This window comes from Marinomonas sp. TI.3.20, assembly GCF_038155025.1.
In the GTDB taxonomy this organism is placed as follows: Bacteria; Pseudomonadota; Gammaproteobacteria; order Pseudomonadales; family Marinomonadaceae; genus Marinomonas; species Marinomonas flavescens.
The window spans coordinates 1-57671 of the sequence record NZ_JBAKAS010000001.1; the positions used below are offsets into that span (position 1 = coordinate 1).

The 57671-nt window shown below is 43.3% G+C and carries 48 protein-coding genes, 1 tRNA gene, 1 rRNA gene and 2 riboswitches (1 of these 52 running past the window's edge); of the genes, 23 read left to right on the forward strand and 27 right to left on the reverse strand.

Annotated features, from left to right (window positions below; all coding sequences use genetic code 11):
- From V6259_RS00005 to tkt, 16 genes are all read right to left on the reverse strand, one after another.
- Window positions 1-214: ribosomal RNA gene (locus V6259_RS00005) — 16S ribosomal RNA — on the reverse strand; the annotation flags it as partial.
- Window positions 215-671: 457 nt separating this feature from the next.
- Complete coding sequence (locus V6259_RS00010) at window positions 672-1469, reverse strand: ABC transporter permease (RefSeq protein WP_133012521.1); 798 nt, start codon at window positions 1467-1469, stop codon at window positions 672-674.
- Window positions 1466-2353 carry an ABC transporter permease gene (locus V6259_RS00015; protein ID WP_341582838.1) on the reverse strand — a complete coding sequence of 296 codons (888 nt, stop codon included), beginning with the start codon at window positions 2351-2353 and terminating at the stop codon, window positions 1466-1468. The genes V6259_RS00010 and V6259_RS00015 overlap by 4 nt, the downstream gene beginning before the upstream one ends.
- Entirely contained in the window at window positions 2346-3428 is a 1083-nt protein-coding gene (locus V6259_RS00020; RefSeq protein WP_341582839.1) for an ABC transporter ATP-binding protein, read from the reverse strand. Before V6259_RS00020 ends, V6259_RS00015 begins: the two co-directional genes overlap by 8 nt.
- Before the next feature lie 89 nt (window positions 3429-3517).
- On the reverse strand, window positions 3518-4627 hold the full coding sequence (locus V6259_RS00025; protein WP_133012524.1) for an extracellular solute-binding protein: 1110 nt from the start codon (window positions 4625-4627) through the stop codon (window positions 3518-3520).
- A 427-nt stretch (window positions 4628-5054) separates the two neighbouring features.
- Window positions 5055-6284: a phosphoglycerate dehydrogenase gene (gene serA / locus V6259_RS00030; protein WP_341582840.1), complete on the reverse strand. Its 1230-nt coding sequence runs from the start codon at window positions 6282-6284 to the stop codon at window positions 5055-5057.
- Window positions 6285-6510: 226 nt separating this feature from the next.
- On the reverse strand, window positions 6511-7614 hold the full coding sequence (trmA, locus tag V6259_RS00035) for a tRNA (uridine(54)-C5)-methyltransferase TrmA (protein WP_341582841.1): 1104 nt from the start codon (window positions 7612-7614) through the stop codon (window positions 6511-6513).
- 105 nt (window positions 7615-7719) lie between these two features.
- Window positions 7720-8712, reverse strand: a complete 993-nt coding sequence (locus V6259_RS00040) for a hypothetical protein (RefSeq protein ID WP_341582842.1) — start codon at window positions 8710-8712, stop codon at window positions 7720-7722.
- A 4-nt stretch (window positions 8713-8716) separates the two neighbouring features.
- Window positions 8717-9415, reverse strand: coding sequence for a 5'-methylthioadenosine/S-adenosylhomocysteine nucleosidase (gene mtnN / locus V6259_RS00045; RefSeq protein WP_133012528.1), 699 nt, complete (start codon window positions 9413-9415; stop codon window positions 8717-8719).
- 19 nt (window positions 9416-9434) lie between these two features.
- Complete coding sequence (locus V6259_RS00050) at window positions 9435-11996, reverse strand: hypothetical protein (protein WP_341582843.1); 2562 nt, start codon at window positions 11994-11996, stop codon at window positions 9435-9437.
- Complete coding sequence (locus V6259_RS00055) at window positions 11993-13036, reverse strand: substrate-binding domain-containing protein (RefSeq protein ID WP_341582844.1); 1044 nt, start codon at window positions 13034-13036, stop codon at window positions 11993-11995. Before V6259_RS00055 ends, V6259_RS00050 begins: the two co-directional genes overlap by 4 nt.
- 224 nt (window positions 13037-13260) lie before the next feature.
- Window positions 13261-13345: transfer RNA gene (locus tag V6259_RS00060), tRNA-Leu, on the reverse strand.
- Between the two features lie 114 nt (window positions 13346-13459).
- Window positions 13460-14527 carry a class II fructose-bisphosphate aldolase gene (gene fba / locus V6259_RS00065; protein WP_341582845.1) on the reverse strand — a complete coding sequence of 356 codons (1068 nt, stop codon included), beginning with the start codon at window positions 14525-14527 and terminating at the stop codon, window positions 13460-13462.
- Window positions 14528-14781: 254 nt separating this feature from the next.
- Entirely contained in the window at window positions 14782-15945 is a 1164-nt protein-coding gene (locus tag V6259_RS00070) for a phosphoglycerate kinase (RefSeq protein WP_133012532.1), read from the reverse strand.
- Between the two features lie 50 nt (window positions 15946-15995).
- The gene (locus V6259_RS00075; RefSeq protein ID WP_133012533.1) at window positions 15996-17015 is read right to left on the reverse strand and encodes a type I glyceraldehyde-3-phosphate dehydrogenase; all 1020 of its coding nucleotides are present in this window, start codon (window positions 17013-17015) and stop codon (window positions 15996-15998) included.
- 103 nt (window positions 17016-17118) lie between these two features.
- On the reverse strand, window positions 17119-19119 hold the full coding sequence (tkt, locus tag V6259_RS00080; RefSeq protein ID WP_341582846.1) for a transketolase: 2001 nt from the start codon (window positions 19117-19119) through the stop codon (window positions 17119-17121).
- A gap of 211 nt (window positions 19120-19330) precedes the next feature.
- A riboswitch (SAM riboswitch) is annotated at window positions 19331-19406 on the forward strand.
- Between the two features lie 76 nt (window positions 19407-19482).
- Here tkt and metK point away from each other — a divergent pair.
- The 6 genes from metK (at window position 19483) to V6259_RS00110 (ending at window position 25667) form a co-directional block, all read left to right on the forward strand.
- Window positions 19483-20646 carry a methionine adenosyltransferase gene (gene metK, locus V6259_RS00085; protein WP_341582847.1) on the forward strand — a complete coding sequence of 388 codons (1164 nt, stop codon included), beginning with the start codon at window positions 19483-19485 and terminating at the stop codon, window positions 20644-20646.
- Between the two features lie 96 nt (window positions 20647-20742).
- Window positions 20743-21474: a 16S rRNA (uracil(1498)-N(3))-methyltransferase gene (locus V6259_RS00090; protein ID WP_341582848.1), complete on the forward strand. Its 732-nt coding sequence runs from the start codon at window positions 20743-20745 to the stop codon at window positions 21472-21474.
- A 107-nt stretch (window positions 21475-21581) separates the two neighbouring features.
- Entirely contained in the window at window positions 21582-23105 is a 1524-nt protein-coding gene (locus tag V6259_RS00095; protein WP_341582849.1) for a TolC family outer membrane protein, read from the forward strand.
- 173 nt (window positions 23106-23278) lie between these two features.
- Window positions 23279-23713: an OmpA family protein gene (locus tag V6259_RS00100; protein ID WP_341582850.1), complete on the forward strand. Its 435-nt coding sequence runs from the start codon at window positions 23279-23281 to the stop codon at window positions 23711-23713.
- A 136-nt stretch (window positions 23714-23849) separates the two neighbouring features.
- The gene (gene gshB / locus V6259_RS00105; RefSeq protein WP_341582851.1) at window positions 23850-24800 is read left to right on the forward strand and encodes a glutathione synthase; all 951 of its coding nucleotides are present in this window, start codon (window positions 23850-23852) and stop codon (window positions 24798-24800) included.
- Window positions 24801-24866: 66 nt separating this feature from the next.
- On the forward strand, window positions 24867-25667 hold the full coding sequence (locus tag V6259_RS00110) for an energy transducer TonB (protein WP_240537105.1): 801 nt from the start codon (window positions 24867-24869) through the stop codon (window positions 25665-25667).
- Window positions 25668-25749: 82 nt separating this feature from the next.
- Here the strand turns inward: V6259_RS00110 and rpoH are convergent, their stop codons facing one another.
- From rpoH to ftsY, 4 genes are all read right to left on the reverse strand, one after another.
- Entirely contained in the window at window positions 25750-26616 is an 867-nt protein-coding gene (rpoH, locus tag V6259_RS00115; RefSeq protein WP_133012541.1) for an RNA polymerase sigma factor RpoH, read from the reverse strand.
- A 128-nt stretch (window positions 26617-26744) separates the two neighbouring features.
- Window positions 26745-27752, reverse strand: coding sequence for a permease-like cell division protein FtsX (ftsX, locus tag V6259_RS00120; protein WP_341582852.1), 1008 nt, complete (start codon window positions 27750-27752; stop codon window positions 26745-26747).
- A complete protein-coding gene (gene ftsE / locus V6259_RS00125) occupies window positions 27753-28424 on the reverse strand; it encodes a cell division ATP-binding protein FtsE (protein WP_133012543.1) in 672 nt (223 codons plus the stop codon). It lies immediately after the preceding gene.
- 60 nt (window positions 28425-28484) lie between these two features.
- Window positions 28485-29756, reverse strand: a complete 1272-nt coding sequence (gene ftsY / locus V6259_RS00130) for a signal recognition particle-docking protein FtsY (protein ID WP_341582853.1) — start codon at window positions 29754-29756, stop codon at window positions 28485-28487.
- A 175-nt stretch (window positions 29757-29931) separates the two neighbouring features.
- Here ftsY and V6259_RS00135 point away from each other — a divergent pair, with 175 nt between their 5' ends.
- From V6259_RS00135 to V6259_RS00180, 10 genes are all read left to right on the forward strand, one after another.
- Window positions 29932-31227, forward strand: coding sequence for an insulinase family protein (locus V6259_RS00135; protein WP_341582854.1), 1296 nt, complete (start codon window positions 29932-29934; stop codon window positions 31225-31227).
- A complete protein-coding gene (gene rsmD / locus V6259_RS00140; protein WP_133012546.1) occupies window positions 31224-31832 on the forward strand; it encodes a 16S rRNA (guanine(966)-N(2))-methyltransferase RsmD in 609 nt (202 codons plus the stop codon). Before V6259_RS00135 ends, rsmD begins: the two co-directional genes overlap by 4 nt.
- Window positions 31833-32051: 219 nt before the next feature.
- The gene (gene metX, locus V6259_RS00145; protein ID WP_133012547.1) at window positions 32052-33209 is read left to right on the forward strand and encodes a homoserine O-succinyltransferase MetX; all 1158 of its coding nucleotides are present in this window, start codon (window positions 32052-32054) and stop codon (window positions 33207-33209) included.
- A complete protein-coding gene (gene metW / locus V6259_RS00150; protein WP_341582855.1) occupies window positions 33209-33799 on the forward strand; it encodes a methionine biosynthesis protein MetW in 591 nt (196 codons plus the stop codon). Before metX ends, metW begins: the two co-directional genes overlap by 1 nt.
- Window positions 33800-33889: 90 nt before the next feature.
- Window positions 33890-34498: an RdgB/HAM1 family non-canonical purine NTP pyrophosphatase gene (rdgB, locus tag V6259_RS00155; RefSeq protein ID WP_341582856.1), complete on the forward strand. Its 609-nt coding sequence runs from the start codon at window positions 33890-33892 to the stop codon at window positions 34496-34498.
- Entirely contained in the window at window positions 34495-35673 is a 1179-nt protein-coding gene (gene hemW / locus V6259_RS00160; RefSeq protein ID WP_341582857.1) for a radical SAM family heme chaperone HemW, read from the forward strand. Before rdgB ends, hemW begins: the two co-directional genes overlap by 4 nt.
- A 450-nt stretch (window positions 35674-36123) precedes the next feature.
- Entirely contained in the window at window positions 36124-37707 is a 1584-nt protein-coding gene (locus tag V6259_RS00165) for a BCCT family transporter (protein WP_341582858.1), read from the forward strand.
- An 82-nt stretch (window positions 37708-37789) separates the two neighbouring features.
- A riboswitch (yybP-ykoY riboswitch) is annotated at window positions 37790-37981 on the forward strand.
- A gap of 7 nt (window positions 37982-37988) precedes the next feature.
- Window positions 37989-38552: a TMEM165/GDT1 family protein gene (locus V6259_RS00170; protein WP_133012552.1), complete on the forward strand. Its 564-nt coding sequence runs from the start codon at window positions 37989-37991 to the stop codon at window positions 38550-38552.
- A 16-nt stretch (window positions 38553-38568) separates the two neighbouring features.
- Window positions 38569-40425, forward strand: coding sequence for a DUF294 nucleotidyltransferase-like domain-containing protein (locus V6259_RS00175; protein WP_341582859.1), 1857 nt, complete (start codon window positions 38569-38571; stop codon window positions 40423-40425).
- Window positions 40426-41157: a 3'-5' exonuclease gene (locus V6259_RS00180; RefSeq protein ID WP_341582860.1), complete on the forward strand. Its 732-nt coding sequence runs from the start codon at window positions 40426-40428 to the stop codon at window positions 41155-41157.
- Window positions 41158-41183: 26 nt separating this feature from the next.
- Here the strand turns inward: V6259_RS00180 and V6259_RS00185 are convergent, their stop codons facing one another.
- From V6259_RS00185 to V6259_RS00215, 7 genes are all read right to left on the reverse strand, one after another.
- Window positions 41184-42293 (reverse strand): LacI family DNA-binding transcriptional regulator, encoded by a 1110-nt coding sequence (locus tag V6259_RS00185; RefSeq protein ID WP_133012554.1) that lies wholly within the window; start codon window positions 42291-42293, stop codon window positions 41184-41186.
- Window positions 42294-42375: 82 nt separating this feature from the next.
- On the reverse strand, window positions 42376-43998 hold the full coding sequence (locus tag V6259_RS00190) for an alpha-glucosidase family protein (RefSeq protein WP_341582861.1): 1623 nt from the start codon (window positions 43996-43998) through the stop codon (window positions 42376-42378).
- A gap of 71 nt (window positions 43999-44069) precedes the next feature.
- Window positions 44070-45170: an ABC transporter ATP-binding protein gene (locus V6259_RS00195; RefSeq protein WP_341582862.1), complete on the reverse strand. Its 1101-nt coding sequence runs from the start codon at window positions 45168-45170 to the stop codon at window positions 44070-44072.
- A gap of 91 nt (window positions 45171-45261) precedes the next feature.
- Window positions 45262-46404 carry a carbohydrate ABC transporter permease gene (locus V6259_RS00200; protein ID WP_341582863.1) on the reverse strand — a complete coding sequence of 381 codons (1143 nt, stop codon included), beginning with the start codon at window positions 46402-46404 and terminating at the stop codon, window positions 45262-45264.
- 1 nt (window position 46405) lies between these two features.
- Window positions 46406-47416, reverse strand: coding sequence for a carbohydrate ABC transporter permease (locus V6259_RS00205; RefSeq protein WP_341582864.1), 1011 nt, complete (start codon window positions 47414-47416; stop codon window positions 46406-46408).
- 106 nt (window positions 47417-47522) lie between these two features.
- Window positions 47523-48881 (reverse strand): ABC transporter substrate-binding protein, encoded by a 1359-nt coding sequence (locus tag V6259_RS00210; RefSeq protein WP_341582865.1) that lies wholly within the window; start codon window positions 48879-48881, stop codon window positions 47523-47525.
- Window positions 48882-49311: 430 nt separating this feature from the next.
- Window positions 49312-50286: a carbohydrate kinase family protein gene (locus tag V6259_RS00215; protein WP_341582866.1), complete on the reverse strand. Its 975-nt coding sequence runs from the start codon at window positions 50284-50286 to the stop codon at window positions 49312-49314.
- A gap of 188 nt (window positions 50287-50474) precedes the next feature.
- Here V6259_RS00215 and V6259_RS00220 point away from each other — a divergent pair, with 188 nt between their 5' ends.
- The 7 genes from V6259_RS00220 to V6259_RS00250 all read left to right on the forward strand — a co-directional run.
- Window positions 50475-51224: a response regulator transcription factor gene (locus V6259_RS00220; protein WP_341582867.1), complete on the forward strand. Its 750-nt coding sequence runs from the start codon at window positions 50475-50477 to the stop codon at window positions 51222-51224.
- Window positions 51211-52662, forward strand: a complete 1452-nt coding sequence (locus V6259_RS00225) for an ATP-binding protein (protein WP_341582868.1) — start codon at window positions 51211-51213, stop codon at window positions 52660-52662. The genes V6259_RS00220 and V6259_RS00225 overlap by 14 nt, the downstream gene beginning before the upstream one ends.
- A 292-nt stretch (window positions 52663-52954) precedes the next feature.
- Window positions 52955-54202: an ABC transporter substrate-binding protein gene (locus tag V6259_RS00230; RefSeq protein ID WP_341582869.1), complete on the forward strand. Its 1248-nt coding sequence runs from the start codon at window positions 52955-52957 to the stop codon at window positions 54200-54202.
- Between the two features lie 72 nt (window positions 54203-54274).
- Window positions 54275-55207 carry a carbohydrate ABC transporter permease gene (locus tag V6259_RS00235; RefSeq protein WP_133012560.1) on the forward strand — a complete coding sequence of 311 codons (933 nt, stop codon included), beginning with the start codon at window positions 54275-54277 and terminating at the stop codon, window positions 55205-55207.
- Window positions 55197-56081: a carbohydrate ABC transporter permease gene (locus V6259_RS00240; protein WP_133012561.1), complete on the forward strand. Its 885-nt coding sequence runs from the start codon at window positions 55197-55199 to the stop codon at window positions 56079-56081. Before V6259_RS00235 ends, V6259_RS00240 begins: the two co-directional genes overlap by 11 nt.
- A 66-nt stretch (window positions 56082-56147) precedes the next feature.
- Entirely contained in the window at window positions 56148-57257 is a 1110-nt protein-coding gene (locus tag V6259_RS00245; protein ID WP_133012562.1) for an ABC transporter ATP-binding protein, read from the forward strand.
- 217 nt (window positions 57258-57474) lie between these two features.
- A protein-coding gene (locus V6259_RS00250; protein ID WP_341582870.1) for a metallophosphoesterase crosses the window boundary here: on the forward strand, window positions 57475-57671 show its 5' end (the start). It continues 853 nt past the right edge of the window; 197 of the gene's 1050 nt are visible here — the first part of the coding sequence; its start codon is at window positions 57475-57477; its stop codon lies beyond the right edge, outside the window.

Sequence of the window (57671 nt, forward strand, 5' to 3'; positions counted from 1 at the left end):
AAAGGTCCGAAGATCCCCTCCTTTCCCCCGTAGGGCGTATGCGGTATTAGCATGCGTTTCCACATGTTGTCCCCCACTACTAGGCAGATTCCTACGCGTTACTCACCCGTCCGCCGCTCGACGCCTGTAGCAAGCTACATCGTTTCCGCTCGACTTGCATGTGTTAAGCCTGCCGCCAGCGTTCAATCTGAGCCATGATCAAACTCTTCAGTTAAAGAACTTGCTCACTCAAATCGTATTACACTAACTATAACTTAATCGATTCGTCACCTAAGCAACAAACCAACATAAAGCGATTGCCGTGTAGACTCTCGTAAGACTTCAATTTTTTTGATCAACTACCTTCCGGTAAAACCGAACGGCGATGATCTTCTGAAGACTCCAGCGAGCGCCCACACAAATTATCTGATTATCTATTTTAAAGAGCGTGCTGACTTGTTGGCTTACTTAGTAAGCTAGACATCGTCTTCGTTGTTGTGAAGCGTTGTCCGTGTCAGCGAGGGCGTATATTAAGGATCTACAGATTTAGTGCAACCCTTTTTCGAGAAAAAAGTGGTTTTATCGCGATTAATTTAAAAGAAACGATAGATAGGTCAATTAACCAACAAAAAAGCCCATTACCTGTACAAATAATGGGCTTTTTATAGTGAATCCAGTCAAGCTTTGACGTTTTAGGACTTTATTGATTGTTCTCGTCGGCGCTTAACTTCATATACGATAGCAAAAATCACGGTAATAGAGATCATCACCAAGCCTAAAGCATTTACCGCAGGTGTTAGTCCCGTTCTCACTTTAGAAGCGATATACACGGTTAACGTTGTATCGTAACCTTTTACAAACAACGTCGTGTTGTAGTTCTCAAAAGACTGAAGGAAAGCAATACCCGCTGCGGAAATTATCGCCGGCTTAAGATATGGCAATAAGATACGACGAAATGCCTGCCATTGGGTTGCTCCGAGACTCAGCGCCGCATTTTCTAAAGTGCGATCAAAGCGCTGCAAACGAGCTAAAACCATCAACATCACATAGGCTGCAATAAAAGTAGTTTGTGCAATCACCGTCAGCATAATACCGCCAGTCACCGAGAATCGTTTCCAAAAGATCAATGTAGAAATACCAATAATAACGCCCGGCGTTAATAATGGAGACATCATGATTGCATATAATAGTGTCTTACCTTTACCTTGTACCGTCGAAAGAAACAACGCACAACAAATACCGATAGGTACTGCAACCAGTAGAACACCAATCGCGACAACTACACTAATCCACAAGGCATGCCACATTTGATCATCTTGTGCCAAGGCCTTAAACCATTTTAAGGTCGCTCCCTTCCATGGAGAGATGGTTGGAAAGCGGCTATTATTAAACGTCGCCAAACCCATAATAATGAGCGGCGTGAATAAGTATAAGAAAAAGACCCCAATATAGAAACGAACACCAAGCCGCATAATTGTTTCAGACTTCATTTTGCAATGTCCCCCAAACCTACATTAAAGACTCGCATCACCAAAGCAATAAAGCCAATACAGATGATCAGCAGCAAGAATGCATAGGCGGCACCTTGATTCCAGTCACCCCCTTCAAAGAACCAATTATAAATAATCTGAGTAAACCATCGACTCCCTGGTGACCCCAATATAGAAGGCACTGCATAACTACCCGCTGCCAACATAAACGTCATAATACAGCCAGTAGCGATCCCAGGCTTAGCATGAGGAATAACAACCCGCCAATGGGTACGAATCCAACCGGCTCCCAAACTACGGGCCGCCTTAACTTGATTACTATCTAAGCTTTCAATGGCATTATAAATGGGGAAAATCATAAACAGAATATAGGCGTACACCATCCCAATAAGAACACCACCATCTCCAGATAAAAACCGAATTGGTCTCTGAATAAAACCCAAAGAAAGCAACAAGGCATTCAAAGGACCTTTATATGCCAAAATGATATACCAAGAAAAAGTGCGTAGTATTTCATTGATCCAAAAAGGAATAATCAATAACACCAAGCACAATGCCGCTTTTTGAGGAGTGGCGACTTTTGCCAGATAAAAAGCAATTGGATAACTAACTAACAAAGTGATAGAGGTAACTAACACACTAGACCAAATCGTTTTAAAGAAAATCTTAAGGTGTATTTCATTCGTAAATAAAGTGTTGTAGTTAGCCAATGTGTAAATATCTTTTGGGCCACCAATATCGACAGGAAGCAGATTAGGACGAAATGAGTAATCCACCATTAATAACTGTGGAAGCACTACCAACCCAATAATCCAAATAGCAATCATGCCAATGACACCGACCGCTAGCCCACTACCAAAGCGGGCTTTTAGCTGGTTAAACATGAGCACTTTCTCCTAAAATAATCGCATCTTCAACATTATAAGATAGCGATACATTTGCGCCTTTCATTAAGCTTTCCGAATACTGGCGAGACTCTAACTGAATAGCCAAATTACTCCCTGCTTGGGTATTAGCATTTAAAGTAAGGTACGAACCTTCAAAATTGACTTCTTCTATTACACTTGGAATGGTTAGCATGTTTTCTTCTGCACTTAAGCGTAAATGCTCCGGGCGAATGAAGACAGTAGCTTGATCTCCAATTTTCACGGCACCCTGAACTCGGCCACATAAATGCCCCAATGGCCCACAATCCATTTCAGCAATACCATTGTTGATACTCAAAACCTTACCTACAATACTGTTATTTTCACCAACAAATGACGCTACGAAAGAAGTTTGTGGATCACGATACAAAGTAATAGGATCCGCAACTTGTTGGAGGCGCCCAGCCGACATAACGCCAACTCGATCAGACATGGTCAAAGCCTCACCTTGGTCATGAGTAATATATATAAAAGTAATGCCTGTTTTACGTTGTATCTCTTTTAACTCAGTGCGCATGTGTTGACGCAGTTTTAGATCTAAGGCAGAAAGAGGCTCATCGAGCAATAACACTTGTGGCTCAACAGCTAACGCCCGAGCAATAGCAATACGCTGGCGTTGTCCGCCTGAAAGCTCAGTCACTTTTTTAGCGGCACTCCCTTCTAAAGCAACTAACTCTAAAAGCCTGTCCGACGCTTTTTTTCGCTCACCTTTCGAAACACCACGAACTTCCAGACCAAACTCAATATTTTCGGCTACGGTCATTAATGGAAATAAAGCGAGGTTTTGAAAAATCATCGATGTTGGACGTTTGTTAGCGGGGACACCGTGCATACTTTGGCCGCCAATTTTTACATCCCCTTGAGTAGGATCTAAAAAACCACTAATCATGTTCAATATAGTCGTTTTACCGCAGCCAGATGGCCCAAGAAAACTAAAAAACTCACCAGACTCGATTTTTAAGTCAGTTTTTTGAATCGCTGTAAAATCACCAAACTCCATAACGACATTATCTAGATGAACACTGCTATCCATATTACCTCTCATTTATTTGTTATAAGTAAAGACCCTAAAATAAAAAAGCCCCTCGCAGCGCAACCACTGCGAGGGGCCTTGCTATTTGCTTACGCAGACAAATAACGGTCTTGATATTCATTACGAAGTGCAACATACCAAGGTTCTTGAATTGGCCACCACCACAAGTTAGCAAGATCTTGTTTGCTATATGATGAGTTAAAGAAATCCTTAGTGGCTTGTGGCAATAAAGCTTCTGCCCCTTTAGCCGTAGAGTTGTAACCTGTCGCTTTCACAAACATAGCGCCAGATTCGGGCGTGTAATACCAGTTAATGAATTCATAAACAGAATCAACATTATTAGCATTTTTAGGCATAACAAAACCTTCCATCCATGCTAACGCGCCTTCTTTAGGAGCACGGAAAACTACTGGTTCGCCTTCGCCACTCAATTTGAAGGCTGTGCTATCCCAAGTTTGGCCAATGATAGCGCCATTAGTCAGAAATGCACCTTGCGCCTCATTTTCAGTCGACCAAAATTGAGCAATAGAGCCCTTATGTTCAACCGCTGTTTTTAAAATAACATCAAAGTTAGCACGCATTGCTTTTTCAGTTTTGTATGAATCCAACAGAGGGAAAGGTAGCTTTCCTTGTTTTTCTAACCACAAACCAATACCAACTAATGCAGAATGCCCCCGAACGGTGACACCACCTGAGTTTTCAGGTAGCCATAGGTCACCATAGCTAAGGTCTTTGCTTACTTTGGCTTCATTTTTATTGTAAGCGATCGCCTCTGTTCCCCAATCTGATGGTGCGAAATAACGCTCACCTTTCACCACACCGCCAACTTCAGAGCCTGTAATAGCGCTATCTAAACAGCCATCCCATTTAATACGCGTTTGATCAAGTGGCTGGACCAAACCGTAATCAACATAACCAGGTACACGGTCGACCGTTGGCATGATGATATCAAAGCCAGTTCCATCAGTAGCTCGTAACGAGTTCAGCAACTCATCATTGGTACCGTAAGGTGTGAATGTGGCATTAATGCCTGTCTTGGCTTTAAAATCAGACAGCATTTCATCTGTGATGTATCCGGCCCAAGCATAAATACGCAGCTCTTTATTAGCCGCAATAGCTCGATTGATAGTAAAGGGTGTGGCTGCAACCGCGCCTGCGACGGAAGCACCTTTTATAAATTGGCGACGAGAAAAGGTCATTCTAGAGCTCCTAGTAATTAGTGCAATTATGGTCTGACTTTCAGAATTTTACATAACGCCTTTAAACTAAACAGACGCCTACGCGACACGTGTTCTTTATTAAACGAGTGGTCAATAAAAACATAATACAAAATAATGACAACCATGTTACCAATAAAAGACGGCTGTTATTAAATAGGTCGCATATGATCAAAAAATGGACGCCTTTCAGTATAATACAATTTATTTCTTGATCATTCCTATATATTTACACATATTACAGCCAGAGAGCTAGCGGTTCGAATACAAACATTAATCAACTTACAATCAAAGAGTACTTTTAAAAGATCTGCCTTTATGTCAAATAACGAACATCAATGATAGAAAAATGACAAAAAAAAACCAGCAAAGGAGCTGGTTTTTAAATACATAAAAGGTAGATGACTCGTTAAAATAGAACGCGCGCTTTAACGGTTCCATCAATTTCTTTTAACTTTTCAAGAGCCATTTCACCAGCCTCTGCAGACACATCCATTACCATGTAGCCTAGTTTTTCAGTGGTTCGCAAATACTGACCAGTAATGTTGATGTCATTGTCAGAGAAAATAGCGTTAATTTTGGACAACACACCTGGGCGGTTTTCATGAATATGCAGAATTCGATAATTGTCCGCTTGTGATGGTAGCGCCACCTCAGGGAAATTAACCGCTGCAATCGTAGTACCCACATCCGAATATTTAATCAGTTTTTCAGCCACTTCAATGCCAATATTTTCTTGGGCTTCCATGGTGCTACCACCTATATGTGGTGTCAGGATAACATTGTCCAAACCACGTAAAGGGGAAACGAATTCTTCAGTGTTACTTTTTGGCTCAACTGGGAATACATCAACCGCAGCTCCACTAAGATTTCCAGCCTTAATAGCATCAGCCACGGCGCCTAAATCTGCAACCGTACCACGAGAAGCATTAATGAAGATGGATCCTTTCTTCATTTTTGCCACTTCTTTAGCACCAAACATCATTTTTGTGGAGTTCGTTTCAGGCACATGCAAACTCACAACATCACAAACTGAAAGCAGCTCATTTAAACTCTTGATTTGACGAGCATTACCCAATGGTAGTTTTGTTACAATATCGTAGAAACATACGTCCATACCAAGGGATTCGGCTAAAACACTTAACTGCGTTCCGATACTACCGTAACCAATGATACCAAGACGTTTTCCGCGAGTTTCAAAAGAGCCTACAGCAGATTTAATCCAACCACCGCGATGACAAGCCGCATTCTTTTCTGGAATGCCGCGCAACAACAAAATAGCTTGAGCAAGCACTAATTCAGCCACACTACGAGTATTTGAAAAAGGTGCATTAAAAACAACGATGCCCTTCTCGCTCGCCGCGTTCAAATCAACTTGGTTCGTACCAATACAGAAACAACCAATCGCTACTAATTTATCGGCATGCGACAGTACTTTCTCTGTTAATTGTGTGCGAGAGCGTAAACCAATGAAGTGGGCTTCTGAAATTTTTTGAATAAGTTCTTCTTCAGCAAGCGCCGTCTTATGGTATTCAATATTAGTATAACCAGCGGAATGGAACGCATCTAATGCAGACTGATGCACGCCTTCTAGTAATAAAATTTTGATTTTGTTTTTGTCTAGTGAGGTGTTGCTCATGGCTCGTTCGACTTCTCTATTATGGTGGGGGGGAAATTCACTTAAATATGTTACCACAGAACATTATGTGTCGTATTAAAGATACTGGAATGTCTTTCATTATGTTAAGAGCAAAACTAATACAAACTGCCGTTTTCTTTTTTGCTACGCATTGTTCAAAGAGCGAACAAAACAACAACGCTACTTAGGCAATAAAAAAGGGACTAAAAAGCCCCCTTCTCAATGATTACTCGCTTTCTAAGCGTTCTAAGAAAACACCTGTTTCCACATGATGCGTATAAGGGAACTGATCAAACATGGCATAGCGAACCACTTTGTGAGTGCTCGCTAGCGCTTCTAAGTTCGCCTTCAAGGTCTCAGGATTGCAAGAAATATAAAGAATGCGATCAACCTTACGAATCAACTCAACCGTCGCGTCATCTAACCCTGCTCGTGGCGGATCTACCAACACAACAGATGGCGACAAGGCATCGACACCGGCTTGTAATAAGGTCTTCGGCAACTCAGTTTCGCCGTTCAACGCGGCCGATACATCTTCACTGGCCATTTTCACGACCTGAACATTGCTCATTCCATTTATTGCAATGTTTAGCTGGGCAGAGTTTACCGATACTTTTGATATCTCTGTGGCCACCACACGGTCAAATCGACGCGCTAATGGAATAGAAAAGTTACCGTTACCACAATACATTTCCAGCAAATCACCAGACAGACCTTCGGTCACATCAAGCGCCCATTCCAACATTTTTTCACTGATACCAGCATTCGGCTGAGTGAAACTATTTTCTACTTGTTGGTAATGAAATTTCTGACCATGTACGGTCAATGTTTCCATGACAAAATCACGGGTCAGAATTTGTTTTTTCTTACGACTGCGACCGATAAAATGACAAGCAGGGAACCCGTCACTCATTAAACGAGCTGCTTGGTTCCATTCATCGTCAATTGGTTTATGGTAAAGCAGACTGATCAAAGCTTCGCCTGTGGTAGTCGTGAGAAAGTCCACTTGAAATAACTTGTGGCGCAACACAGGAACATCTCGTACAGCATTAATCAATGCAGGCATCAATTCGTTAATAAGAGTCGACGCTGCTAGGAATTGATCCGTTCGAATTGGCGTTCTTGGGTCGGTCGAATCAAACATTGCATAGTACAAATCATCGCCTTCATGCCAAATACGGAATTCGGCTCTCATTCGATAGTGAATCGGCTCACTAGCAAATATTTCCAGATCAGGTAATGACAAGTCGGCCATTAATCGAGTCAGCTCTGTATGTTTTTCTTCAAGCTGCTTTTCGTACAATTCAGGTTGGATTTGATCCGGTCTCATGACACATTCTCTTAAAAACGATGGAAACTCACCACAGTAGGCGCGGCATTATACGAGTTCCAACCAGACAAATCTAATCACTACTCTCTATCTATGCATACGAACTCACTTATGAGCTAAATAAGAGTCACCAAAAAGTATTTCTAAAGACAATGTGAGAGAGAATTCACCACGGTAATTCTCATCTTCTTGGTAAGTCATTTGTGGCTTAACATGCCCAATAAGCCAATTTTTATGTAACAAACGACTGTAGTCCACAAAATACAAAACGCTATCGCCTCCAGTATCTCCTCCTTCGGCTTGCAAAAAACTAAGCTGGTATAAGAGTCGATTTTTATCATTTAGCGCCTGACTGAGGAAAAAATCTTCTCGATAGTAAATCTCATCATCTTGGGCAAGCCATGTAGAACCAAAACGACCACCATATTGAAAAGTATCACCCAGTTGATGTGCATACCCTAACTTATAACGTAGTCCAGTCCCCTCACTATAGTAAGCGAAAGCCTCTTCCTGCTGATACCATCGCCACTGTTGATACTCATGTCCTTGGGAAAATCGTGCCCGTAAAAAAGGGTTTAAAGGAAATTCTAGCAACACACCACTGTCAAAATCAGCCCCCCAACTCTTTTTGATATAACGCACTGCCGCTGACACATTTGATTTCACCGCTGAATTAACAACGCTGCTGTCTCGTGTCGCTTCACTGGTTTTATTATCGTTCGTCAAATTATCGCCATCCGACTCAATAACAAGTCGCAGCCTATTTTTAGTATTAGGTAACTTTAAACGAGCATTAAAATTGAAGAAACCATCGACGCCATCACTACTGAATATTGGGCCAAACCGCATCCGTACATAACTTTCATTAGATTGGATACTGTTATTACCAGATAAAAAGGCGTCTATATTACGAGACCAACTCCCTACTGTTTCTGATACCGATTGATGCGTCGCTTGCCACCAGCTGTCGCTTTCTTCTTGCGACACCTGGTGGTTTTCACCTATATAGTTAGCGCTGTCGCCACTCTTTTCCGCAAAGACCGAAGAAGACAATAGAAGACAACCTGACAGAAGAATAGCGTCCTTGCAATATGCCATCTAACTAATCAGCCTTAAGCATTTGCTGAATCATCAAAGAGGAGTTTTCTGCCGCTAGTTTCAGGTATTCATCAAAGCTTTGAGGCGACTCTTTACCCGCGATATCAGACAATGAACGAACAACAACAAAAGGCGTTCCAAATTTAAAGCACACTTGTGCAACCGCCGCCGCTTCCATCTCAGCGGCAATCATTTTCGGAAACAACGCTCTAACCGCTTCTACTCGCACTGGGTCATTCATAAAGCTATCACCCGTACCAATCAAGCCTACTTTGGCTTTGACACGGTTAACCGCTTGGACAGCAGCTTGCGCTTGCTTGATCAATACCGCATCCGCTTCATAAGTAGCTGGCATGCTTGGTACTTGACCCATAGGATAGCCAAACGCGGTCACATCAACATCATGATGTACAACGTGATCGGAAATCACCACATCTCCTACGCTTAGCTCTTCTGCAAAACCACCAGCAGAGCCAATATTGATAACGTATTCTGGAGAGAATTTTGACAGCAATAGCGTGGTCGACAAAGCCGCATTGACTTTACCAATGCCAGATTGCAGAAGCACCACGTCTTTTCCCTCAAACTGACCGATGAAAAAATCACAACCCGCAACACTCTCTTTGCGCACATCGTCCATCCAAGATTTAATAACGGTCACTTCTTCATCCATTGCACCGATTAAACCAATCACCTTACTCATTTATTTCTCCTACAGACGTTTAGCATTGAATAAATTCTTTCAACGCATCTATTTGTTCCCCTGAATAAGGGGTATTCATTTCAAAAAGTGTGACATTGTCTGGCTGGTTAGGCCACTTTTGCACCGCAAAAAAACGCACCTTAGGATAGTTAGCCTGTATACGAAGTAACAAACTACTGACCTGTGGCTCTAAAAGAATAATGACGATATCTGAATGATACGGCAAAAAGGCCTCATACTCAGATAAGTCGGCCAACCACTGAGACATAACAGATTTTTTCTCTAATTCAGCATACCAAATGGCTTTAGCCACTCTGCTACCACCCACAATAACCCAAGCCAATCCTTGCTCGCCTAAATAAGTTGGTACAATAGCCGCTCGCTGAGAAGCCTTAGCAATCGCTTGCTGCAGATTATAATCAAACACACAACCCGTAACAGAAAAGACATCGTGTGCATCGGTCTCTTGGGGAGTGGAATTCAACCAAATTACTGGAAGCTCAGTTCGATTGTGCTGAATTTCTAAATTTTTCGTCATACCCCGCTGAATATCTACTTCCCTATGACACCCTATAACAACAGCATCGAAATGCGGTGCGGCCGTGGCCTGCATGAAAAAGTCATCACTCGATAAATAAGTTTCTAATTGCACGCCCAAACGCACTAAGCTTTCTTGCACTCTATCGGAATTAGGATAGTCATTTATGACCCAAGCCACGATCAAATCATCAGGCAACGCAGTCACTTCTTGGACGTATGATTGAAATGGCACATGAATCTTTAATGCGTTGCTGCGTAGCTTATGAAATTGACCACCGAGCTGCTTAATAATAATTGTCGAGGCCCAGTTAAAGAAAGGTCGAGATAAGATGTCATTACTCACTACAATTTCTAGCATTCCCTGATCAAATCGAAGTGAAATGCTTCTATCTTCCATGGCGTTTGTCACCGACATCATAACAGAGAGACGAAGCAGCATCTTAAAGTAAGCGTTCGCCGAGATCTCAACGGCGCCGGACTCTACGCCGCAATCAATTCTAATCATGCCGACATCTAGACCTAAAACTTGCATTACATGAGAGCTTTCGCAACTAAAAACATGACCTATAGATTCAAGCTCAGCATCTTCAACTTCACTTTGAGCCCCTTCAAGGATAGTCAACACTAAACCGATCCAGCCTTGCACATAACCTTTAGGCGAATAAGATGGCAACTGAGATAACTGCGTCATTTCATTGAGCAACATATCAACTTCCAACCTTCGACTTAAATCTAAAGAAGATGGCTTCAATTGTTCGAGCTGCCAAGACAGACGCTTTTCTTGCGTCGTATTTCGACCAACCAGCACAATACTTCTAAATGAATTTTCGTTCATAAAGGAATAGGCCTGCCAATGGTAGATCCCATTGATATGCGCAATAGTCAGCTCAAATGAAACACCGATCCCTCCTTTTAATGCCTCTTGAATCGCTTGATGGCAAGAGATAGGCATGAAATCAAACACCGTCCGTGAATGTTCATACTGAGGGAATAATTGCATTGCTTCACGGTTAATTTCTTTTACCTCAGCCATTTCATTACAAAAGATAATGGCAGAATGAGTCGACTCTAATAACAGCTGAAAGCGACTTTCCTTAGCGTCTAAATAACTTCGGTACTGAAGGTTCTTCGTTTGAATAGGCTCTAACTCGGTAAACACCAGTTGATCATTTTCAGGTTGCTTAGCGATCATACTCAATGGGGCGAATACGAGGCGCTTGAACAGAAGAATCAAAAAAACGTATAAAACCGCTAAGACTGAAAACACAAGCAGCAATACACGCAACCAAGAAGATATCATCACCTCAGTTATGGGCATTCGCTTAGCAATACTAATCCGGAATTTACTGCCATAAACGGGCGTTTTCATATCACGAGTAGTAGATACAACACTGTCAGATGGATCGAAGCCCACCTGGCTTTCTTTCAATAGCAAAGCATCAGTATGACGATCATAAACCTGTACTAGATCAGACTCAGCCCCATCTAACAACTCACTGGAAAGCGTAAGATTATTGTTTAAAGAGATAAACCCATAAAGATACCCAAGAAGAACACGATCCCTAGATACGATCTTTTTCTTGTACATTAGAAGTATCGCATCGTCATCCGTTGTTACTTTCACCCAATGATTAATCTTCCCCGTTGATAACAATGTAGGTAACTTATCTTGGGTATACACTCGAGCCCTTGGATCTGTAGCACCTTTGCGCTTAGACCAATCAATGTAGAAGAAATCCAATCCACCAAAAAAAAGTATTTCATGATGCGAAAACAACATCTTGAGCTCGTCACCTGATTGGTAGTTACTCAATACTAAATCTTGGCTGATATAACCCATTTCATACTCAGCACGAGTCAAATAATCATTAAACACTTGTTCAACCACTTGTATTCGAACCGCTAAATTTGCTTTGGCGTCATTACGAATACCTCTATCGACAGCCACAATAGAAATGGCTCCCGTCAATAAAAAGGTTAATATAAACAGCATTAATACTTTATAAAAAGCCCGCTGCTGTAGGTTGATGACTTCCTTCACAAAACCACCGCAGAGTAACGAAAAACTCGCTGCATCATTAAATTCAAACTTTCAGGGTCAATGTCAGTCGACACAAGTGACGCCCGTGCAATATAGAGTTCTGGCGCAGTCTCTCCTTCCATACCTTTTTTTATGGCTTCAGCCGCAGCAATCGCTAAATCATCCCATGCAAAAAAAGTACTCACGAGCACAAGATGGCTCTTTAAATTAGCCACTTCATCCTTAGAAAGTCCCCAGCTATTGGTTTGTACTTTCATACTTGATGAGCTTTCTTTTATCGCCGTAACTACACCATCAGAAATATTTTGTGTACAACTAAAAATAAAGTCGATTGATTTTTTCTTTAGCAATACTTGGGCGTATTTCAAGGCACTCTGCTTATCATTATGCATAGTTTGAACCAGCTGAATTGATCGGTTTTCCTTAGCCATAGCGTCCAAAAAAGTATTACACCGCCTATCACCTAAATAACCTGAATCCACTACAAATGCTGCAACCCTTGCAGTTGAAGGCAACTGACGATGAAGATAACTAACAAGTGAATCCACAGCCTTTACTTGGTCAAACCCTATGTACATAAATGGTGAATGGTTCTGCCAATTAGTTAGTGGGGTCGACATGCCATAAAAAATAATTTTTGTGCGATCATCCCGTAACATTTTCTCGATGTAACGACTCTGCACTAGATCTAAATCTGTAATAATTAAATAGTCAGGCCGAGATTGTTTTAACTTATCGTATTCTGCCGCATCATAGTGATTACGTTTTCCATAAAGAACGTCCAATCGATAGTTAATCTTTAATTCTTTCATACGATGATTAAAAGCGCTTAATAAGGAGCGGTTCTTTGGCGACTTAGTCTGATCAGATAGCAAGATGGATATCTGTATAGGTCGGCGCTGTTGGATTTTGAGGGGGATAGGTGGAGAATTAACCGTGCCAGCAAACTTCTCACTTAACGACCATTGCCCAGGATATAACGCGTAAAAATGAGCACTGTCCATGACAAACGGCTGCACATTCGCCGCATAAAGGGGCATAAGCCAGCTCATAATAACGATTAAAAACAGCCTGAAAGAGAGTCGTCGCATTATTAGATCCGATAGTGCTTCGATTAAGAAGCCGTATTAAGAGTACGCAACAAAAAAGATAAGCGGTATCACAAAGCAACACAAGCGATCGCCAGAGAAAATACGAATGAATTGCCAAATAGGCAAATTTTAGACATAAAAAAAGCCGACATAAAGTCAGCTTTTTTTAAATATGGTGCGGAAGGAGAGACTCGAACTCTCACGCCGTGAAGCACTGGAACCTAAATCCAGCGTGTCTACCAATTCCACCACTCCCGCAAGGAATGGCGAGCATTATAGGCAAATCATTTTTCTGGTCAACACTTTTTTTCAATTATCTGATAAAAAGTACAAAACAATTTCCATAGGCTCGCCTTCAGGCATTAATCGCGATTAAAAATTGCGACCGTTTAGGTACTCACCACGCTCATAGCGCACTGCCATCTCTTCAAGATCCATCGTTTGGATACGAGACGCTTGTCCAGCACAGCCAAAGGCTTCGTAACGGTCAATACAAACCGCCTTCATGGCTTTGATGCTTTCGGTTAGATACTTACGAGGGTCAAAGTTGCCTTTATGCTCTGCAAGGCTACGACGAATCGCACCCGTTGCCGCCAAGCGCAAGTCAGTATCTATGTTCACTTTACGAACACCGTAACGAATCGCTTTCACGATTTCTTCAACAGGCACACCGTAAGTTTCTGGGATCTCACCACCAAACTCATTGATGATTTCCAACCAGTCTTGCGGTACTGAAGAAGAACCATGCAATACAATGTGTGTATTAGGCAGCAATTCAACAATCTTCGCGATGCGCTCGATATCTAAGATGTCACCTGTTGGTGGGCGAGTGAATTTGTACGCTCCGTGGCTCGTACCGATGGCTACCGCTAGCGCATCAATGCCCGTTGCATTAACAAAATCTACTGCTTCTTGTGGGTCGGTTAGCATTTGATCCATGGTCAAAATGCCGGCCGCGCCAACACCATCTTCTTCACCAGCTTCACCCGTTTCTAGCGATCCAAGTACACCCAACTCACCCTCAACAGACACACCACAAGCGTGAGCAAACTCAACCGTACGACGAGTCACATCAACGTTGTAATCATAACTGGCTGGCGTTTTCCCATCAGCCATTAGAGAGCCATCCATCATAACGGATGAGAACCCAAGTTGGATGGAACGTTGGCAGATCGCAGGAGACGTACCATGATCCTGATGCATAACGACAGGAATATGCGGAAAGTCTTCAATTGCTGCAGAGATAAGGTGGCGAAGGAAGTGAGACCCTGCATATTGACGAGCCCCTGCAGAGGCTTGCATGATAACAGGAGAATTCACCTCATTCGCGGCTTCCATAATAGCTTTAACCTGCTCCATGTTATTCACATTAAAAGCAGGAAGACCGTAGCTGTGCTCAGCAGCGTGATCCAACAATTGACGCATACTAATTAAAGGCATAAAGATTTTCCTCTGACAATAATCCCCTATGCACATCATAAGGGACGGAGTTATGGCGAACTCTCTGGTTATTTAATTTTTTATATGCACGAGTGCATTTGGCTTACGCCTTATCGTTATTGTCATCCTCGACACAGGTATCGAGCTAGTCACTCTAGTTTTATTATCCGCCGACTCATCATCATAAAGATCCGGTCAGCGTGATTGGCTTTACGCCTTTATTATAACAGACATTTTCTGGTCGTATTTTGATACTAACCTTGCGCGCGGCTCTCTAACATCGCAACCGCAGGAAGTACTTTTCCTTCAACAAATTCAAGAAATGCACCGCCGCCAGTTGAAATATAAGACACGTGATCTGTAATATCATATTTATCAACAGCGGCCAATGTGTCACCACCGCCAGCAATAGAGAAGCCTTCACTTTTCGCGATCGCCATAGCTAATGCTTTAGTACCACTACCAAACTGATCAAATTCAAAAACGCCAACAGGACCATTCCAGATAATCGTTTTTGAATTTTCTAACAAGGCTGCAAACGCGGCAGCGGCTTTTGGTCCTATGTCTAAAATCATATCATCAGGGCCAACATCTTTAGCGTCTTTAATAATCGCCTCGGCATCCGGTGAAAACGCCGTTGCAACCACAACATCTTCAGGCAGTGGAATGCTGGTTTTTGCCATCAAGGCTTTAGCTTGTGGAATCAAGTCTTCTTCGTACAAAGATTTACCAACTGGAAAACCTGCAGCAGCAAGGAAGGTGTTCGCAATACCACCACCAACAATAAGCTGATCAACTTTATCAGACAATGTTTCAAGCACAGTAAGCTTAGTCGACACTTTAGAGCCGCCAACAATGGCTGCCATCGGATGAGCAGGATTAGCCAGCGCTTTTTCTAATGCTTCTAGCTCGGTGACAAGCAATGGACCTGCACAAGCAATCGGCGCGAATTTTGCCACACCATGAGTTGATGCTTGAGCACGATGAGAGGTGCCAAATGCGTCCATTACAAAGACATCACATAACGCCGCCATTTTCTTAGACAATGCTTCGTCATCACTTTTTTCGCCTGTGTTAAAGCGCACATTCTCAACTAAAACAAGTTGGCCTGCTTCAACGTCTACACCGTCCAACCAATCTTTAACCAAAGGAACATCTTGACCTAGTAAAGAAGACAAATGCTTAGCGACAGGTAGCAAAGAATACTCTTCTTCGTATACGCCTTCCGTAGGGCGGCCTAAATGAGACATAACCATAACTTTCGCGCCCGCGGCTAAAGCTAGTTTTAATGTAGGTAAGGCAGCACAAATACGAGCATCGCTCGTTACTTTTCCATCTTTCACTGGCACATTAAGATCTTCACGAATCAATACTCGCTTATTCGCGAGATCCACATCTTTCATTTTAATTACGGTCATGCACACTTTCCTCGTCATTTATAGAATTCTACACAGCGAACCCTAGAGCATTACCTGATGATGACATCAGCCCAATATTTGGCCACATCCAACATACGGTTGGCATAGCCCCATTCATTATCAAACCAACACAATAGCTTTACCATACGACCATCAATAACCTGCGTTTGTGTACCATCAACGATCACTGAACGTGGATCATGATTAAAATCCACAGACGCATGAGGCTCATTAGTAAACCCAAGCAAGCCAGCATACTTTAAGCTTGCCGCTTGCTGCAGCCTTTGATTAATTTCTTCCTTCGTCACTGCTTTTTCTGTACGCAAAACTAGATCTATCACAGAAACATTCAGCGTTGGGACTCGAACTGCGTTACACCCTACCTTTCCCTCTAAGTCCGGCATTAAGCGTGCGATGCCGCGTGATAGCCCCGTGTTGACAGGTATGATGGAACTAAGCGCAGAACGAGTCAGACGTAGATCTTTAGGGTTATAGCCATCAATAACTGGCTGATCGTTCATAGCAGAATGTATTGTTTGCGCCATTCCGTGCTCAATACCCGTAAATTCCTTAATCGTATCTAATACGGGGATCAAGCAATTTGTTGTACAAGACGCGGCCGAAATAATCCTCTGATTGGCTTTCACTTGATCTTGGTTAAAACCAAAAACAATGGTGGCATCCACATCTGAAGCGGCAGGCTGAGATAAAAGCAAACGCGGAACGCCCGCATCCAAATAGGCTTGGGCACTATTACGTTCAGAAAAACTGCCAGAACATTCCAATACCATATCAATATTTAGCGACGCCCAATCTAGTAGTTCCGGTGTTTCACAATGAAAACAACGAATTTTATCATCACCTACAATTAGACTGTTTTCACTAATACTAACAGGTTTAGGGAAGCGACCATGAGTGGTGTCATAGCGCGTAAGATAACTGATTGTCTCGATATCAGACAGTTCATTAATCGCCACAACCTGAAGATGGTCGCGGTAGTCGTTTTCATATAAAGCCCGTAGTACAGAACGCCCTATGCGACCATAACCATTGATAGCAACTCGTAACATAGCCCTACTTCATCACAATAAAGAACCTTCTATCGGCTCTTCATAAAAAAATAAGAAAAAATAGGCGCGCTAAAAGGCGCGCCTATTATGTTAGATTCTACGTTTAAGCAGATAACAATTTTTCAGCTGTTGCGACAACATTGTCGACAGTGAAGCCAAAATACTCCAACAGAGCACCACCAGGGGCAGATTCTCCAAAAGTAGACATCCCCACCATTGCGCCGTCAAAACCAACGTATTTGTACCAAAAGTCCACATGCGCAGCTTCAATCGCCACACGTTTAGTCACATTACTTGGTAATACAGACGCTTTGTAGTCAGCATCTTGTGCATCAAACACCGTGGTAGAAGGCATAGAAACAACACGTACTTTCGTACCTTTAGCTGTTAATGCTTCTGCAGAAGACATAGCAAGACCAACTTCAGACCCTGTCGCCATCAAGATCAAATCTGGCGTGCCAGCACAATCTTGTAGAACGTAACCACCCTTCGCAACATTTGCCAACTGCTCAGCCGTACGTGCTTGTGCAGGTAAACCTTGGCGAGAGAAGATCAATGATGTTGGGCCATCACGACGTTCGATTGCGGCTTTCCAAGAAACCGCAGTTTCTGCTGCATCACAAGGACGCCACACCGACATATTTGGCGTCATACGCAAGTTAGCTAGTTGCTCAACTGGCTGATGCGTAGGACCATCTTCACCTTGACCAATAGAGTCATGGGTATAAACAAAAATGTTACGAATGCCCATCAAAGCAGACATACGTACCGCATTGCGAGCGTACTCCATAAACATCATGAAGGTCGCACCGTAGTTAATAAAACCACCGTGTAGAGACGCACCATTCATAATGCCACTCATACCAAACTCACGCACACCGTAGTAGATGTAGTTACCAGCTGCGTCGTCTTGAATGCCTTTAGAGCCAGACCAAAGCGTTAAGTTAGAACCCGCTAGATCGGCAGAACCACCAAGCAATTCAGGTAAGATAGCACCAAACGTACCAATGGCATTTTGCGACGCTTTACGGCTTGCAATGCTCTCGCCTTTGTCTTGGCATTCTTGAATAAAAGCTTGTGCCTTTTCTTCAAAATCAGTTGGTAAGTCGCCTTTCAATACACGACGGTCAAACTCTGCTGCCAACTCAGGGAAAGCAACTTTATACGCTTCAAAAGAGGCTTCCCATTGTGTTTGTGCGGATACGCCTTTTTCTTTGGCATCCCAACCAGCATAAACATCAGCAGGCACTTCAAATGGCGCGTGCTTCCAACCAAGAAATTCACGTGCTGCGGCGATTTCTGCATCGCCTAATGGCGCACCATGGCAATCGTGACTGCCAGATTTATTTGGCGAACCAAAACCGATGATTGTTTTACAACAAATCAATGTTGGTTTAGAGGTTTCTGCTTTTGCCGCTTCGATTGCTGCTTTAATCGCTTCAGGATCGTGTCCATCAACGCCGGCAATAACGTGCCAGCCGTAAGACTCAAAACGCTTAGGCGTATCGTCTGTGAACCAACCTTCTACATGACCATCGATAGAAATACCGTTGTCATCCCAGAATGCGACCAATTTACCAAGGCCTAACGTACCAGCCAATGAACAGGCTTCATGGGAAATACCTTCCATCAAACAGCCATCACCCAAGAAACAATAAGTATTGTGATCAACAATAACGTGCCCTTCGCGGTTAAATTGAGCCGCTAAGGTTTTCTCAGCAATCGCCATGCCTACAGCATTACTGATACCGGCGCCTAATGGGCCAGTCGTTGTCTCAACGCCATCGGTATAACCGTATTCAGGGTGACCCGGTGTTTTAGAATGCAGCTGGCGGAACTGTTTTATATCTTCGATGGACAAGTCGTAACCAGAAAGATGCAACAAAGAATAGATCAGCATAGAACCGTGACCGTTGGACAATACAAAGCGGTCACGATCAGCCCATTTTGAATTGGTTGGGTTATGCTTTAGAAAATCGTTCCATAGCACTTCCGCGATATCTGCCATACCCATTGGGGCACCTGGGTGGCCTGAGTTAGCTTTTTGTACAGCATCCATACTCAGAGCACGTATGGCGTTAGCAAGTTCTTTACGAGACGGCATTGTTATTCCACTCCTGATAGCTCAATGAACAATAAAAATAGGCTTATGCTGGCAGTTAGTCTTGCAATCCCTTGGTCGCTTACGCACCAAAATAAAGCAAGAAAAACGAAACAACATAACTTCTGAACCATCCTAGCAAAAAAGAGCGCCATTTACTCATTAATATGGCGCGGTTAACTTGAATTTTTGGCCTAGGTAGTAGATCATTTATCACACTTACAGCGTCGATTTGTTTCGGCTTGCGGACGCTATATAAAAGCAGCTAAACAGAATCAGTATCACCTGTTTAGTTGCGTTCAATGCTAAGCGGGTTTTTTATGCCTGTTTGGCGCTTATCCATCATTTTTGATAGAGGCCCTAAACATGTCAGAGTATTCTTTATTTACTTCAGAATCCGTTTCTGAAGGTCATCCAGACAAAATTGCAGACCAAGTGTCTGACGCCATCCTTGATGCCATTCTTGAAAAAGACCCAGAAGCACGTGTCGCGTGTGAAACCCTAGTCAAAACAGGCATGGTGCTTGTCGCCGGTGAAGTCCGTACGGACGCTTGGGTAGACATCGAAGAGATCGCTCGCGGCGTGATTCGTGATATCGGTTACAACAGTTCAGACATGGGATTCGATTGGGAATCTTGTGCCGTCATGAACGCCATCGGTAAGCAATCTGCAGATATCGCAGTGGGCGTCGATGAAGCCAGCGAAAAAGAACAAGGCGCGGGTGACCAAGGCTTAATGTTCGGTTTTGCAACAAATGAAACCGATGTACTTATGCCTGCCCCTATTACCTACGCACATCGTTTGGTGCAGCGCCAAGCTGAAGTACGTAAAAACGGCACCTTAGACTTCTTACGCCCAGACGCAAAAAGCCAAGTCACTTTCCGCTACGATGAAAATGGCAAGCCTTGCGCCATCGACGCTGTCGTTCTTTCCACACAACATAGTGCGTCTGTTAAGCAAGCGGATCTTCGCGAAGCGGTAATGGAAGAAATCATCAAACCAGTACTGCCAGCAGAATGGTTGTCTAAAGAGACCAAATACTTCATCAACCCAACAGGTCAATTCATCATCGGTGGTCCTGTGGGTGACTGTGGTTTAACCGGACGTAAAATCATTGTCGATACTTACGGCGGCATGGCACGTCACGGTGGCGGCGCTTTCTCGGGCAAAGATCCATCCAAAGTAGACCGTTCAGCGGCCTACGCGGGTCGTTATGTAGCGAAAAACATCGTTGCTGCAGGATTAGCAGACAAATGTGAGATCCAAATTTCTTATGCTATTGGTGTAGCTGAGCCAACATCTATTAGTATCAATACTTTTGGCACTGGTAAGGTAAGCGACGAGCTGATTTCTCAATTGGTTCGTGAGCACTTCGAATTGCGCCCAGCGGGTCTAGTGAAAATGCTTGATCTAAAAAGACCTATCTACCTACCAACAGCGGCTTATGGCCACTTTGGTCGTACCGGTGATAACTTCACTTGGGAGAAAACCGATAAAGCAGAAGCGTTACGTCGCGCTGCGGGTTTATAATCTTCCGTAATTCCAGTATAAAGCCCTCTCTATGAGGGCTTTTTTATTTATCCATTCTTTTATTGGCTTTTTGTTACTGACGGAGCGTACGAAAACATGCGAATCCCACGAATTTTTGTTGATATAGCCTTGGCTGAGAATTCCAAAGTCGAGCTACCTGATTCTGCCTTTCAGCATGTTTGCAAAGTGCTCCGCTTAAAAAACGGCAATCCAATGCGTTTGTTTAACGGTCAGGGTGGTCAATATCATGGTGAACTTTGTGATGTTGAAAAACGTTCGGCTCATGTCCAACTATCAAACTTCGAAACACTAAATAACGAGTCCCCACTTAAAGTAACGATTGGACAAACGCTCTCGCGCGGAGAACGGATGGATTATGCGATTCAAAAAGCCGTAGAATCTGGCGTTTATGAAATTCAACCGCTTTTCAGCGCCCGTTGCGAAGTCAAACTACAAGACGATCGCCTCGAAAAGCGCTTACAACATTGGCAGCAAATTGCCATCAGTGCCGCTGAGCAATCCGGTCGAGGCATAGTGCCAAAGATCAAAGCGCCAATGAACTTACTTGACTGGGTGCCGAATTGTAACGAAATGTTAAAATTGACGCTGCATCATCACAGCGCAAAACCCATTTCTCAGTATCAGCAACCAAGCAATAACCAAGTCGCCTTATTGATCGGCCCGGAAGGTGGACTAACAGAACAAGAAGTAGATGCCGCGAGAGAACACGGTTTTAACGCCATTGCTCTTGGGCCTCGCGTACTCAGGACAGAAACTGCTCCAGTGGTGGCACTTACCGCGCTAAATTTACTTTGGGGTGACGTTTAACTGTTTTATCTAAAAAGATATTCCTGTTAATGTAACACAACCACTACAGACTAATTGCCAAAATGGATTTAGCATCAACAAAAGATAAATTAAGGGATAAACAAGACATGTTATTGCGAACTCTCATACTGCGTGTAACCTACTTAGGGGTCATTCTTTCCTCTACACATTTGTACGCTTCGACACTAGAAGAAGCGACCTACACTGCGATCAATAATAGTCCTACCGTTCGACAAGCTATTGCCAAATTCCGAGAAGAAAGCCAAAACACAGAAATATCTCGGCACAATGGTTTTTATCCTAGCATTGACCTTGCTGCAGGAGTAGGTAAAGAAACGACCTACGCTGATGTTAGTAATTCAGATGACATTACCTTAACAAGAAGAGAGCTTTCTTTATCCCTTACTCAACCTATTTTTAATGGTTTTGCTACAACTTATGACATTAAGCGCTTAAGTAATGAAGCAGAGGCAGATCGTTGGGATGCATTAGTATCGGTTGAAAATACTGCCCTAAGCGTCGCTCAGGTTTACGCAAACGTACTGCGTTACCGAGAGCTTGTGGATCTGGCAGATATGAATTTAGAAACGCACAAACGAATCTATAGTCAAATCAAGTTAAAAAGCGATACTGGGGTTGGTAGAAAATCTGACTTGAGTCAAATCACCGCCCGCTTAGCAAAAGCGTATGCTAATAGTTATGCTGCCATAAATAATCTTCGCGATGCAGAAAGTAACTACAAAAATACGGTTGGTCAATTGCCGCCAAAAGATATGATTTACCCAGTTCCTGATAAAAGCTTGTTACCTAAAAGCTTAGATGATGCGATCGCTCAAGCTCTGTCAAAAAATCCAACCATCGAAGGTTCTAAATGGGATGTAGAAGCAACAGAGAACTATAAAAAGTCCATTGAAGGCGCCAAATACCCAACAGTTAATTTTGTGGTAGAGCGAACGTGGAATAATAATGTTGATGGTACTACTGGTCGAGATGCTGACTTACAGGCCATGTTCAGACTAAATTACAATTTATACAATGGCGGCAACTACAAACGTAACAAAGAGGTCGCAGCACAACAACAGGTTCAAGCCTCTGAAATACGCAGACAAACGATTCGAGACACCGAACTATCTACTCGTCTTGCTTGGGCCGCTTATGAAGCAACCACAGGACAAAAAGAGCACATTAAGCAATATGTTGTTGCGACAAAAGAGTCTGAAGTCGCTTATGAGAAGCAATTTCGCCTTGGTCGACGCACCCTTCTTGATGTACTTGATAGTGAAAATGAACTGTTCCAAGCTCGACAAGACTATGTCAACGCAGACTACGATGAATTGTTCTCAGAGTTTCGCCTATTCAATGCCAAAGGTGATTTGATGAGGGCATTCAGAATATATCGCCCACCACTACTTGGTTTTAAAGATGAGTTTGATGCTAAGCAACCGGCGCCTACTGGAGCATCACCGATCGAAAAACTAAAAGCAGCCGAAAAAGAAGCGCAGAAAAGCTCAACAGTAATGGTGAAAGAACAAGATACTGTGAAACAGTCAACCACGCAAAAAACAGATGAGAAAGCTCTCGAGAAAGAACTGTTTTTAGACTCTGATAAACAAAGCGGAGGCTGGCAATAAACTTACTACGCAGGATTTTATTAAGCACCGTCAGTTTAAGCTTAACGTTACACGCTGCTGATGGTGTTTCTCTTTATGGAGATAAAATAAAACCTCAGACACTAAAGGACGACGATCACGACGGTGTCATCAACGCTCGAGATAGCTGCCCTAATACGCCACTAGGCTCTTTCGTGTCTATTCAAGGTTGCCCAACGGTAAGCACTTCGGTGCTGTCTATGGACCTAAAAATCCTCTTCAAACCTGATAAATATGATGTCAGTCCGCTCTTTTATGGCCAAATCAAACGCCTAGCTGACTTTCTCATTGCTCACCCGGATACCAAGGTCAGTGTTGAAGGCTATACCGATAATGTTGGCGATAACGAAAGGAATTTAGCCTTATCGATGAATCGAGCTTCTGCGATTACTGATATTCTTGTAGATAAGTTTAAAATTGCTCAAAACCGAGTGAAAGCGGTTGGTTTTGGAGAAAGTAAGCCAATCGCAGAGAATGACACACCAGAAGGCAGAGCAAAAAATCGACGAGTGATTGCCGAAGTGTATGCTGAAAAAACGCAAAGCTTACGAAAGTGGACAATATACAGTGTGGATGAAGATATAAAATAACGTTGATTAAGTTTAATCAAAAAGGAACACTAGGGTGTTTTTTTATCTCAGCGCCCCCATATTCTATAGCATTAGTCCTTATAAACCGATTTTAAGCAGTAGTTAAATTTTGACTCATCGCTTTAGGAAATAACACATGACAATCAAACTTGGTATTGTAATGGATCCGATTGGAGCCATTAATTACAAAAAAGACACTTCTCTCGCCATGTTATGGGCTGCGGCTGAAAAAGGCTGGCAACTCATTTATATGGAACAAAAAGACCTGTTCCTAGATAACGGCAAAGCCTACGCTATGGCGCGATCTTTACAAGTTCATAAAGATCCAAAACACTTTTATGACTTAGGTGAAGAAAGTAAAATAGCATTAGGTGACTTAGATGTTATTTTAATGCGTAAAGACCCACCATTTGATGGCGAGTTTGTCTATAGCACTATGATTCTTGAGCAAGCCGAACGTGATGGCGCTATGGTCGTCAATGATCCCAAAAGTCTACGTGACTGCAATGAGAAACTGTTCGCAACACAATTCCCTGAATGCTGTCCGCCGGTTCTCGTAACACGTCGCGCCGGTTTATTAAGAGCATTTCATCAAGAACACGGTGACGTTATCTTTAAACCGCTCGACGGTATGGGGGGGAGCTCTATTTTCCGCCTTAAAGCAGATGACGCCAATGTCAGTGTGATCATTGAGACGTTGACCCAAATGGGCGCTGAACAAATCATGGCGCAAAAATTTATCCCTGAGATCAAACAAGGTGATAAACGTATTTTAGTGGTCAATGGTGAGCCTATTCCTTACGCTCTAGCACGCATTCCTGCAGCCGGTGAAACGCGTGGTAATCTAGCCGCTGGTGGCCGAGGCGAAGGTCAACCGCTTACCGATCGTGATCGCTGGATCTGTGACCAAGTCATTCCTTCTCTGAAAGAAAAAGGGCTTATGTTCGTTGGCCTTGATGTGATTGGTGATTATTTAACAGAAATAAATGTGACCAGCCCTACATGTGTCCGTGAATTAGACACTCAATTTGGTTTAAACATCGCTATGGTATTGATGGATGCAATAGAAGCCCGCTTAGCTTCCTAACATATCATGCGGGTAGTAGATCGATTTACAATTTCCCTCTTCATTGCCATTAGCGCACACGTGCTAATGGTAGTGCTTGTTGGGTTTGACTTCTCACTGCCAAGCCCAAAACCAAAAACACTTGAAATAACGTTAGTTCAACATACTTCAGAAGCGCCTAAAGAAGCTGATTTTATCGCTCAAGCCAATCAGCAAGCCAGTGGAACAGAACTTAGAAAGCACAAACTGACCACGACAGAAACGGCACGATTCTTATCGGATAACATTAAAGATATTACCCCTCCAGTACAGCCCCAAATTGCCTCAAGTGAACCAGTAAGAGACAAGCAACTGTTAACAACAGATGACCCTGATGCGGTATTCAAAGTTGAAAAAGTACCTGACCACCAACAAAAAACACTTGAAGAGCGCTTTAAAGGTGAAACTCAAATTCCTGATCACCTTTCTAGTGATATTTCCACTCTAGAAGCCTTATTAGATAGACAACGCCAAGCCTATGCTAAGCGACCTAGAATACGCCGACTGACCTCAGTATCTGCCAAGGCAGCTGTCGATGCTAAATACCTTGATAATTGGCGTAGGCGCATTGAACGCATCGGTAATACTCACTATCCAGCGGAAGCCAAACGTCACCATTTATATGGTCAACTTCGTTTAGCCGTTATGCTATTGCCAAATGGGCATGTTGATAGTATCGAGGTTCTACATTCATCGGGTATTCGTGTTCTCGATGATGCCGCCATGAGAATTGTCCGACTGGCAGCACCTTTTGAGGTTTTTCCAGAAGCGCTCAAGAAGAACGTAGATAAATTAGAAATTATTCGGACCTGGCACTTCTTACCTGGCAATGAACTGCAGAGTAAATAAAACACTTCATATTCTAGGCATAAAAAAACCCTCTGCAAACTGAGAGGGTTTTATAATTTTCATGCCAGCAGGCCAATAGGGATCAGCTAAACTGACCATCTCCCATAGCAAGACGTATTTTCTTCATTGCATTTTTTTCTAACTGACGAATACGCTCAGCAGAAACACCATATTCATCGGCCAATTCATGCAGTGTTGATTTGCTGTCAGATAACCAGCGTTGTACTAAAATATTACGACTGCGTTCATCAAGATCAGACATAGCGTCTTCTAGGCGACTGTTTGAATCCGCTTCCCAATTACCGTTCTCTAATAGCGTAGCTGGATTATGAGCATGATCTTCTAAATATTGAGAAGGTGCTTGAAAAGCACTGTCATCATCGTCATCAGCAGAGGCATCGAATGCCATATCAGAAGAACTCAAACGTCCTTCCATTTGACGAACCACTGCTGGCGTAACACCTAAATCACTGGCAACAGATTCTACTTCTGAGTTACTAAACCAAGACAATGTCTTTTTAGCACTACGAAGATTAAAGAACATTTTACGCTGGGCTTTCGTTGTTGCCACTTTCACGATGCGCCAGTTCTTAAGAATAAATTCATGGATTTCTGCTTTAATCCAATGAACAGCAAAAGAAACAAGACGAACACCCACTTCAGGGTTAAAACGTTTTACCGCTTTCATCAAGCCTACATTGCCTTCTTGAATCAGATCACCTTGGGCCAAACCATAGCCTGAGTAACTTTTCGCAATATGAACTACGAATCGTAAGTGTGACATAACCAACGTGCGAGCAGACTCAAGGTCTTCTTTATAATAAAGACTTTCCGCTAATGTCTTTTCTTCATCGGCAGTCAAAATTGGAATTCTACTGACGGCCTGTATGTAAGATTCTAGATTCTGGCCTGGAATCATTATATCTGTAGGCTGGAGAGCTTTACCCATCTCTATTTCCACCTTTTTAAGTTCATAATGTCTATGAATCGATAGTAGCAAGTTAATATCTGTTGTGTGTGACAAAAATGTGAATTAACCGTGTTGTTTGTATAACAATCAAACAAACATGATTTGTGTCACTGTAGCTCTATATGTGTAATATGGCGATTAACGGCAATCCACGCCCCTAATGTGCCAATTAATGAGCTTATAGTTAAACATAAAACAATTTCACCTGCATTAAAAGTCTGCAGCTGAAAACCACCATGATACAGCTCGATTAATCGTTCTGCCGGAGCGCTCACCCACCAGCTAAGTAAGAGAATACACACTGTAGCGAAAAACCCTCCTAATATCCCAAACCAAAACCCCATGTAGAGAAAGGGTCGTCGAATATAGCTATCGGTGGCTCCAACCAACTTCATAACAAGCACTTCATCTCGCCGACTTTCTACTGCCATTCTGATAGTGTTGCCGACAATCAACAGCACAGCAACGACCAATAAAATAGACAAAGCGTACACAAATCGCTGTCCAAAACTCAGTATATTCGCAAGGCGTTGTAACCATTGTGCATCTAATTCTGCGTATTCCACGCCACTTTGAGCAGCAAGCTGATCTCGCAAGGTTTGCAAGTCCGATAAAGATTGCAGATTAACCGCTTCTTTAGGCACCACTTTCAACACGATCGGTAATGGATTTTCAGGCAACGACGATAGAACCTGCTCATAACCACTAGATCGTTCAAAATAGCGTAGGCCCTCTTCTTTCGATACATAATCAACGGACGCAACATCCGCACGAGCAGACAGACGATGAGACAATGCCAACGCTTTAGTGTCATCCACTTGGGGAAACAAATACAGGGTAATAACCGACTGCTGCTCCCAGTTATCCGTTACGGATTGAACGTTTTTCAATACAACATACAAACCACCGGGTAACGACAAGGCAATCGCAATGACCATAACGGTCATAACGGTCGCTAAAGGGTAATTCACTAACCGCATAAAACTCTCGGTTAGAGTGCCTTGATGCTGACGAAGATATTGTCCAATATTAAAGGTAGGGCGCGTCGGCCAGTTATGTTTTGTCGCTTTAATAGATTGCCGTGTGGCACCACGACGAGAAGGTTTCTGAGACATTTAACCAAACCCTCCATCATTCACCATTCGCCCTTGATTTAAAGTCAGTACGCGATGTCGCATTCGTGCAACCAAGGCTAAATCATGACTTGCAACCAACACGGTTACACCAACATTGTTAAATTCTTGAAATAGATTCATGATTTCTGACGATAACCTAGGGTCTAAATTACCTGTTGGCTCATCTGCTAACAAAAGTTGAGGCTTATTGACTACCGCCCGCGCGATGCCAATACGCTGCTGCTCTCCTCCAGACAATGCCATTGGATTATATTTTTCTTTATCCAATAACCCTACTTTATCTAAAGCGGCACGCACTCGCTTTGCTATTTGCTCATGATCAGCACCACTCACTTGTAATGGCAAGGCTACATTATGAAAAACGCTTCGATCAAACAATAACTGATGGTTTTGAAAAACGACACCAACACGTCGTCGATGCTGAGGAATGGCACGACGACTTAGCGTACGTAAATCCACACCATCAACCAGAATTTGGCCTGATGTCTGACGTTCAATCATCATCATGAGCTTCATTAAGGTGCTTTTACCGGCACCGGAATGACCGGTTAGAAACGCCATTTCACCTTGCTGTAAGTGAAAGCTCACTTGCGACAAAGCTTCTTGCCCGCTGTCGTACTTCTTTCCAACTCGCTGAAATTCAATTTCCACGCTATCACGGTATCCTTAGTTCATTGGCAAACAGTAAGAGATAATATTGGTAGCTTACTCTTACTCACTATCAAACAAGGCGTCAATAAATTCTTCTGCGACAAAAGGTCGTAAATCATCGACTTGCTCACCAACCCCAATATAACGAATAGGCAGCCCAAACTGTTTGGCGATAGCAAAAATAATCCCGCCTTTCGCCGTGCCATCTAGTTTAGTCAATGTAATGCCACTGACACCGACGGTTTCAGTAAATAACTTGGCTTGGCTTAAGGCATTTTGTCCTGTGCCGGCATCCAGCACCAACATCACTTCATGAGGGGCTTTAACATCAAGCTTCTGCATAACGCGAACCACTTTGGACAATTCGTTCATCAAGTTCGTTTTGTTTTGCAAACGTCCCGCAGTGTCGGCAATGACAATATCAATGCCCTTGGCTTTAGCGGATTCGATAGCATCATAAATTACCGAAGCAGAATCCGCACCAGTGTGCTGAGCCACCACAGGGACATTATTTCGCTCACCCCAAACTTGTAATTGCTCTACTGCTGCCGCACGAAAAGTATCGCCAGCCGCAAGCATCACACTTTTACCGTCTTGTTGATATTTTTTCGCTAATTTGCCAATGGTAGTCGTTTTACCCACCCCATTTACACCCACCATCAAGATAACAAACGGACCTTCCTGATTAACTGGTACAAGCTCTTTTTGAGAACCGACTAGAATACTTTGCATTTGCGCTTTCAAACTGACTAATAAGGCATCGGCGTCTTTTAGTTCTTTGCGTTTCAGCTTATCCGTTAATTCGTCCATCAAAGACTGCGTCGCATCGATACCAACATCGGCCATCAATAACTGCGTTTCTAGTTCTTCTAATAGATCTTCATCGACTTTTTTGCTGCCAGAAATAATCGACGACAAACCACTACCCAACCCATTTCGAGTACGAGATAGTCCTGATTTTATTCGTTGAGACCAAGACAATGTTGGTTTCTCAGGCGTTTTGTCAATCGCTGTTGCCGTGTGTTCCATCGTAGTGGATGTTGTCTCAGCTTCAACTGCGCCCTCTGACATGGATTTAGCAGATTGCTCAGCACTTACTTCCTGTTCAAGGGCATCAGAACTCGACGATGTTTCTTCTAATTGTTCCGTTTTCTCTTCTTCTGTACCCTTTTTCTTTGCAGACTTAATATCTGCACGCAAACTTTTCACAGTACGGCGCTTAATAACGATGGCTAAAATAGCCAATGCAGTACCAATAACAATCGGGGCATATCGGGCATACTCACCAAGATACGGTGTTAATAAAGCAATAAGCTGGTTAACAAGTTCCATTAAGTCGGTCTCTTATGTCTAGACTGGTGCTGTTTACACCAGTGAAATGCTATTATTCAATACAGAAGCCATTAGCATTGGCACTGAAAGCGATGATTTTATCATCATTCCTATTGGCAAACAGGTCTAGTTTTGTGGAAAAACCACATCACGTCTGTCTTTCTTATGGTTCGACATGTTTAGCAGTAAAAAACCTCTTTTTAGTCGCCCTGTTTTAGCCGTTATTATGGTGCTATCAACCTTGGTCATTTGGGTCTTAAATTTAACCGCACCTGCCACTCCGTTCCCCACACCGGCAGTCACTACATGGAAAACAAACTCTGGAATCCCTGTTATTTGGCTTGCTCAAGACAGCTGGAAAGGGAGTAACAAATTAGAACTGCGCTTTGCCTTTAAAAGAAACTCGCAAAACCCATCACTAACCAGCGCAACACTTTCTTTATTAATGGGAGATTCACTCCCATTAAGCACCTCTACGATTAATCAAAGATTAGCGCCATTGGCAGCAAAAGTGAGCAGCTACTATGATCAAGAAAGCCAAAACATTGGTTTTACCATAAATAGTGAGCCAACCTACCTAGCACCAACTCTAGATATTATTAACCAATGGCTGCCGTCGCCTGAATTTAAAGCGCGCGCTTTCGAGCGCTGGCATAGACAGGAAAATAAATCACAGTCAATTCAACAAGAGCTAGAGCAAAAATTGTTTCCCCATCAAATCACGACAAAAACACAAACAATTACTCTCGCGGCCATCAGTAATAACTATAAGCAACTAACGCATCAAACTACGGCCATTTTTGTCATTGGTAATATGACAAAACAGACCCAAAAGGCCATCAAAGCGAGCTTAAATCATCTTAGTCAAAAACTCGCATTAGCTACCAATGATACCGATTCGATTATTAACACAAAGAGCACTTCAACCAGCCAGCATGGCCAAGGTGCCACCCTTATCGAAACCCAAAGTGCGATTGCCATCACACCACTTTCCTCTGTGAAGCAATGGCTCAGCTTACAAGTATGGGGAACTGATATGGTCAATACTTTTAACAGTCAAAACGATATTAACGAAGCGCAACTTTATTTGACGCTATCCGCAGAACACCCTTGGGCCCGCTGGATTATCCACTATACAAATAAAACGCCCCGTGAAAAAACACCTGCCAATGTCAGGATGACAGCAAGAAGCTTTATTGATAACACTCAGATACCTTCTATCCATGATAAAAAACGGTTTACGCTATTATTGAAAAGCGTAAAAAATCAGCTTGCGCAAAGTACCTTAAATCCAAGTTGGTGGAGTAATCTTGCTACCACAACCACTCAAGAAAACAGTACACTCACATTAGCTCAGTTTGCTAAAACGTATCAAAATGCCATCGACACTTTTAACCAAGATGATTATAAAGCAGCACTCAATTCACTGTTCATAACGTCTTCTTATCAAGAAATTCAGGTCAATAAATGAAAAAGAAAGTAACCGTTCACTCATCGACAAAATCCAAAGAAAGAGCAACTAAACTGCGCATTATTTCCGGCGAATGGCGTTCAAGACAGCTCCCTATTCCAAAGATAGAAGGGCTACGACCAACACCAGATAGGGTTCGAGAAACACTCTTTAACTGGATTAATAATGAAATACCTGGCGCCAAATGCGCGGATCTATTCTGTGGCTCCGGCGCACTAGGATTAGAGGCAATGTCTCGTGGTGCAAAAAGCGCATTGTTTGTCGACAATTCTCGTATTGTTGAACAACAAATGAAACAAAACCTGATCACTCTAAAAGCTGAAAACTACCAAGTAGTTCAGCAAAATGCCGCTGAGTTTTTAGCCACAGCGCCTCCTCAAGCTCTTGATATTGTCTTTCTTGACCCTCCATTTCGTAAAAACTGGTTGGCTCAGATTGTCCCACTTTTAGAAAACGGTTGGTTAGCAGATAATGCCTTAGTTTACATAGAGATGGAAAAAGAAGCTGCGCTGCCTGTGTTGCCCCCTTCTTGGTCATTACGAAAAGAAAAGATCGCTGGCCAATTGGTCTATCGTCTATTTGAAATTAGCCAAGAACACGCTTAATACCATGTAACTACACAGTGCACGACAAAGTCACTTTAGCTGACTGTCGGCACTGACTTGAGGCATTTATACCTTTTATCAAACCTTACTGAGAGAGCATTTCTCTTCGCCTCTCTTGATGAGGTCTACCGCAACCGCTAGACTGTGCACCAAGATTCATACAGTCAATCAGAGCTTTTATTGGAAGCCTGATTACTTTCACCAGGACACCTAAAACCTATGCCGGACGCTATTCCAGTCGATTCTGTTGGTATTGTGGTACCACAAATCGCACAGTTCGAGACGCCTCTCACTCTGTCTTGTGGCCAAGAGTTACTAACCTATCAACTTGTTTACGAAACTTATGGAGCGCTTAATGCCAGTGCCTCCAATGCTATTTTGATTTGTCATGCCCTAAGTGGTGACCATCATGCGGCCGGTTATCACACCATGTCAGACAAAAAACCAGGCTGGTGGGACAGTGCTATTGGACCAGGAAAAGCCATCGATACGGATCGATTTTTTGTGATCAGTCTGAATAATCTTGGAGGTTGTTGCGGCAGTACAGGCCCGACCAGTATCAATCCTGAAAACAGTCAAACTTGGGGAGCAAATTTCCCTATCGTTACTGTGGAAGATTGGGTAGAAAGCCAAGCACGGTTAGCGGATCGATTAGGCATCCAAACCTTTGCGGCCATTGTCGGCGGTAGTCTTGGAGGTATGCAAGTGCTCGAATGGAGTATCCGCTTTCCAGAACGCCTTAACGCCGCGGTTGTTATTGCTTCAGCCCCCAATTTATCCACTCAGAATATCGCCTTTAATGAAGTCGCTCGCCAATCTATTCGTCGCGATCCTGATTTCCACCATGGTCATTATTTAGATGAGAAATCCGTTCCCACAAACGGACTCGGTTTAGCGCGCATGCTAGGGCATATTACCTATTTATCAGATGATGCTATGGGTTCCAAATTTGGCCGCCAGATGCGCCATGATAGCTACCAATATAACTACGGCATTGAGTTCGAAGTAGAAAGTTACTTACGTTATCAAGGTGAAGCCTTCACAAAACGTTTTGACGCGAACACCTATATGCTGATGACTAAAGCGCTGGATTATTTCGACCCTGCGGCACAGACAAATGGGGATTTATCTGCTGTATTGAGCCGTGCCCAATGTGAGTTTTTATTGGTTTCCTTCACTACAGATTGGCGCTTTGCTCCAGAGCGCAGTGAAGAAATCGTCAATGCCTTAGTAAAAGCAGGAAAACACGTATCCTACGCTAAAATTGAAGCCGCAGAAGGCCACGATGCTTTCTTGTTTCCAATCCCACGGTACATGGCTACGCTAAACAGCTTTTTAACTCGCATTGGTAACCGTATCTCGATGGAGGCCCAATAATGCGTTCTGATTTAGAAATGATCGACGAATGGATCCAGCCTAATTTGCGCGTATTAGATTTGGCTTGCGGACCCGGTGAACTGCTTCACCACTTGATAGAAAATAAAAAAGTCACTGGCTACGGCTTAGAAATTGATCCTGATGACTTGAACACCTGTATTGAAAAAGGCATTCCGGTACTAGAGCAAAACATCGATGAAGGGCTACAAAACTTCGAAAATCACAGCTTCGATCTTGTGCTGATGACTCACGCACTTCAGCAGTTCCGCCGCCCTGATTTGCTGATCGACGAAATGCTACGTATTGGTAAAGAATGCATCATCACTTTCCCTAACTTTGGCCATTGGCGTAGCCGTCTTCACTTGGCCTTAAAAGGCCGTATGCCAGTGTCCGATTTTTTACCCTATAATTGGTACGACACACCCAACATCCACTTTTTCACGTTTCAAGATTTTGAACGCTTATGCCATGAAAAAGACATTAAAATTTTACGTTGGGCCGCCGTTGATGGACATCTAAGGGATCATTGGTGGATTCGCACTATGCCCAATATGTTTAGTGAAACAGCCATTTTTCACATCACTCGTTAAACCTATTTATACACAGAAGAACACGAAAAGAGGCGACCATATTGTCGCCTTTTTACGTCATCACGCAGCAACCACTGTAGAGGAAACACGATGAGCCAAACCATCGTATTAGCCAGTAACAATGCTGGTAAAATTACTGAATTTAACGCGTTACTAAGTGGTCTGGGCTTTGATGTAAAGCCGCAAGATGACTTCGACGTGCCAGAAGCAGATGAAACGGGTCTGACGTTTATCGAAAATGCGATTTTAAAAGCTCGCAATGCTTGCGCCCATACAGGGTTACCTGCTTTAGCTGACGATTCTGGTATTGAAGTAGACTTTCTGAATGGCGCTCCAGGCATCTATTCTGCCCGTTTTGCTGGAGATCATGGCAATAACGCAGCGAACAACACCTTACTACTGAAAAAGCTAGAAGGCGTTGATGAACAAAAACGTACCGCGCGATTCCATTGTGTTCTAGCGTATTTACGCCATAAAGATGATCCAATACCACTGGTATTCCACGGTGTATGGGAAGGTCGTATTTTAACGTCTACGGAAGGGCTTGAAGGCTTCGGTTATGATCCGTTATTTTATGTTCCTGAATGCGGTTGCAGTGCAGCAAGCTTACCAAAAGAAGTAAAAAACCAAATTAGCCATCGCGCAAAAGCACTCAAGCAACTATTAGTGGCCTTCCAACAACAAAGCGCTTCTCTATGATCGACCATACAGCCAGTTTGCCGCCTCTTAGTCTTTATATTCATTTGCCTTGGTGCGTGAAAAAATGTCCTTACTGCGACTTCAACTCGCACCAAGCAGATCGCTTCGAACAAAATGGTAAGCTACCTGAAGAAGCTTATTTGACTCAGTTATTAGCGGATTTAGACGCCGACTTGCCTTATGTGTCAGGCCGACCTATCCAAACGGCCTTTATTGGCGGTGGTACCCCCAGCTTAATGAGCGAAGATTTTTATTACCGCTTAATGGATGCACTGCGAGACAAGCTAACTTGGGTGGATAATGCTGAAATCACCATGGAGGCGAATCCAGGCACCTTTGAACAAGAGAAATTTCGCCATTTTCGCCAAGCTGGCATCAATCGTCTTTCTATTGGTATCCAAAGTTTTCAACCAAACCTGTTGAAAACTCTAGGAAGAATCCACAACCGAGAGGAGGCCATTCATGCTGTGGATAAGTCTCGCCTTGCAGGTTTCGATAATATTAATATAGATTTAATGCACGGCTTACCTGATCAAAGCCAAGAAATGGCATTGGAAGACCTCAAACTTGCGATCCAACTCAATCCAGAACACTTGTCTTGGTATCAGCTCACCATCGAACCAAATACCGAGTTTTATCGCCGACCACCCACGCTGCCGGAAGATAATACTCTATGGGGTATACAAGACGCAGGACAAGCTTTACTCGCAAAACACGGCTACGCACAATATGAAGTATCTGCGAATTCACAAGTAAATCGTCGAGCGGCCCATAATCTGAACTATTGGCGATTTGGTGACTATATTGGCATTGGGGCTGGTGCTCACGGAAAAATAACGCTACCTGATGGACAAATATTTCGCACACGAAAAACACGTCACCCAAGTCATTATCTGAGCAACCTTCCAGAAGCCCTAGTGATTAAAGAATCCATAGAGCAAGAAGATTTACCTTTAGAGTTTATGATGAATCGCTTGCGCTTATTTGAAACATTTGATTTAAAAGATTATCAAGGTTACACCTATCAAGCGATACCCGATTTTTTATTAAAAGCCTGTAATACGGCACTGAACAGAGGATTACTGGATTCTGAGCAGTGGCAAAAAGGCCAAGTGCAAACAACCGAAAAGGGCAAACTTTTTCTAAATGAGTTACTTGAACTGTTCCTCCCTTAAGGTCCTCTTTTTTGACGATGGTTTGACATCTAAACAAATAAATGTGACCCTAGCCCACCTATTTATAAGGAGAGCACTGGACGGTGCTCCTCTTTATCCTCGTTTTAGGTAAACACAGCATAATATGCTTACCTAAATACACATCGCTAAACAAAATAATTAACGCCATCGATTTTTCGATTAATGTAACTTAGCTACTAATTATATAAAGCCTGTTATTGTCTTAAAATTCGTCTAAATACCCGTTTTTAATGCTGGGCATTACGTCAGATTGAAATCTTAATGCGCACGTTAAAAAAGGGTGAAATAGAACAATTCATGGCGCTAAAAGAACAGCCTATCTCTATCCATTTTTTTATGATGAGCATGGAGTGGTAACACACTGGCCAAATGGCTGTTGGTATTTTGTTTAGAAGATTCAGAACGTGTTCACTTATTCAGGAGAGATCTATGAAACACAAGGCACCGGACAACGGCCGGCAAGACTACAATACCTCATATACAGTGGGTCAAGATAATATTCGCTTCCTCGGGATGGATATCTTAAACCCTGTATTTAGTACTAGTGCGATCATTATTTTTGCCTTTATCATTGGGACTATCTTGTTTCCTGCTGGTGCTAAAGAAATGTTAATGGGAGCTCGAACTTGGGCGATTGATAATTTCGACTGGTTCTTCATGATCTCAGGAAATATCTTTGTGCTCTTTTGTATTGGCCTCATTTTATCTCCTATGGGTAAAATCCGTTTAGGCGGTACAGACGCAAAAGCCGAACATTCCACCATCACTTGGTTTTCTATGCTGTTTGCAGCCGGTATGGGGATTGGTCTAATGTTCTGGAGTGTGGCCGAACCTGCTGGCTACTACACAGATTGGTACGGTACACCATTAAACGTTGAAGCGAGAACACCTGAAGCAGCTAAGCTTGCATTAGGCGCTACCATGTTTCATTGGGGCCTTCACCCTTGGGCTATTTATGCCGTTGTCGCATTGTCACTTGCTTTCTTTGCTTACAATAAAGGCCTACCTCTAACTATTCGTTCTGCGTTTTATCCTCTATTTGGTGAAAAAGTGTGGGGGGTAACTGGCCATGTCATCGATACTCTCGCCGTCATTGCTACTATCTTTGGTTTGGCAACGTCATTAGGTCTTGGGGCACAACAAGCAGCCAGTGGCTTACACTTTTTATTTAATATTCCTAACACCCTTACCACTCAGATTGTCGTGATCTGTGGTGTAACATCTGTGGCAATATTCTCAGTAGCTCGTGGTCTTGAAGGTGGTGTAAAACTCCTCAGTAATATCAATATGATACTCGCTGCGGTTTTCGCTATCTTTGTTCTCGTTGTGGGTAACACCAGTGCCATTTTCGCGGCAATTGGTACTAGCTTCTTAGGATATGTCGAAAACATCATTCCGCTAAGTAATTGGATTGGACGTGATGACCAAACCTTCTACCACGGTTGGACTGTGTTCTACTGGGCTTGGTGGATTTCTTGGTCACCATTCGTTGGTATGTTTATCGCGCGTGTTTCTCGTGGACGAACCGTTCGTCAGTTCCTAACTGCAGTATTGTTGGTTCCAACACTGGTTTCTTTGGTTTGGATGTCTATTTTTGGCGGCTCTGCCATAGAACAAATTGAAACAGGTACTGGTGCACTTGCTGGTGGTATTACCGATGTGTCACTTGCCATGTTCCAAATGCTTCAAAATTTACCACTAACGTCGATTTCATCGTTTATTGGTATCGTTCTCGTCTTGGTTTTCTTTGTCACATCTTCGGATTCTGGCTCACTGGTGATTGATGGTATTACCGCTGGCGGTAAAACTGATGCGCCTATGGTTCAACGAGTTTTTTGGGCTGTTTTAGAAGGTGTTATCGCGATTGCCTTGCTTGTTGGTGGTGGTTCAGAAGCACTATCTGCAATTCAAGCTGCTGCAGTAACTATCGGTCTACCATTTACTCTGCTAATGCTTATTATGTGTGTTGGCTTATTTAAAGGGTTACGAGGCGATATGCACCTCTTTAAATAAAGAACTCTAATTAGTCTCTAAGTGTTAATACGAGCGGCTTTTGTCGCTCGTATTGTTTTAGAGTGTAAAGTACTTTATTATTCGCATCCTCTTAGGGGAGTAATCTTCTTTGCAATTTGCAAAGATTCTTTGTCAACATAATTGAGCCTCAAGCTCGTGGCAAAGAAGTCCAAATTCGATTTACTATCGGATGGGATTGATGAGACTTAAGACAATAACTTGGCTCAGGTGGGCTCAGGTTTGTTGTCTTTTGCTTATTCGCCCACCTAGGACCTCCAATAATGGAAGCGATACTGACTTCGATTTCTACTGTTGCCCTTGCCGAAATGGGTGACAAAACTCAACTTCTTGCCCTTTTCCTTACTGCTCGTTTTTCCTCAAAAACCGCCATCATTCTTGGTATGTTATTTTCTACTCTACTCAATCACGCTATTTCCGCGTGGTTCGGTGTTGAAGCCGCTAATTGGATACCGGGTGCTTGGGTAAACTGGGTTGTTGGATTAAGTTTTATTGCTGTCGGTCTATGGCTGCTTATTCCCGATAAGGACGACAGTGAAGAAGGTGGAATGCTCAAATACGGCGCTTTCTTAGCGACCTTCTTTTTGTTTTTCCTCGCGGAAATTGGAGATAAAACACAAATAGCCACCGTATTATTAGGTGCTCACTATGGTAATGTTGGATTAGTATTACTAGGCTCAACCATTGGTATGATGATCGCAAATGTTCCCGTCGTGTTTGCTGGTAATTGGATAATGGATCGCATCAATCCAACACTGACTCGTAGAATTGCCTGCCTGCTATTTTTAATTATGGGCTTACTCAGCATCGTATCGCCAACGCTTTAACTAATAGGAACCTGTTATGGACGTCGAATTAACCGAGATCGTGGAAGCGCTCTGCCAATATGCTCCTTTCAACGAGCTTGCAGATGATCCGCAACTCTATGACATGGTCAAAGAAATTGAGATCCAATATCTTCGGGCCGGAGAATGGGCAATCCAACCAGGTGTACTCAACCATACTTTGTTCTTTATCCGTAGTGGTGCAGTAGAAACACTCGGTAAAGAACAAAAGTTAATTCGACGTATGAATGAAGGCGAACTATTTGGCTCAGCATCCCTATTACGTGGCGGTAAATTTTCACAGTCGATGCGTGCGATTGAAGATAGCCTACTTTACCGTATTCCTGCTCGCTGGTTTCTCAAACTATATGAAGAAAACGATGCCTTCTCAGACTTCTTTGAATTAGATCGAGAAGTTCGCCTAAAAGTAGCTATGGAGTCACAAATATCCAGCGTCTCGTTACTCACTTGCCCTGTGGTTAGCCTGCTACGTCGTCCCCCCATAGGCATCGATATAGATGCTGATATTCGCATGGCTGCGCAAATGATGGCGGATAAGAAAGTGTCCAGCTTACTAATCATGGAAGACAACGCATTAGTCGGTATTTTGACGGATCGCGACCTGCGTAACCGAGTGGTTGCGGCAGGATTAGATTACGACACACCTGTTGGTAAAGTGATGACTCGCGATCCTGTCGTCATGGACAGCGGTGATTATGCCGCAGAAGCGGTGCTCAAAATGATGGAAAAGAACATTCACCACATTCCTATCGTTAAAGCGAACCACCCCATTGGAGTGATCAGCACCGGAGATATCGTTCAGACCGAAAGCCATGGCAGTATTTACCTGATTAGCGATATCCACAAGCAAACCAGTATCGAAGGTCTGCAAGCCATCAGCCACAAGATGACTCATACCTTCACCCAACTCGTGCTCGCCGATGCCAATACTCAAATGATTGGCAATGCCATGTCTCATATTGGGATTGCCTTTGTAAAACGATTACTACAACTGGGTGAAGAAAAGTTCGGAAAACCTCCTGTACCCTACTGTTTTGTAGCGCTAGGTTCACAAGCTCGTGAAGAACAAACCATAAAAACAGACCAAGATAACGCACTCATCTTAAGCAATCTCTACGACCCAAAAGAACATGGCGACTACTTTGAAAATTTAAGTCAATGGGTTTGTCAAAACCTTGATATCTGTGGTTACCCTCTTTGTACCGGTGACGTTATGGCTTCCAATACTCTTTGGCGACAACCACTTGAGCAATGGAAAAAATATTTCAGTGATTGGATTCAAGACCCTAAAGCCGAAGCATTATTGCGCTTATCCATCTTTTTCGATCTAAAAGGAGTGTACGGAGAAAAGCATTTAGCCAAAGAGCTTAATAAACACATCCGCCAAGAGGCAAAACAGAACCCTGGCTTCTTAACTTTCATGGCGCGTAATGCTAATCAGCGAAAACCTCCACTCGGCTTTTTCCGACAATTTGTACTCGATGGTGAAGGTAAGCAATCACGTACATTTAACTTAAAAGAACGCGGTATTGCACCGATTATCGACATTGTCAGAGTTCATGCCTTGGCCTGCGGCAGTGACAAACTCAATACTTTAGAACGTATAGAAGACATCGAGGCCGCAGGTTTGCTACCAGATGGACGCGCAAAAGACTTAGCTCTTGCCTTAGAAATGATTGGTATGGTGCGTATTCGTAGCCAAAAAGATCAAATCGAAAAAGAAGAAGCACCCACAAACCAAGTGAATCCAGCGTATTTATCATCCTTTGAAAAACGCCATTTACGTGATGCCTTTCACATCGTAGCAAGGCAACAGGAATTTATTAAATTCCGCTATGCCGGGAAGCGTAGTTAGATGTTTATGCGACTGATTCGTACCATAAAAGGAAACAAGCCCCAACCGCTTCAAGATTGGCAAGCCATGTTCGCACAGTGGGCAAAGGACGCACCAGAAGGTCCTCTCAAACGCTACTATGAAGCCGGCACTGTTGCGCTAGACACAAAGTTGAAAGACACCCCATTGCTGGCATTAGACTTGGAAACAACGGGACTAAATTCAAAAACAGATGAGATTATCAGTTTAGGCAGTGTGCCAATGGATCATCGTATTGTGCGCTGTAATGGCGCTCAATATTGGATGGCAAAACCGAAAGGAACGCTCAATGCAGAGTCTGTTACGATTCATGAAATAACCCATTCAGAGCTCGCCGAAGCCCCACCACTACATCGTATTCTCAATGAGATTCTAAACACACTATCAGGCAAAGTCGTCGTCGTTCATTGCGTCTCTATCGAGAGAGAATTTTTACTTGAAGCGGCGCTCAATGTTTATGGTTTTCCACTGTATTTTCCAGTATTAGATACCATGGACATAGAACGCTTAGCACTTAGTAAAACCCCGTGGTGGAAACGCATCATCGCCAGACGACCATCGTTACGCCTAGATGCCTGCCGACAGCGCTATCATTTACCACGCTATAAAGCTCATCATGCTTTAACAGATGCATTATCATCTGCCGAATTATTACAAGCGCAGATTAGCTATCATCTTGACCCTGAAGTGAATATTTCCGATTATTGGCTTTAATAAGAATCAAGATTACCTAGGGTTTATTAACATGAACTGACAGGCAAATCAGACTTGGTGAAAACAGATTGAGAGGTCACGGCTGGACAGCTCTGGCGAATAATTAACTCGGTTTCTAATACCACGTCCTTCGCTTCGTGTAGCCCTAAAAAAACCTGAGCGGCAATTCGCCCTTTCTCGACCATTTGCTGATGTACAGTCGTAATTGAAGGGTGGAAATTTTCACTTTCCGCAATGCCATCAAAACCAACGACAAGTAGATCTTCCGGCACTCTCAAACCCATTTTTAATGCCGCCTGTACGGCTGCAATAGCAATACGGTCGCTCATACACAATAAGAGTTGAGGGCGATCCGCCATGGTAAGGGCCTCACGAGCCGCCTGATACGCCATTTCATGGGTATTCTCAGGAATATTCCATATACACTCTGGCGGTAGATGGCGATCATATTCTTCAAGGGCTTGAAAATAGCCGTGCAAGCGCTGAATAGAAATAGACGCAGAAGCATCAAACAATTCACCTTCACGGATACGACAAACACGATCCGTATCCAGTAAACTTAAACCAAGAATAGCAATACTCTGTGGTTGATGAGCAAGGGCATGACAGGCAATTTCATAAGCCCCTTTATGATTTTCTACGTTCACGGAAGTCGTACCAGGTATAAAGCTGTCTACAGTAATAATGTTTCTATTTGGCATTAACCAAGGGGCATTACTGCATTGTTGTGGTTTATGACCATAAACCACAAACCCATCGACCATAGAAGATTGCATACGACTCTGTGCGTCCTGCTGGCCCTTATCTGAGGCTGACAGTAACAACATGTTGTAATCATAATCTTGGAATATATCCGCCATGCCTTTAAGGAATTGATTCGCCACGGGATCCGTTAAGCTATAGCTCAGATCATCTGACAAAACGATACCAACAATTCCTGTGCGGCCCGTGCGCAAACTGCGCGCGGCCGCATTGGGTCCGAAGTATCCTACCCTCTCGCATGCTTCAAGAATGTTTTCACGAAGCGTGACAGACAGTTGATCGGGCCGATTAAACGCATTGGAAATAGTTGCAGTTGACACGCTTAATAGCTGCGCGACATCCTTTAGTGTTAATTTTTTAGTATGTTTTTTCATACAACACTCTCAAAATGCAGCCTCTCATGGTTAAAAAATAGGCTCACTTTATTAGAATTATCAGAATATTTGGCCATAAAAGCTATTCTGATAACACGCTATAATAAGCTTGATATGCCGGTAAGATGAGTCTTTTTCCATCCACGGATGAACTAAACCCATGCCCTTCTAGGGGCTGAGAAATATTCATCGGCAGCTCTGCCGCTTGCGTTTGGCCAGTCATATTTAAAACCACCAACACTCTTTGTCCATCATAGCGTCGTATTAACGCAACCAAATCATGATTACTCACATCCGCTTGCTCAAACTCACCATTGACCAAAGCAGGCTGCTTTTGTCGCCAATGGATCAGTTGGCGAACCTTATGCAATAACGCACTAGGATCAGCTTCTTGTTCAGCAACACTAAGCGCTAAATGACGATCATCAACAGGCAACCAAGGCTCCACTGTAGAGAAACCACCATGATAGGTATTGTTCCAAACCATTGGCGTTCGACACCCATCTCGCCCCTTAGATACTGGCCATAAAGGAATAGCATACGGGTCTTGTAAACGATCAAAAGGGACCTCTGCTTCAGGTAAACCTAGCTCTTCTCCTTGGTATAAACACACGCTACCGCGTAAGGATAAAATCAAAGCCATTGCGATCAACGGATACGCTTTAGGGTCTTCATTTTCTCCCCAACGAGTGCAAGACCGAACCACATCATGGTTAGATAACGCCCAACAAGGCCAGCCATCTCCAACAATATTTTGCATATTTGCCAATACATCTCGAATGTAATCAGGCGAATGGAACTTATTCAGAAAATCAAAGGTATAAGCCATATGCAGCTTGTCACCGCCAGAAGTGTATTGCGCCATACGCTTAAGCGGAAAATCATCACCAATTTCCCCAACGGTTGTGCTGCCAGGAAATTCATTCATCAACAAACGTAATTCTTTTAAAAAATCTAAATTCTCAGGTCGGCTTATATCGTATACATGACGTTGATAAGTGTATGGATTATCCTCCGGTGCACCCAGTGTTTTAGGCTCGCCTTCTGGTACCGCTGGATTGTCTTCCAAGCCTAGACTATGGAAGTAGAAATTCACCGTATCCAAACGAAAACCGTCCACGCCATGCTCTAACCAAAACCTCATATTATCCAAATGGGCTTTACGAACATCAGGGCAATGAAAGTTCATATCTGGCTGAGATTCTAAAAAGTTATGCAAATAATACTGCAAACGGCGGCTGTCCCATTTCCATGCGCTACCACCAAAAATTGATAGCCAATTATTTGGCGGTGAGCCATCTGGCTTGGGGTCGGACCACACATACCAATCAGCTTTTGGATTGAGTTTATCCTGACGACTTTCTTCGAACCAAGGGTGTTGATCTGATGAATGGCTAATCACTTGGTCTATCATGACTTTTAAGTTAAGTTCATGAGCTCTATCTATAAGGGCTTTAAAATCTGATAATGTGCCAAACATGGCGTCAATATCGCAATAATCAGAAACATCGTAGCCAAAATCTTTCATTGGTGACGTAAAAATGGGGGACAGCCAAATAGCATCTACCCCTAGCGAGGCCACATACTCTAATTTACTGGTAATCCCCACCAAATCACCGATCCCATCGCCATTACTATCCATGAAGCTACGAGGGTAAATCTGGTAAATAATGCCACCTTTCCACCAATTCAAATTCTGTGTCATATCCATTCTCCGAAAAATAAAACGCTCTTAATTATTACGCCCAAACATTTGAAATCATTTACATTGTAGGACTAAGAGACTCGACGATAAGATTGTTCATTTTGATTAAATAAATGCATTTTCTCTGGAGCAGCGGACAAATGAACTAAATCACCTCGTTGTATTTTTAACGTGCCAGCTTGCTTAGCAATGACCATTTCTTGGCAACCTTTGACCTTTAAGTGCAGCAATGTCGCTTCACCAAGGGATTCAACAAACGCCACTTCACCAGAGACAAACCCTTGCTCTTGACTATCCACGAGACCAAGATCTTCTGGCCGGATACCAAAAAAAGCCGCTTTTCCCTGTTCGCTAGCGTCAGTCAATATTGGGACATCCACTGTCTCCGCGGAAGACAGAGATACCCTAGTGATTTCTCCCGCTTGATCAATATGACATGGCACAATATTCATTGCAGGCGAGCCAATAAATTTAGCCACAAATACATTAGCAGGATGCTCATATAGCGCCAAAGGCGAGCCAACTTGCTCTACATTACCTTCCGACAGCAACACGATACGATCCGCTAGCGTCATCGCCTCCACTTGATCATGAGTAACATAAATCATCGTCGACTCAGGCATACTTTCTTTCAAATTAGCAATTTCCATACGCGTTGCAACACGCAATGCGGCGTCTAAATTAGACAAAGGTTCATCAAACAAGAATACTTTAGGACGACGAACAATGGCACGGCCTATGGCGACTCGTTGACGCTGTCCACCCGATAAGGCTTTTGGCAAACGATTTAAATAGGGCGTTAATTGCAGCATTTCAGCGGCTTTTCTGACTTGTAGATCAACGTCCTGCTTACTGTTTTTAGCAATTTGCAAACTGAATGCCATATTGTCATATACCGACATATGTGGATAAAGCGCGTAGCTTTGAAACACCATCGCAATCCCACGCAATGCCGGTGGGATGTTATTCATCATTTTTCCGTCGATTTCTAAGGTGCCACCGGAAATCTCTTCTAAGCCAGAAATCATTCGTAACAAAGTGGATTTACCGCAACCAGACGGCCCAACGAAGACAATGAATTCACCTTTTTTGATGTCTAAATTTATATCGTGTAGCACTTCAATTTTGTTGGAGTAGATCTTTTTAACATGGGTTAATTTTACATCTGCCATGAATACTTACCTCAATTTGAGTTCGCATTAGGATAAGGAATATTATCTACTCATCCATTCGCTGATTATGTTCTACGTTACTCAGCCATTATTATTTCACAGATCCCGCCAGTAAACCGCGCACTAGAAAGCGCTGTAAACCGAAAAACACACAAAGCGGAATAATAATAGTAATGAAGGCTGAAGCCGTCAGAATTTCCCAATTACCACCCTGGGAGCCGAGTAGCTCACGCAATTGCCCAGTTAATACAATATGATCTGGGCTACTACCCAAGAAAACCATTGCGACTAACAAGTCGTTCCATACCCATAAAAACTGGAAAATAGCGAACGATGCCAACGCAGGAAAAGACAATGGTAAAACGATTTTACGGAAAATCTCGAAGTCCGAAGCACCATCAACTCGAGCAGATTCAATAATTTCACTCGGTAAACCAGCAATGTAATTACGCAGTAAATAAATAGCCAACGGCAAACCAAACCCCGTATGTGCTAGCCAAATTCCTACATAAGTCTTCGAGCTGACACCAAACATATCCCCTATCCAGTTATAGCTTTTTAACAAGGGAATCAATGACATTTGCAGAGGCACTACCAATAAGCCAACGACACAAGCCACCAATATAGCGCGACCAGGAAAACGCATCCAAGCCAAGGCATAAGCAGCAAATGCCGCAATAAGGATAGGAATAATAGTGGCCGGAATAGTTACCGTGAGCGAGTTAATAAAGGATTGCCCTAACCCTTCTGCTCCCAATACTTCACGGTAATTATCCAAGGTAAAACGAGGTGGTATGTCCGCGGTGTAAAACAGCCGTTTACCATTTCGCCCATGCCATTCTTTAGGCGATGATAATGTATAATCCCCATTAGGCATCATCTGCAGGGTTTCACCATGACGCATATTGGCTACGCTGCCAGCGTTAAAAGCCTCAGGATGCAAAGAGCTAAAACCGAACAGGCTAATTTTTCCGGGTTTACCCTTTAAAACATTACCTTTGATGACAAATTGATCGCCTTCTTTCGTTTGGCTTTTCGGTGGATCTGCACGATCAACGATCATCTGTGTAGACGTCGATAAAGCCGTCCACCAGCCAGACACGGCTAATTGATCTTTGTCACGAATGGATGATATGAATAATCCAGCTGTTGGAATGGTCCAAATAACGACCAAAAATAACACAGTGGCATGAACCAAATAGGTCAAAGGAGAGCGCTTTGATGACATGATCATATTAACGACCCTCCATTTCTTGATTAGCACGACGAATATTCCACACCATGATAGGCAACACCATCACCATAATAACAATCGCAATCACTGCGCCGCGGCCAAAATCACCACCACCGCGAAACATCCAGTTGTACATTTGATTGGCTAATACTTGAGTATCCCACTGACCATTTGTCATGGCCAAAACGATATCAAATACTTTTAACACCAAAATAGTGATCGTCGTCCATACAACAGCAATCGTTCCCCAAATTTGCGGCACCATGATTTTAAAGAAGATTTGAACCCCATTAGCACCATCTAACACCGCAGCTTCAATTGTTTCATCAGGAATTCCTCGTAGCGCCGCAGACAGAATGACCATAGCAAAACCGGTCTGTATCCAGATAAGGATAATCATCAAAAAGAAACTGTTCCAGAATGGCATGGTGATCCAGTTATGCGGCTCGCCACCAAAATGCACGACAATGGCATTTAATAAACCGATTTGAGCATCACCACCACTACGGTAGTCGTAGATAAACTTCCAGATGACCGACGCGCCAATAAAAGAAATGGCCATCGGCATAAAGATAAAGGTTTTGGCAATGTTGCCCCACCAGATACGGTCGGTCATGGTGGCAATCACCAAACCCAAAAACGTCGCCATCGTTGGCACGACAATTAACCACAACATATTGTTTCGAAACGACTCTAAAAACTCATCGTTATTAAACAGCCAAGTGTAATTAGATAAACCGACGAACTCTTCACCCGCACGTCCGAAGAAAGATAAAATAATCGAATCCACAACAGGGTAAACAAGGTAAAACGTCAGCAACAACACCGCAGGACCTAAAAACAACCAAGGTCGAATACGACTCGTCATTCGTAAATTACGTGCGATTACGTCCACCGGTCTATTTTTAGCAGGGAAAATCTTATCCAAAAGAAAGTTAGAGCCATAGAAATACAATGCGCATCCCATTACTCCTAGAATCATGGTCAATAACGCAGAAGCGAGCTGTCCCATAGAGTCTCCAACATCACGTAAAATTCAAAAAAATTGGCTGGCTGTGTCAATTAATAACGAAGAGTCGAAATTTGACTCTTCGTTATCCACACAGATAAAAGTGACTTTAGTTTTTCTTCAGGGCATCCCAGTTTTTCTGGATATCGTTTGCTACATCTTTAGCTGATTCACCGCTGACGTAATTAACCATACCTGTCCAAAATGCACCTGATCCGATTTTTCCGGGCATCAAATCTGACGCATCAAAACGGAACACAGAAGCATTCAGCAAGACTTTGCCTTCTCGTCGTAGAGTGTCACTCGCATACACCGCAGGATTGGCTTTTAAGTCAGGAGATAAGAAACCACCTTGCGCCATCCAAATTTCATGAGCGATAGGAGAACGAAGGAACTTAGCGAAATCGCGAGCGCCTACGGAGTCTTTAGTAATCGAGATTAGAGTACCTCCCCCTTCCACTGGCTTGCCCAATTTTTTAGAGGCGTAAGCAGGGAAATAGAAGAAATCTGCATCGACCCCCATTTCAGTCCCTTCCGGAAAAAATGCGGGTGCGAATGATGCTTGTTTAAGCATGTAACATTTTGGAGGAGAGGTGAATAAACCTTTAGGGCTATCGCGAAAATCAGTAGATCCTACCGCAGCGGAACCACCATCAACGAACTTATTATTACGAGCAAACCAGCCAAAATTTTTAATAGCATCAACGATTCGTGGATCGTTAAATTTCACCTTATTACTCACCCAACCATCATAAACAGAGGGTGGTTGAGTGCGCAGTAGAATATCTTCAACCCAATCAGTAGCAGGCCAACCCGTCGCAGCACCGGAACCCAAACCGATACACCAAGGCGTTCCTCCATCCGCAACAATCTGCTTAGTGAGTGCTTTCAATTCTTCCATTGTTTTAGGAATATCGTAGCCTGCGTCTGAGAAATTATCTGGCGAATACCACACGAGTGATTTCAAATCCGCGCGATAAAAAATGCCATATAAATGCTTTTTGGCATCTTTCCCCTTAAAGGTGGCCAAATCTACCCAAGACTGCCCTGCCGCATAATCATTCAAAATGCCTTTTTTAGCATCATCACCAAAAGGTGTTAAATAGCCTTTGGCGGCGAGATTGGCGGCGAGACCTGGCTGCGGAAAGATAGCAATATTGGGCGCGCTACCCGCTTGAGTGTCGATGACAATCTGCTGCTCAAACGAATCAGAGCCTGCGTATTCAACATCGGCACCTGTGGCTTTTTCAAAGTAAGCAATAACGTTTTCAAATCTCGTTTTTTCATCACCTAGCCAAGGACCAAACACGGATACTTTTTGACCTTGAAGATGTTCAGATTTGAGCGAATCATAGCTAGACCAAGTAAAGCGTGTGTCTTTTCCCGGAGGAAATAAAAGGCCAGAAGCAAAAACAGAATGAGCAGACAGCGATAGTAGTATCGCTACCGGCAAGAAAGATTTTTTCATGAGTACTCCTTACAGGCCGGCTTAGGATAACGCCCTTCACCTGCCTTTGTTTTTATTATTGTAAGTCAGTGCTGTATTAAAAATGATCTTCTTTATGCATTAAGAAGAAATCTGATTATTAATAATCTTGTTAAGGGATTCAACTGCCTTTACAGCTTAATATCATCTTAATAAATGAAAATTAGTAGAAGGGGAAAATAGAAAAATACTTAATAATGGCGTGGGGGAATCACTTATAAAAGGCATATTGGCTGAAATTTACTGATTTTATGGGTTTTTATGTATAAAAATCAAACAAAGTATAGATAACTTAAAAAAACAAAAACGGGTTAGACCAAATCGAAAGCATAAAAAAACGCGATTGCTCGCGTTCTTCTAAAACGTTTAACTTAAAGAGTTTTTTATCTCGTTAGTGGCTCATTTATTGCCGTTAAGAAAATGATGTCACAAGACGCGCTTCTACTTCTTGACGCGTTGGTAATGAAGGATAAGCCCCTAATTTTGTAACTGAATCAGCACCACATGCGGCCGCAAAACGAATAATATCTGTCAGCTGGGACTGAGATAATTCTGCAAGCGAGGTACGATCACCTCCTTGTTCTGCTAATTGATACAGTAAACCGCCGACAAAGGCATCGCCCGCCGCTGTGGTATCTTTCACATCAACCTTTGGAGTCATCACTTCTCCGCTACCTTGAGCTCTTGTGTAAAAACGAATTGGATTACCACCATCTGTCAGTACAAATAAGGTCACGCCAGCAACCAGACTCTCGTCGATCAAAGCAAATGGATCATTAGCCAAAACCGCTAATTCTTCCAAACTGGCTTTCACCACATCACCGCTTTGCATCCAATTAATCACTCTTTGCGTATCAACTTTATGATCAGGCCAAAGATTAATGCGTAGATTCACATCCACGCTAACAATCCAATTCGCATCACGCGCCATACGAACACCTGCTAACGTAGCTTCAGTAATTGATTCATCCGTCAGCGTATTCGAGCACGTATGAAAAACACCTTGGCCTTCAAACCACGCTGCGTTGAAATCTGACTCACGAAACAACATATCGGCAGAAGGATTACGATAAAACTCGAAACTGCGCTCGCCAGTGCTGTCTAAACTAACGAACGCCAACGCTGTTTTGGCTTCTTTTGTCATCAACATGCTATCGGTGATAACACCGTAGCTTTCAAGAGAATCTTTCAGGAAGTGGCCAAAGGCATCATCACCAACTTGTCCAGTAAAATGACTGTTGCCACCCAGTCGGGCGACAGCAACAGCGACATTCGCTGGCGCACCACCGGGGAATTTTGTGAAAGATTCTAATTCACCTGCTTGTGTGGCCCCGTTGGAAAGGAAATCAATCAGCGCTTCACCAAATGCCATTATTTTTGTCGTCATCTTCTCTTCTCTATATTGAACAATATGATCTAGGGATAGGAAAAATTATGCAGGTTGGCAACTATTAAATCAATTTAATTTATTTAATTGCTTTGTGGTTCTCAATTATTGTAATAATTGGTTCCTTTTAGGTTTCTTGTTAGACTGAAAAATGACCGAATAAACGATCTTTTTTATTGAGAATAATAATGACGAAAGCCAAATGCATCTACGTCGTTGATGACGACAATGATATTCGCACCCTGCTGCAAGCCTACTTAGAAAAACACCAGTTTCAGGTTTTAACCGCAGAATCAGGCGAAGCATTCTTGGCTGACTTTACACCTGAACAAGAAGTCGACTTGGTTATATTAGACATTATGCTACCTGGCCAAGATGGATTTTCAGTTTGCCGATCGCTGCGAACACAGTCACAGGTGCCCGTCATCATGTTAACCGCCAATTCTGACGAAACAGATCGTATTATCGGTCTAGAAATTGGTGCGGACGATTATCTTGCTAAACCCTTCAACCCAAGAGAGCTCCTCGCACGCATGAAAGCCATTCTACGGCGCATGGAGCACGCAGAAGTTGCCGCTGTGCCTACCATTGCTCAGCGCTTTTATCATTTTTCTCATTTTACGTTGGATACTCTATCTAGAGAATTGCATTATAAAAATGAAAAAGAATCCTTGTCCGGTGCGGACTACAACTTGCTCATGCTATTTTTGGCAAGTCCTGGAGAAGTGTTAACAAGAGAACATATTGCAGCCAATACTCGAGGTCGTGACAGCGCGCCACTTGACCGCTTCATCGACGTTCACGTCAGCCGGTTACGCCAACGACTACGAGAAGATGCAAAACAGCCCCAACTTATCAAAACCGTACGCGGCGAAGGCTATATTTTAACTGCGAATGTCACGACATCTGACACGGCCAGTATGGATGAACAACATTAATAAGCGCATAAAACGCTGGGCTAACTCCCTAACAGGCCAAATCCTCATTATCATGGCTCTGGGTGTGGCCAGTGCACAATTTATTAGCTCGACCATATGGTTGCGCCAACTTCAGTCCGACACGGAAAAGAACGTACTAGAAGTCTCCAAGCACATGTCTTATCGCATTGCTTCGACAATCAGCTACTTCACCGCTTTACCGCGCAATTATCGACACATTGTCATTGATCAACTTCAAAGCATGGGGGGAACACGGTTTTTTGTTACGCTCAATCGCGAGGAAATTCGCATTAATGAGCTGCACGACTCACCGTTAATGGACATTGTCAAAAATCAAATTGAATCTACTCTCGTCAAACAGCTCGGCATTCACAATGCGAAAATTGCTTTCTCCAGCCCAGACGATTTACATGTTATTAATAACCACACGCTACTAACAGATTTACCAGAACGATGGGGGAACCACAGCTTATTGGTTAAGCCCCTAACGCCACCCATTATTATCATCCAAATCCCCATCAACGATAAAGACTGGTTGTATCTTGCCAGTCTAATGCCTGACCCTTATTTTCTGGATGGTGTCTCCGCACTCACCGGCGAACGTTTGTTTACCATGTCGGTTTCGGTGATTACTGTGCTATTACTCAGCCTTCTCATCTTACGACGGTTAACGCGACCTCTCGCTATGCTGGTAAGAGCAGCGGAGCGCTTTGGTCAAGGTGACTCCAAACCCATCAAAGAGTATGGCAGCGTAGAAGTACGCAAGACCGCCCGTGCATTTAACGACATGCAGGCGCGTATTCAGCGCTACTTAAATGATCGTGAACGACTCTTTGCCTCCATTTCTCATGATCTAAAAACACCGATTACTCGTCTGCGTCTAAGAGCAGAGATGCTTGATGAAGACGATACTCGTGATGCGATGATTCGAGATCTTGAAGATTTGGATATGTTAGTAAAAGGTGCCCTTCAGAGTGTAAAAGAGACCGATATTCACGAAAATCGCGTCAATCTTAATATTTTAAGAATGCTAGAAGACATGCAAAGTGCCACGAACTTATCCACCGTAAAACTCATTATTAGCGGCCACCTAAACAGCCCTTACATGGGTAAACCCTTAGCGATTAAACGTTGCTTAGGCAATCTCATCGACAATGCTTTGTATTACGGCAATACGGCCGAAGTGTTTATTGAAGATGAAGACGATGGAGTTTGTGTGCGCATATGTGACCATGGCCCTGGTATTCCTATTGAACAAATAGACAAAATGTTTCAGCCTTACACCCGCCTAACCCCTGACCATTCTGGCCATCCGGGAGGCATGGGATTGGGGCTTAGTATTGCCAGAAATATTGCCAGAGCCCATGGTGGCGAAGTGACGTTAAGCAACCTTCCTGAGAGCGGTTTAGAAGCAAAACTATGGTTACCAAGACATTAGCCCTGTCACGTCACCACTATTTTTTCTTTCACACTGTGTAGAAAAACATCTAAAAATTGGTAAAAAATAGCGCTAGAAGCCCTATTCTAGCGCGAATATTACATCTTCGCAGGCTATCTCATCTCCCCTTTGCAAGACTTTGTTACATTAGGTTGCTCTATATTACCCATAAAAAACACACTCTCTGCTAAATTGACAAGCTTGAGTGCTACTCCTCAAAAATAACACTCAAGCCGAAAAGACACTAAGCACTGATAGCTTAGAAAACATAACAATAAAAAAGGTTACTATCATGAAGAAAATTGCTCTAGGTTTAACCACTGTTGCACTTTCACTCGCGGCAACCTCTAGCCAAGCGGGTCAAGTAGAAGTTCTACATTGGTGGACATCTGGTGGCGAAGCCACTGCAATCAATGTACTTAAGCAAGAAATGAAAGACGCTGGAGACACTTGGAAAGATTTCGCTGTCGCTGGCGGCGGTGGTGAATCCGCTATGACGGTTCTAAAATCTCGCGCGATCGCCGGCAATCCTCCTTCTGCTGCACAAATCAAAGGACCCACCATTCAAGAATGGGGTGACCTTGGTTTCCTAGAAAACATCGATGACGTTGCCAAAGCGGGTCATTGGGATCAAATTCTTCCACCGGTTGTCAGCAAAATCATGAAGTACGACGGCCACTATGTTGCCGCTCCCGTTAACGTACACCGTGTAAACTGGTTGTGGGCAAATCCAGATGTCTTCCGTAAAGCTGGGGCATCTATTCCAACAACATGGGCTCAGTTCTTCGTGGCCGCCGACAAAATCAAAAAAGCCGGTTTCATTCCACTCGCTCACGGTGGTCAAGCTTGGCAAGACGCGACTCTTTTCGAAGCCATTGCCTTGTCTGAAGGAACCGATTTCTATAAAGCCGCCTTTATCGACCTAAAAGACGATGCGCTCAAAGGTCCAAAAATGATCGATGCGCTAACGACATTCAAAAAAATGCGTCAATATGTCGACCCTGGTTTCTCTGGCCGTGACTGGAATGTAGCCACTTCCATGGTGATCAATGGTAAAGCCGCAATGCAAATCATGGGTGACTGGGCAAAAGGGGAATTTACCGCCGCGGGTAAAAAACCAGGTATTGATTACATCTGTGTTCCAGCACCAGGAACAAGTGGCCAATATACCTTCAACATCGATTCTCTTGCCATGTTTAAAGTCGATGGAAAAGAAACGAAAAAAGCCCAACGTGACTTGGCTCGTTTAATCCTAGAACCTAAGTTCCAAGAGACATTTAACTTGGCGAAAGGGTCTATTCCTGTTCGTTTAGGCATGCCCAGAGGTAAGTTTGATGCTTGTGCAGACTCATCTATGGACGCGTTTAACGCCGCCTCTGCTACTGGTGATCTATTACCAAGTATGGCACACGGTATGGCCGTTAACTCTATGATCCAAGGTGCAATGTTTGACGTTATTACTAACTTCTTCAACACCGATGATATGACGCCTGAACAAGCCGCTGACAAACTAGCACGTGCCGTAAAAGCAAGCATGTAATCATCACACCCTGCTCGCGAGGCTGACCGCCGGTCAGCCTCTTTATTTCTCCTTTGTAGTGAAGTATCAATTATGAATACTAACGCCACTAATTCTGAGTCGAAAAAGACTCAGTTAGGCCGTCCTGCGCGCCTAAGCTTGGCAGATTGGATGCCAAAAATAGTACTAGCGCCAACCATGCTTATCGCCATCGTGTGTATTTATGGCTACATGATATGGACTGCTGTTTTGTCTTTCACAGGCTCGCGCATGCTGCCTTCGTATAAGTTCGTTGGCTGGGATCAATACGAGCGTTTATTCAATAATGACCGCTGGATGGTTGCGTTAACCAACCTAGGAATTTTCGGCAGTTTGTTCATTCTAATCTGCTTATTTCTTGGCATCATGTTGGCGATTTTCCTTGATCAAAAGATTCGTGCAGAAGGCGCACTTCGTACCATCTACCTTTACCCAATGGCGATTTCATTCATCGTGACTGGTACCGCTTGGAAGTGGCTACTTAACCCGACCAACGGCATTCAAAAACTCATGATAGACATGGGCTTTGAGAACTTTAAATTTGATTGGTTAACCGACCCTCATAGAGTTGTTTACTGCTTAGTCATTGCCGCGGTATGGCAGGCTTCTGGTTTTGTGATGGCGCTTTTCCTCGCTGGTCTTCGCGGTGTGGATGGGGATTTAATAAAAGCGGCACATCTAGACGGTGCCAGTACCTTTACCACCTATCGTCGTATCATTTTGCCGTCACTGAAACCGGTATTTTTCAGTGCTTTGGTGATCCTGTCGCATATTGCGATCAAGAGTTTTGATTTGGTTCAGGCTCTGACAAATGGTGGACCGGGCTACTCCTCTGACTTACCGGCTAATTTCATGTACACCTACACCTTTACTCGCAGTCAAATTGGCATGGGCTCCGCCTCTGCGATGGTCATGTTAGGTTGTATCTTGGCGATCTTAGTTCCTTATTTGTACTCTGAATTGCGAGGTGGACGAAATGAAAAATAACGCAATCGCTCGTAAAACATCGGGTGTTGAGAAAGTCTTACGCCTTGCTTTGTATGCGGTCCTGTTGATCATGGCCTTTTTCTACTTGATGCCATTGGTGATCATGCTGATTACCTCCCTGAAAGACGCGGAAGAAGTCCGAAACGGCACCCTACTTTCATTACCAAGTTACTTGCATTTTGATTCTTGGACGAAAGCATGGTCAGGCGCTTGTACTGGCAGTACTTGTACGGGGATTTCCCCTTATTTTATCAACTCGTTCAAAATCGTTATTCCAGCGGTTGCGATCTCAACCTTACTAGGCGCGATCAACGGCTATGTTATCTCGTTATGGAAATTTCGTGGCAGCGACCTATTTTTTGCCGCTTTATTATTAGGCTGCTTCATTCCTTTTCAAGTCGTATTACTGCCAATGGCACAAACCTTGGGTTGGTTAGGCATCGCGAGCTCCACGACAGGCTTAGTATTCGTTCACGTCGTGTACGGTGTGGCATTTACGACGCTCTTCTTTCGGAACTTCTACCAGTCTATTCCTGGAGAACTTGTGAAAGCCGCTCGCCTTGATGGTGCAGGATTCTTCACTATTTTCTATCGCATCATTTTGCCGGTTTCTACACCGATTATTGTCGTCACGGTTATCTGGCAATTTACGCAAATCTGGAACGACTTCCTCTTTGGCGTCGCCTTCTCCGGCTTTGACTCTCAACCAGTCACTGTCGCGCTAAATAATTTAGTCAACACCAGTTTTGGCGGTAAAGAATATAACGTCGATATGGCGGCCGCGATCATCGCAGCACTACCTACCATTATCGTGTACGTGTTTGCAGGTAAATATTTTGTTCGCGGTTTAACCGCAGGTGCCGTCAAAGGTTAAGAACGACGCTCGTGCCTATATATTTTTCATTGCGCGAGCGCCTCAGATAGAATTTGGAGCAATAACATGGCAAGTCTAACGATAGATAACGTAAAAAAAAGCTACGGTAAAACAGAAATACTAAAAGGCATTAATATCTCAATCGAAACAGGTGAATTCCTGATTTTGGTAGGCCCTTCAGGCTGTGGTAAATCCACATTAATGAACTCCATTGCCGGACTAGAAGACATCACTGAAGGCCGCATTTTAATCGCTGACAAAGACGTCACTTACACGAGCCCGAAAGACCGCGATATCGCCATGGTCTTTCAGTCTTACGCCTTGTACCCAAACATGACGGTAGAGCAAAATATCTCGTTTGGTTTGGAAATGCGTAAAGTGCCTAAAGCAGAACGGGACGTAGAAATACAGCGTGTTGCCGAGTTACTGCAAATTAGCCATTTATTGGATCGTAAACCGGCCCAACTTTCTGGTGGTCAACGCCAACGTGTGGCCATGGGACGAGCTTTAGCACGCCGCCCACAGCTTTACTTGTTTGATGAGCCGCTGTCTAACCTAGACGCGAAATTACGTGTTGAAATGCGTACTGAAATCAAAAAACTACATAAAAAACTAGGTACAACAATCGTTTACGTTACCCATGATCAAATAGAAGCGATGACATTAGCTGACCGCATTGCGGTGATGAAAGACGGTGAAGTTCAACAGCTTGGCACGCCTCAAGAAATCTATGACAATCCAGCGAACTTATTCGTTGCTGGTTTCATGGGATCTCCGGCAATGAACTTTATTCCCGCGAAAGTCATCGATCAAAACGGCACACCCGTGTTAGAACTCGAAGCAAACACCACGACAGCCATTCCGTTCCCAAGACCTGAGTCTTTAAAGAATCATATCGGCAAAACCGTATTGCTAGGACTTCGCCCAGAGATGATTACCGAACCTCAGCCTCATAAAGAGGGACAAGCATTTGTCACCACCACTGGAGTTGAGGTCGAAGTAACAGAGCCAATGGGCGCTGATACTATGATCCTAACGCGTATCAATGGTGCCGAGATCAATTGTCGTTCGAATCCAAGCTATTTAGCCGAGCCAGGCTCAGTAATCAACATGATGTTTGATACCTCAAAAGCGGTTGTATTCGACCCAAAAACAGGTGAACGATTAGACTTCTAAAACCTATTTTGATAGTACGTTTGTCATGCTTTTTGCCAACCTTCGGGTTGGCTTTTTTACGCTATGTCATCGCGGGCTACCTTTACAACTTTGTGTATCGAACTCCTTCTCTTTTTAAGTTACATTCCCGCTTATATTCAAAGTTCATAACTCAATAAGAACACGATAAAACGATGATCTTATGCGAACATCACCACGACTTTAAAGGAACCAAGGCATGACACGACGCCCTCGCGTTATAACCCAGCTCATCATTTTAGGCCTGCTTATCCTTGTTACTGGGTGTGCTATGGTGGAGCCAAGGCAGCCAGATTGGCAGACAGGAAAGGAATATCACCTTACCATTTTGCACACCAATGATAATCATGGTCATTTCTGGAAAAATAGCGATGGCGAGTACGGTATGGCGGCTCG

Coding starts and splice junctions, on each gene's coding strand:
- V6259_RS00010 (WP_133012521.1), bottom strand. CDS start 1,469: ATGAAGTCTGAAACAATTATGCGGCTTGGTGTTCGTTTCTATATTGGG.
- V6259_RS00015 (WP_341582838.1), bottom strand. CDS start 2,353: ATGTTTAACCAGCTAAAAGCCCGCTTTGGTAGTGGGCTAGCGGTCGGT.
- V6259_RS00020 (WP_341582839.1), bottom strand. CDS start 3,428: ATGGATAGCAGTGTTCATCTAGATAATGTCGTTATGGAGTTTGGTGAT.
- V6259_RS00025 (WP_133012524.1), bottom strand. CDS start 4,627: ATGACCTTTTCTCGTCGCCAATTTATAAAAGGTGCTTCCGTCGCAGGC.
- serA (WP_341582840.1), bottom strand. CDS start 6,284: ATGAGCAACACCTCACTAGACAAAAACAAAATCAAAATTTTATTACTA.
- trmA (WP_341582841.1), bottom strand. CDS start 7,614: ATGAGACCGGATCAAATCCAACCTGAATTGTACGAAAAGCAGCTTGAA.
- V6259_RS00040 (WP_341582842.1), bottom strand. CDS start 8,712: ATGGCATATTGCAAGGACGCTATTCTTCTGTCAGGTTGTCTTCTATTG.
- mtnN (WP_133012528.1), bottom strand. CDS start 9,415: ATGAGTAAGGTGATTGGTTTAATCGGTGCAATGGATGAAGAAGTGACC.
- V6259_RS00055 (WP_341582844.1), bottom strand. CDS start 13,036: ATGCCCCTTTATGCGGCGAATGTGCAGCCGTTTGTCATGGACAGTGCT.
- fba (WP_341582845.1), bottom strand. CDS start 14,527: ATGCCTTTAATTAGTATGCGTCAATTGTTGGATCACGCTGCTGAGCAC.
- V6259_RS00070 (WP_133012532.1), bottom strand. CDS start 15,945: ATGACCGTAATTAAAATGAAAGATGTGGATCTCGCGAATAAGCGAGTA.
- V6259_RS00075 (WP_133012533.1), bottom strand. CDS start 17,015: ATGTTACGAGTTGCTATCAATGGTTATGGTCGCATAGGGCGTTCTGTA.
- tkt (WP_341582846.1), bottom strand. CDS start 19,119: ATGCCGTCTCGTAAAGAACTTGCTAACGCCATACGTGCTCTGAGTATG.
- metK (WP_341582847.1), top strand. CDS start 19,483: ATGTCAGAGTATTCTTTATTTACTTCAGAATCCGTTTCTGAAGGTCAT.
- V6259_RS00090 (WP_341582848.1), top strand. CDS start 20,743: ATGCGAATCCCACGAATTTTTGTTGATATAGCCTTGGCTGAGAATTCC.
- V6259_RS00095 (WP_341582849.1), top strand. CDS start 21,582: ATGTTATTGCGAACTCTCATACTGCGTGTAACCTACTTAGGGGTCATT.
- gshB (WP_341582851.1), top strand. CDS start 23,850: ATGACAATCAAACTTGGTATTGTAATGGATCCGATTGGAGCCATTAAT.
- V6259_RS00110 (WP_240537105.1), top strand. CDS start 24,867: ATGGTAGTGCTTGTTGGGTTTGACTTCTCACTGCCAAGCCCAAAACCA.
- rpoH (WP_133012541.1), bottom strand. CDS start 26,616: ATGGGTAAAGCTCTCCAGCCTACAGATATAATGATTCCAGGCCAGAAT.
- ftsX (WP_341582852.1), bottom strand. CDS start 27,752: ATGTCTCAGAAACCTTCTCGTCGTGGTGCCACACGGCAATCTATTAAA.
- ftsY (WP_341582853.1), bottom strand. CDS start 29,756: ATGGAACTTGTTAACCAGCTTATTGCTTTATTAACACCGTATCTTGGT.
- V6259_RS00135 (WP_341582854.1), top strand. CDS start 29,932: ATGTTTAGCAGTAAAAAACCTCTTTTTAGTCGCCCTGTTTTAGCCGTT.
- rsmD (WP_133012546.1), top strand. CDS start 31,224: ATGAAAAAGAAAGTAACCGTTCACTCATCGACAAAATCCAAAGAAAGA.
- metX (WP_133012547.1), top strand. CDS start 32,052: ATGCCGGACGCTATTCCAGTCGATTCTGTTGGTATTGTGGTACCACAA.
- metW (WP_341582855.1), top strand. CDS start 33,209: ATGCGTTCTGATTTAGAAATGATCGACGAATGGATCCAGCCTAATTTG.
- rdgB (WP_341582856.1), top strand. CDS start 33,890: ATGAGCCAAACCATCGTATTAGCCAGTAACAATGCTGGTAAAATTACT.
- hemW (WP_341582857.1), top strand. CDS start 34,495: ATGATCGACCATACAGCCAGTTTGCCGCCTCTTAGTCTTTATATTCAT.
- V6259_RS00165 (WP_341582858.1), top strand. CDS start 36,124: ATGAAACACAAGGCACCGGACAACGGCCGGCAAGACTACAATACCTCA.
- V6259_RS00170 (WP_133012552.1), top strand. CDS start 37,989: ATGGAAGCGATACTGACTTCGATTTCTACTGTTGCCCTTGCCGAAATG.
- V6259_RS00175 (WP_341582859.1), top strand. CDS start 38,569: ATGGACGTCGAATTAACCGAGATCGTGGAAGCGCTCTGCCAATATGCT.
- V6259_RS00180 (WP_341582860.1), top strand. CDS start 40,426: ATGTTTATGCGACTGATTCGTACCATAAAAGGAAACAAGCCCCAACCG.
- V6259_RS00185 (WP_133012554.1), bottom strand. CDS start 42,293: ATGAAAAAACATACTAAAAAATTAACACTAAAGGATGTCGCGCAGCTA.
- V6259_RS00190 (WP_341582861.1), bottom strand. CDS start 43,998: ATGACACAGAATTTGAATTGGTGGAAAGGTGGCATTATTTACCAGATT.
- V6259_RS00195 (WP_341582862.1), bottom strand. CDS start 45,170: ATGGCAGATGTAAAATTAACCCATGTTAAAAAGATCTACTCCAACAAA.
- V6259_RS00200 (WP_341582863.1), bottom strand. CDS start 46,404: ATGATCATGTCATCAAAGCGCTCTCCTTTGACCTATTTGGTTCATGCC.
- V6259_RS00205 (WP_341582864.1), bottom strand. CDS start 47,416: ATGGGACAGCTCGCTTCTGCGTTATTGACCATGATTCTAGGAGTAATG.
- V6259_RS00210 (WP_341582865.1), bottom strand. CDS start 48,881: ATGAAAAAATCTTTCTTGCCGGTAGCGATACTACTATCGCTGTCTGCT.
- V6259_RS00215 (WP_341582866.1), bottom strand. CDS start 50,286: ATGACGACAAAAATAATGGCATTTGGTGAAGCGCTGATTGATTTCCTT.
- V6259_RS00220 (WP_341582867.1), top strand. CDS start 50,475: ATGACGAAAGCCAAATGCATCTACGTCGTTGATGACGACAATGATATT.
- V6259_RS00225 (WP_341582868.1), top strand. CDS start 51,211: ATGAACAACATTAATAAGCGCATAAAACGCTGGGCTAACTCCCTAACA.
- V6259_RS00230 (WP_341582869.1), top strand. CDS start 52,955: ATGAAGAAAATTGCTCTAGGTTTAACCACTGTTGCACTTTCACTCGCG.
- V6259_RS00235 (WP_133012560.1), top strand. CDS start 54,275: ATGAATACTAACGCCACTAATTCTGAGTCGAAAAAGACTCAGTTAGGC.
- V6259_RS00240 (WP_133012561.1), top strand. CDS start 55,197: ATGAAAAATAACGCAATCGCTCGTAAAACATCGGGTGTTGAGAAAGTC.
- V6259_RS00245 (WP_133012562.1), top strand. CDS start 56,148: ATGGCAAGTCTAACGATAGATAACGTAAAAAAAAGCTACGGTAAAACA.